45 protein-coding genes and 1 pseudogene (2 of these 46 only partly in view) are annotated in these 57,671 nt (G+C 44.7%); 27 read left to right on the top strand and 19 right to left on the bottom strand.

What is annotated here, in order from left to right; genetic code table 11:
* A protein-coding gene (locus L1028_RS08175) for a LacI family DNA-binding transcriptional regulator (protein WP_234532881.1) crosses the window boundary here: on the top strand, window positions 1-1,007 show its 3' portion. Its footprint begins 25 nt before the window's first position; the window shows 1,007 of its 1,032 coding nt (coding positions 26-1,032); its start codon lies off the left edge, out of view; the stop codon is at window positions 1,005-1,007.
* Window positions 1,008-1,017: 10 nt separating this feature from the next.
* Window positions 1,018-1,128 carry an ArsR family transcriptional regulator gene (locus L1028_RS31645; RefSeq protein ID WP_423803026.1) on the top strand — a complete coding sequence of 37 codons (111 nt, stop codon included), beginning with the start codon at window positions 1,018-1,020 and terminating at the stop codon, window positions 1,126-1,128.
* A gap of 415 nt (window positions 1,129-1,543) precedes the next feature.
* Here L1028_RS31645 and udk read toward each other — a convergent pair whose 3' ends face one another.
* Window positions 1,544-2,170 carry a uridine kinase gene (udk, locus tag L1028_RS08170; RefSeq protein ID WP_042123429.1) on the bottom strand — a complete coding sequence of 209 codons (627 nt, stop codon included), beginning with the start codon at window positions 2,168-2,170 and terminating at the stop codon, window positions 1,544-1,546.
* Window positions 2,171-2,327: 157 nt separating this feature from the next.
* Between udk and L1028_RS08165 the strand changes: the two genes are divergently transcribed.
* Window positions 2,328-3,440 (top strand): threonine aldolase family protein, encoded by a 1,113-nt coding sequence (locus L1028_RS08165; protein ID WP_234532879.1) that lies wholly within the window; start codon window positions 2,328-2,330, stop codon window positions 3,438-3,440.
* On the opposite strand, the gene L1028_RS08160 is transcribed toward L1028_RS08165, so the two are convergent.
* The 4 genes from L1028_RS08160 to L1028_RS08145 are packed head-to-tail and all read right to left on the bottom strand — an operon-like array spanning window position 3,414 to window position 8,427.
* Window positions 3,414-4,730, bottom strand: a complete 1,317-nt coding sequence (locus tag L1028_RS08160) for a glycosyltransferase family 2 protein (protein ID WP_234532877.1) — start codon at window positions 4,728-4,730, stop codon at window positions 3,414-3,416. The two genes, L1028_RS08165 and L1028_RS08160, sit on opposite strands and share 27 nt — an antisense overlap.
* Before the next feature lie 19 nt (window positions 4,731-4,749).
* The gene (locus L1028_RS08155; protein ID WP_234532876.1) at window positions 4,750-6,297 is read right to left on the bottom strand and encodes a lipopolysaccharide biosynthesis protein; all 1,548 of its coding nucleotides are present in this window, start codon (window positions 6,295-6,297) and stop codon (window positions 4,750-4,752) included.
* On the bottom strand, window positions 6,272-7,399 hold the full coding sequence (locus L1028_RS08150; RefSeq protein WP_234532874.1) for a polysaccharide pyruvyl transferase family protein: 1,128 nt from the start codon (window positions 7,397-7,399) through the stop codon (window positions 6,272-6,274). The genes L1028_RS08155 and L1028_RS08150 overlap by 26 nt, the downstream gene beginning before the upstream one ends.
* The gene (locus L1028_RS08145; protein WP_234532872.1) at window positions 7,396-8,427 is read right to left on the bottom strand and encodes a glycosyltransferase family 2 protein; all 1,032 of its coding nucleotides are present in this window, start codon (window positions 8,425-8,427) and stop codon (window positions 7,396-7,398) included. Before L1028_RS08145 ends, L1028_RS08150 begins: the two co-directional genes overlap by 4 nt.
* Before the next feature lie 166 nt (window positions 8,428-8,593).
* On the opposite strand from L1028_RS08145, the pseudogene L1028_RS08140 reads away from it, so the two are divergent.
* The 5 genes and pseudogenes from L1028_RS08140 to L1028_RS08120 form a co-directional block, all read left to right on the top strand.
* Window positions 8,594-8,752 (top strand): annotated as a pseudogene (locus tag L1028_RS08140) (Zn-dependent hydrolase); the annotation flags it as partial.
* 282 nt (window positions 8,753-9,034) lie between these two features.
* Entirely contained in the window at window positions 9,035-10,168 is a 1,134-nt protein-coding gene (gene ald, locus L1028_RS08135) for an alanine dehydrogenase (protein WP_234532917.1), read from the top strand.
* A gap of 893 nt (window positions 10,169-11,061) precedes the next feature.
* Window positions 11,062-12,321 carry a PucR family transcriptional regulator gene (locus L1028_RS08130; RefSeq protein WP_234532871.1) on the top strand — a complete coding sequence of 420 codons (1,260 nt, stop codon included), beginning with the start codon at window positions 11,062-11,064 and terminating at the stop codon, window positions 12,319-12,321.
* 78 nt (window positions 12,322-12,399) lie between these two features.
* Window positions 12,400-13,128 (top strand): protein-glutamine gamma-glutamyltransferase, encoded by a 729-nt coding sequence (locus tag L1028_RS08125; RefSeq protein ID WP_234532870.1) that lies wholly within the window; start codon window positions 12,400-12,402, stop codon window positions 13,126-13,128.
* A 435-nt stretch (window positions 13,129-13,563) separates the two neighbouring features.
* Window positions 13,564-17,313, top strand: coding sequence for an S-layer homology domain-containing protein (locus L1028_RS08120; protein WP_234532869.1), 3,750 nt, complete (start codon window positions 13,564-13,566; stop codon window positions 17,311-17,313).
* 112 nt (window positions 17,314-17,425) lie between these two features.
* On the opposite strand, the gene hflX is transcribed toward L1028_RS08120, so the two are convergent.
* On the bottom strand, window positions 17,426-18,691 hold the full coding sequence (gene hflX / locus L1028_RS08115; RefSeq protein ID WP_234532868.1) for a GTPase HflX: 1,266 nt from the start codon (window positions 18,689-18,691) through the stop codon (window positions 17,426-17,428).
* A 490-nt stretch (window positions 18,692-19,181) separates the two neighbouring features.
* On the opposite strand from hflX, the gene L1028_RS08110 reads away from it, so the two are divergent.
* Window positions 19,182-19,985 (top strand): hypothetical protein, encoded by an 804-nt coding sequence (locus L1028_RS08110; protein ID WP_234532867.1) that lies wholly within the window; start codon window positions 19,182-19,184, stop codon window positions 19,983-19,985.
* Between the two features lie 102 nt (window positions 19,986-20,087).
* Here L1028_RS08110 and L1028_RS08105 read toward each other — a convergent pair whose 3' ends face one another.
* Complete coding sequence (locus tag L1028_RS08105; protein WP_234532866.1) at window positions 20,088-23,108, bottom strand: DEAD/DEAH box helicase; 3,021 nt, start codon at window positions 23,106-23,108, stop codon at window positions 20,088-20,090.
* Complete coding sequence (locus L1028_RS08100; protein WP_234532865.1) at window positions 23,105-24,748, bottom strand: SWIM zinc finger family protein; 1,644 nt, start codon at window positions 24,746-24,748, stop codon at window positions 23,105-23,107. Before L1028_RS08100 ends, L1028_RS08105 begins: the two co-directional genes overlap by 4 nt.
* A gap of 342 nt (window positions 24,749-25,090) precedes the next feature.
* Here L1028_RS08100 and L1028_RS08095 point away from each other — a divergent pair, with 342 nt between their 5' ends.
* The 4 genes from L1028_RS08095 (at window position 25,091) to clpB (ending at window position 29,959) form a co-directional block, all read left to right on the top strand.
* Window positions 25,091-25,558: an Hsp20/alpha crystallin family protein gene (locus L1028_RS08095; protein WP_234532862.1), complete on the top strand. Its 468-nt coding sequence runs from the start codon at window positions 25,091-25,093 to the stop codon at window positions 25,556-25,558.
* 172 nt (window positions 25,559-25,730) lie between these two features.
* Window positions 25,731-26,738, top strand: a complete 1,008-nt coding sequence (locus L1028_RS08090; RefSeq protein WP_234532861.1) for a DnaJ C-terminal domain-containing protein — start codon at window positions 25,731-25,733, stop codon at window positions 26,736-26,738.
* A 202-nt stretch (window positions 26,739-26,940) separates the two neighbouring features.
* A complete protein-coding gene (locus L1028_RS08085; protein ID WP_234532860.1) occupies window positions 26,941-27,255 on the top strand; it encodes a hypothetical protein in 315 nt (104 codons plus the stop codon).
* A 61-nt stretch (window positions 27,256-27,316) separates the two neighbouring features.
* The gene (gene clpB, locus L1028_RS08080; RefSeq protein WP_234532859.1) at window positions 27,317-29,959 is read left to right on the top strand and encodes an ATP-dependent chaperone ClpB; all 2,643 of its coding nucleotides are present in this window, start codon (window positions 27,317-27,319) and stop codon (window positions 29,957-29,959) included.
* 89 nt (window positions 29,960-30,048) lie between these two features.
* Here clpB and L1028_RS08075 read toward each other — a convergent pair whose 3' ends face one another.
* Window positions 30,049-31,689 (bottom strand): glycosyltransferase family 2 protein, encoded by a 1,641-nt coding sequence (locus L1028_RS08075; RefSeq protein ID WP_234532858.1) that lies wholly within the window; start codon window positions 31,687-31,689, stop codon window positions 30,049-30,051.
* Between the two features lie 333 nt (window positions 31,690-32,022).
* Here L1028_RS08075 and L1028_RS08070 point away from each other — a divergent pair, with 333 nt between their 5' ends.
* The 6 genes from L1028_RS08070 to L1028_RS08045 all read left to right on the top strand — a co-directional run bounded on the left by L1028_RS08070 (window position 32,023) and on the right by L1028_RS08045 (window position 37,944).
* Window positions 32,023-33,639, top strand: coding sequence for an ABC transporter substrate-binding protein (locus tag L1028_RS08070; protein WP_234532857.1), 1,617 nt, complete (start codon window positions 32,023-32,025; stop codon window positions 33,637-33,639).
* Window positions 33,640-33,708: 69 nt separating this feature from the next.
* Entirely contained in the window at window positions 33,709-34,659 is a 951-nt protein-coding gene (locus tag L1028_RS08065; protein ID WP_234532856.1) for an ABC transporter permease, read from the top strand.
* A 4-nt stretch (window positions 34,660-34,663) separates the two neighbouring features.
* Window positions 34,664-35,509 (top strand): ABC transporter permease, encoded by an 846-nt coding sequence (locus L1028_RS08060; RefSeq protein ID WP_234532855.1) that lies wholly within the window; start codon window positions 34,664-34,666, stop codon window positions 35,507-35,509.
* 15 nt (window positions 35,510-35,524) lie between these two features.
* A complete protein-coding gene (locus L1028_RS08055; RefSeq protein WP_060626565.1) occupies window positions 35,525-36,544 on the top strand; it encodes an ABC transporter ATP-binding protein in 1,020 nt (339 codons plus the stop codon).
* Complete coding sequence (locus L1028_RS08050) at window positions 36,534-37,454, top strand: ABC transporter ATP-binding protein (RefSeq protein WP_234532915.1); 921 nt, start codon at window positions 36,534-36,536, stop codon at window positions 37,452-37,454. Before L1028_RS08055 ends, L1028_RS08050 begins: the two co-directional genes overlap by 11 nt.
* A 34-nt stretch (window positions 37,455-37,488) precedes the next feature.
* Window positions 37,489-37,944, top strand: a complete 456-nt coding sequence (locus L1028_RS08045; protein WP_234532854.1) for a hypothetical protein — start codon at window positions 37,489-37,491, stop codon at window positions 37,942-37,944.
* Between the two features lie 74 nt (window positions 37,945-38,018).
* Here L1028_RS08045 and L1028_RS08040 read toward each other — a convergent pair whose 3' ends face one another.
* The gene (locus L1028_RS08040) at window positions 38,019-38,852 is read right to left on the bottom strand and encodes a hypothetical protein (protein WP_234532853.1); all 834 of its coding nucleotides are present in this window, start codon (window positions 38,850-38,852) and stop codon (window positions 38,019-38,021) included.
* A 224-nt stretch (window positions 38,853-39,076) separates the two neighbouring features.
* Between L1028_RS08040 and L1028_RS08035 the strand changes: the two genes are divergently transcribed.
* Complete coding sequence (locus L1028_RS08035) at window positions 39,077-39,673, top strand: TetR/AcrR family transcriptional regulator (protein ID WP_234532852.1); 597 nt, start codon at window positions 39,077-39,079, stop codon at window positions 39,671-39,673.
* 82 nt (window positions 39,674-39,755) lie between these two features.
* On the opposite strand, the gene L1028_RS08030 is transcribed toward L1028_RS08035, so the two are convergent.
* The 6 genes from L1028_RS08030 to L1028_RS08005 are packed head-to-tail and all read right to left on the bottom strand — an operon-like array spanning window position 39,756 to window position 44,948.
* Window positions 39,756-40,622, bottom strand: a complete 867-nt coding sequence (locus L1028_RS08030; protein ID WP_234532849.1) for a metallophosphoesterase family protein — start codon at window positions 40,620-40,622, stop codon at window positions 39,756-39,758.
* A gap of 51 nt (window positions 40,623-40,673) precedes the next feature.
* Window positions 40,674-40,988 carry a DMT family transporter gene (locus L1028_RS08025; protein WP_060626586.1) on the bottom strand — a complete coding sequence of 105 codons (315 nt, stop codon included), beginning with the start codon at window positions 40,986-40,988 and terminating at the stop codon, window positions 40,674-40,676.
* 23 nt (window positions 40,989-41,011) lie between these two features.
* A complete protein-coding gene (locus L1028_RS08020) occupies window positions 41,012-41,800 on the bottom strand; it encodes an HAD family hydrolase (protein WP_234532847.1) in 789 nt (262 codons plus the stop codon).
* A gap of 14 nt (window positions 41,801-41,814) precedes the next feature.
* Window positions 41,815-43,161, bottom strand: a complete 1,347-nt coding sequence (locus tag L1028_RS08015) for an ABC transporter substrate-binding protein (protein WP_234532912.1) — start codon at window positions 43,159-43,161, stop codon at window positions 41,815-41,817.
* A 34-nt stretch (window positions 43,162-43,195) separates the two neighbouring features.
* Complete coding sequence (locus L1028_RS08010) at window positions 43,196-44,041, bottom strand: carbohydrate ABC transporter permease (RefSeq protein ID WP_234532845.1); 846 nt, start codon at window positions 44,039-44,041, stop codon at window positions 43,196-43,198.
* 25 nt (window positions 44,042-44,066) lie between these two features.
* Window positions 44,067-44,948, bottom strand: coding sequence for a carbohydrate ABC transporter permease (locus L1028_RS08005; RefSeq protein ID WP_234532843.1), 882 nt, complete (start codon window positions 44,946-44,948; stop codon window positions 44,067-44,069).
* A gap of 218 nt (window positions 44,949-45,166) precedes the next feature.
* Between L1028_RS08005 and L1028_RS08000 the strand changes: the two genes are divergently transcribed.
* The 3 genes from L1028_RS08000 to L1028_RS07990 all read left to right on the top strand — a co-directional run bounded on the left by L1028_RS08000 (window position 45,167) and on the right by L1028_RS07990 (window position 48,305).
* Window positions 45,167-45,724, top strand: a complete 558-nt coding sequence (locus L1028_RS08000; protein WP_234532841.1) for a GbsR/MarR family transcriptional regulator — start codon at window positions 45,167-45,169, stop codon at window positions 45,722-45,724.
* A 217-nt stretch (window positions 45,725-45,941) separates the two neighbouring features.
* Window positions 45,942-47,120, top strand: coding sequence for a polysaccharide deacetylase family protein (locus L1028_RS07995; protein ID WP_234532910.1), 1,179 nt, complete (start codon window positions 45,942-45,944; stop codon window positions 47,118-47,120).
* Between the two features lie 168 nt (window positions 47,121-47,288).
* On the top strand, window positions 47,289-48,305 hold the full coding sequence (locus L1028_RS07990; RefSeq protein ID WP_234532839.1) for an AI-2E family transporter: 1,017 nt from the start codon (window positions 47,289-47,291) through the stop codon (window positions 48,303-48,305).
* Window positions 48,306-48,523: 218 nt separating this feature from the next.
* Here L1028_RS07990 and L1028_RS07985 read toward each other — a convergent pair whose 3' ends face one another.
* Complete coding sequence (locus L1028_RS07985) at window positions 48,524-48,913, bottom strand: hypothetical protein (protein ID WP_234532837.1); 390 nt, start codon at window positions 48,911-48,913, stop codon at window positions 48,524-48,526.
* 255 nt (window positions 48,914-49,168) lie between these two features.
* Here L1028_RS07985 and L1028_RS07980 point away from each other — a divergent pair, with 255 nt between their 5' ends.
* The 4 genes from L1028_RS07980 (at window position 49,169) to L1028_RS07965 (ending at window position 56,051) form a co-directional block, all read left to right on the top strand.
* Window positions 49,169-55,060 (top strand): S-layer homology domain-containing protein, encoded by a 5,892-nt coding sequence (locus L1028_RS07980; RefSeq protein ID WP_234532835.1) that lies wholly within the window; start codon window positions 49,169-49,171, stop codon window positions 55,058-55,060.
* A 243-nt stretch (window positions 55,061-55,303) separates the two neighbouring features.
* A complete protein-coding gene (locus L1028_RS07975; RefSeq protein ID WP_234532833.1) occupies window positions 55,304-55,576 on the top strand; it encodes a CHASE2 domain-containing protein in 273 nt (90 codons plus the stop codon).
* Between the two features lie 39 nt (window positions 55,577-55,615).
* Window positions 55,616-55,834, top strand: coding sequence for a hypothetical protein (locus tag L1028_RS07970; protein WP_234532831.1), 219 nt, complete (start codon window positions 55,616-55,618; stop codon window positions 55,832-55,834).
* Window positions 55,788-56,051, top strand: a complete 264-nt coding sequence (locus L1028_RS07965; protein WP_234532829.1) for a copper amine oxidase N-terminal domain-containing protein — start codon at window positions 55,788-55,790, stop codon at window positions 56,049-56,051. The genes L1028_RS07970 and L1028_RS07965 overlap by 47 nt, the downstream gene beginning before the upstream one ends.
* Before the next feature lie 61 nt (window positions 56,052-56,112).
* Here the strand turns inward: L1028_RS07965 and L1028_RS07960 are convergent, their stop codons facing one another.
* Both L1028_RS07960 and L1028_RS07955 read right to left on the bottom strand, forming a co-directional pair.
* Window positions 56,113-57,033, bottom strand: coding sequence for a metal ABC transporter substrate-binding protein (locus L1028_RS07960; RefSeq protein WP_423803025.1), 921 nt, complete (start codon window positions 57,031-57,033; stop codon window positions 56,113-56,115).
* Window positions 57,030-57,671, bottom strand: partial view of a metal ABC transporter permease gene (locus tag L1028_RS07955; protein ID WP_234532827.1) — the 3' portion only. The gene runs 198 nt beyond the window's last position; the window shows 642 of its 840 coding nt (coding positions 199-840); its start codon lies beyond the right edge, outside the window — the gene reads right to left on this strand; its stop codon occupies window positions 57,030-57,032. Before L1028_RS07955 ends, L1028_RS07960 begins: the two co-directional genes overlap by 4 nt.

Here is a 57,671-nt window from a genome sequence, read left to right as displayed (position 1 = left end):
TCGCCAAATTATGTGGGGTTGGCGTGACTACAGTATCTAGAGCTATAAATAATCATCCGGATATTAATGAAGAAACAAAAGCGATGGTTATGAAAGTCATCAAAGAAAACCATTATGTACCGAATAACAGTGCCAGAAATTTAAAACGTTCCGATTCGAAAACGATTGCAGTATTGATCAAAGGGATATCTAATCCATTTTTCAGCCCGATGATTAAAGTATTTGAAAAAGAGATCCAGCGAAAGAAATACTCCTTTATCCTGCAGCGAGTCGATGAGAATCAAGATGAGATCGAAGTGGCAATTGAGCTGGAGAAAGAAAAACGCCTGAAGGGAATTGTGTTCCTGGGGGGATTATTCTCACACTCTCAAGAAAAATTACAGCAATTGACGGTTCCATTTGTCCTCAGCACGATTGGGATGACGGAAGAGTTTGATCTAAGTAACTATTCTTCTGTATCTGTAGATGACTTTAGTGAGAGCTATAAAATTGTAGACTATTTATGTAATCTGGGACATGAGAAAATCGCAGTCATTACCGCGCCTGAAGATGATGTGAGTATCGGTAAATTGAGATATGAAGGGTATAAAAAGGCTCTTTCTGGTCATGGAATAGCTTATAATGAACGGCTAGTACGGCGAATGAAAGAGGATATTGATAGCTATAGTATGGAAAACGGGTATACGGTTACAAAAGAACTGCTGGAGTCAGAGGAAGAGTTTACCGCTATTTTCACTTTATCGGATAGTATGGCCATCGGTGCTTGTAAAGCCATATTTGAAGCAGGCAAGCGAGTTCCAGAAGATTACTCTGTAGCTGGTTATGACGGACTGGATATTTCCTTCTATTATAATCCTTCCATCACTACCATCAAACAGCCAGTAGTAGAAATTGCTGAAGCGTCGATTAAGATTTTGTTTGATCTCATTAATAAGAAGGTCAATCATGCGCATCAGATTTTCCCTGCAGAATTAATCGTTAGAGAATCTACGAGATCTATATTGTAGTGTCAGGTCGCTGAAGGCTGGGGAAATTGCAGAGAAATTCGAAATAAGCAGGCCAGCGGCTTCACACCACTTAAAGATCCTACGGGATGCTCGCATTGTTGACTATAAGAAAAGGGGGTAGCGGGTGTATTACTGGTTGGCACGTGACAAAGTTACAACGAATTTTAGGGCGCTTGCCGATTTGGCATCGTCGATAATTACGGGTCTAAGCCATCTCAAGGGATCGGTTTAGTCCTGTTTTTAAGTTAACCATGCATTTACCATATCGGAGACAGGTTTATAGATAAAGATCATCCATCCCAGTGGGTACTTTTACAAAAAAAGGTTAACATCCACTGTAGTGCTATCAAGGCTTCGACCCGCTCAAAGAATCCGCCAACAGATATGCGTCTTGCGATGTTATAACTGGGGTACACATTTGAAGGTTTTCTTTGAGAGTTCTTTGAATAATCTATTGCAGATTCGGGGATGAACTCGTAAAAAAGCTGTCGAGAGAATCTCGACAGCTAGGGCTAGAACTAGGTAATTAAGAACTTTTAAGACGTCCAATCGTTATATAGATGCTTCTCAGTTAGGATAGACAGCAACTGGATACCGACCTCATTATGGCCACCTTCCGGGATGATCAAATCGGCGTATTTTTTGGATGGCTCAATAAAAGCTTCATGCATCGGCTTAACCGTGCTCAAATATTGGTGATGGATCGACTGGATGCTCCGACCACGTTCCTCGATATCGCGGAGTACCCGGCGGAGGATGCGTACATCAGGATCAGCATCAACAAAGACTTTGATATCAAGCATATCACGGAGGTTCTCGTCGGATAGAACATGGAGTCCCTCGATGATTACAATATTGTTTGGTTTCAGTTCTACCGTCTCCGTAGTGGAGCGGGCATGAACTGTGAAGTCATACACCGGTGCATATGCTGCCCTATCTTCTCGCAGACATTTAAGATGCTCAATAAGCAGCTCGTTGTCGAAAGCGAAAGGATGATCGTAATTGATGGATTCACGTTCAGCGAAGCTGAGGTGTGAATGATCTTTATAGTAGTTATCTTGAGATATGAAAGTTACCTTTCCCGTTCCAAGACGGTCAATGACGGAGCGGGCTACGGTTGTTTTTCCCGAGCCGGTGCCGCCGGCGATACCAATGATGAGCATGTGATTCAATAACCCTCCCTAAGATTGCCGTTGCAATTCCAATATTGTAGCACAGCGCTCATGTTTTTTCACCTTAGATCGGGTAAAATTAAGATGGGATTTTTTGAAATTCGTCTATATTAGGGACAAGGTAAACACGGAAGGGGCAATTCTACCAATGAACGGAAAAAAATCAGTGCAAGAGGCTTTTAATGAAACGACTTATCGAATCGTAGGACATGGGAATCGAAATGTTCAAGTCTTGAAGGAAGCCTTTGAAGCTGTAGAATATAGTACACCATCTGACATTTATGGATCTGGAAAGGTGATTGAGGATTTCCAGTCGGAGATGGCGAAGCTTCTAGGTAAAGAGACAGCGGTTTTCTTTCCAAGTGGAACAATGGCACAGCAAATCGCCTTAAGAATATGGTGTGATGAAAAAGGACTGAAAAGGGTCGCATATCATCCCTTATGTCACTTGGAGATCCATGAGCAGGATGGGTTGAAGGAGTTGCATCATATTGAGCCTGTCCTACTTGCGGACGAGAATCGACTAATCACCTTGGATGATGTATTACATATGAAGGAAGATATTGCTTGTCTGCTGCTTGAATTACCGCAGCGTGAGATTGGCGGACAGTTACCGGAGTATAAGGAGCTTGAAGCGATTTCTGCACATTGCCGTGCTCGCGGAATTAAACTGCATTTGGATGGGGCAAGGCTGCTTGAGACGCTTCCCTATTATGGCAAGACAGCTGCTGAGATCTGCGCCCTCTTTGATAGTGTCTATATCTCACTGTATAAAGGAATCGGGGGAATTGCTGGTGCGATTCTTGCAGGAAACGAGGATTTTACGAAGCAATCGAAGATATGGAAGCGGCGGCATGGCGGTGACCTAATCAGTCTGTACCCATACATAATTTCCTCTGATTACTACTACCGGCAAAGAGTAGATAAGATGCAGCAGTATTATGAAGGAGCCAAGGAGCTTACCGCCTTAGTGAATCAATGTCACGCTGTGACTACGTTACCTGCTGAGCCTGTTTCTAATATGTTCCATATGCATTTTCAAATGTCTAGGGAGAGTATTGAACCGATCCTGTCTTCTGTATATGAGGCAACAGGAATCGGTTTAAGCGCAGCGATAAGACCAACGGGAGAACATACTTCTTATTGTGAGATCAGTATTGGAGACAAATACGCCGACATCCCTAAAGAAGAGGTGAAAGGATTCTTACTGCTGCTCGATAAGCTAATGCGTGAATCATCTTCCGAGCAGCGACCGAAGTAATGAGATCCGTAATAATTGTTTTTTAATAAGCTTTGTACGGAATTCATTTCTTAATGGATTGTAGATCGGCGGGCAATGGTTAAGGGCCCAATCATACATGAATTTAAAGTCTGTAGCGTCTTTCGCAGAATTTAATAAATAGTATGAGATCGTATCATAAGCATTATGGTTAAACCATTCCGTCATTTCCTGCTCGTGATAGCCATATTTCTGAACGGCCATATTCTTAATTAACAGCTTCTCCTCCAGATTCTCAATTAAGAATCCCTGACTCAGATTAAATGTAATGTTATCCCCGTGTAATCTGTATACACCGGCAAGGGTGTCTATGAAGCCAGCATCACCGACCAATAAGGAACGCAGATAAATAGAAGCATCGTTAACCATGTTCATATTTAGGATATCCATAGCCATTAAAGCCTCACGCTTAAAGACAGTTGTTAAGGTGGAGGAGGGCTTTGGATATCCTTTTTTCTCGAAATTCATGAAATAATCCTGCTTCTTAATAATCTTACTTAGCTGTAGGCTACTGATCTTCAGTTGCTTGGCCTTTGAAAATTCAAGAAATACATTAGCAGCTACAAATGATATTTCGGGATGGTGATTGTGAAATTCCACAGCCTTGCTTAAATAATTCATGTCAATCAGATAGTCATCATCATCGAGAAAAAGAACATACTCACCATCACCATGAGCAGCAAAAGCCTTACGGCGATTATTTCCCGGCCCGCTATTCTTTTCGTTCCGCATGTAGATTACCCGTGACTCGCCTCCGAAGCTTTGCTGCATTAACTCTGCCGTACCATCTGTAGAACAATCGTCGATCACTATGATCTCTTTATGAGGATAGTCTTGCTTTAAGATGCTTTGGATCGCCTGATACAGGAATGCTTTTCTATTGTAAGTAGTGATAATGACACTGACCTTGGGATAATCGCCAAAGGCAAGAAGTGCCGGGTGTGAAGTATCCGTATGTGAGGACTGGTGTTTGATTGCAACGATCCCATGGATTAACCCGTCGATTTCTTCGTTCACAATACAGAATTGCTCTGACAGATAGAACCTTAATGCATCTTCTGAAGCTCTCCCTGTGAGATAAGCATGGATCACCTCAGATAAGGTTTCTAGAAAGGTTCTTGTTTGAGGATTTTGTTCTTTATCTACAATCTGGCGGCATCGTTGGAATATCTCTTGATCATCCAATTGAAAGGCAGATGAATGGTTGATTCCATCGTTAAGGTCATTTAAAAAGACGTAACAGGCTTGCTGCAAAACCTCGCTATGATCCATTTAGGGTCCTCCTGATGTGTTATTTGGATAAACTACTTACCTTAGGCCTAGCAATAACTTTATTTTTGAGCTTAGCTCGGTATATTTTGAGATGCCCCCACGTATACAGGAATACTTCCCGCTCCATCAAGGAGGCGATTACGAAATAGACAGGCAAGATCACAAGTCCTAGCAGTACACCCCACAACATAATTCCCGCATAGGAATGGATGGGGATATTGATAGCGCTAGAGATCAGAATAATGCCCACAAAAACCACTGCATTTGTTAGCCATCTTCTAAAGGTGACCCAAGGGCTCCGATCCAGCAGATGTCTGCTAGCGTAGATCACAATATCTATGGAGCGGTATAAGAGGGCGGCTATTGTTCCCATCAGTACACCGTAAATCCCCATGAAGATAACGAAGACTATAGATGCGACCAGATTAATAGCGGATTCTAAAATGGAACGGTTCTGAGTGTTCTTGAAATGCCCGGCGATCGTAATCACATTATTGGAGGAAGTTCTGGCATTGGTTAATAATTTGATGACTACGAACAGGATCGGCAGCCACATATCGATATAATTCACGTCATTTACCCCGGCGGTATACAGTTTCATAAAAGGTAGAGTTAGAATGTAAGCCACTGTTAGAATCGCGAAGATGAGCCCCATAAAATACACTTCGTAAGCATCATAAAATTTAATGAACGCTTCTTTGCTCTCATGGTAGCTTTGCCCGAGGGCAGCTTTCACGCTTCCGTTTATGGTTTGGACGATGTTATCTACAATCGTAAAAATCATGTTATACATGACATAAATGCTGACGATCTTTAAGTTCGTAAATATAGTCAGGATCAGCACGTCGGTATTTCTAAACACCAAGTAGGAGATCTCATGGACTAAGACGGAATTTTTTTGACCAATGGCTGCATAGTCTGGTTTGAGATTTAAGTTGATCCATTTGTAGTGCTTATTGATATAGATATAGAAGACAACGATTTGAAGTATGGTCAATATGAAATAGGAAGCTTGCACAGCAATGATGTTCACACCTTGAAGTAATAACAGGATCCGAACCACATTGTTCAGGATGTTGGCTACGGTGACTATAGAGGTCTCTACATAGCTTTTTCCCTCTGCAGCGAGAAGCACTTTGAATTTTCCTTGGAAATAATAATTGATCGCTCCGCCCATCCCTGTAAGTAAAATAATGAGCATAATCGATAATCGATCGATATCAGAAGTGATCACTAATGGATACAGGGTGGCGATTAGAAGGACGGCGAAGAAATAATAAATGCCTGTTTTTTTATAATAGCTAGAGGTGGCGGCCAAAATAGAGTTAATGTGGTTCTTATCATCCGAAGCAACTGGCTTATATAAGGCTTGGATTGAAGCGGCGCCTACGCCGGCTTCCAGCAGGGCCAAATAACTAATGATCTGTACAATCGAAGCGATTAAACCATTGGCCTCTGAGCCATAGTTGACCATAATCAGTCGGGGGATAAAAAAACCGAGGATGATCGTGATGAGCTGACTCCCGAGTCCAAAGGATAAGTTAAGAATGCTCCGCTTGGCTCTCATAACGTATCCTCCTTTCGAAAAGCGATAAATACGTATCCAGATGTTCGAAATGTCTTTCGGCATGTTTGGCTTGCGGCGTGACATCCATGTAGTGAGTAGTCATACTTTCAAAAACCTGCGCAGGCTGGAGCTGCTCCAGTGTAGTGAAATCGGTATATAGCCCTTTGAACTGGGCATCTTCCATTACATTGATCATTTTTTTGCTGTAAGCGACGGGAAACACTGGTTTACCGAATACCCAGCCGAGGATCATCGCATGGAATCTTGAAGCTACGATAAAGCTGGAATGAGCTAGAACGGCCAAGGCCTCATCTATATTCGTTTTATATAAATGCACTTGAGTGGCATCCTCATAGGAGGGGCCCATAATATTCTGGATTTCCTCAATCGCTAGCTGATCGCCTTCATGTTCGCAAAATGACATAAAATGAACAGCGTAGCCTTTTTCAATGAAATAAATTGCGAGTTCTTTCATTTTTTCATAATAGAGGTTGTCAAAACCGTTCAGATCTTTAGCAGAAGGTTTAATGACGGATATGACGATGTAATCCTCGGGTTCGGTTTGAAGATTTGGCGGGTCAAGCTGAAAAATAATATCTGGCGCTAAACGGACATTATCCAGATCCTCGAATAAATCATAAGAGTGCTTTTCTCTGAAGCAGATATCTGTATAGTCTTTAAAAATCCGCCTGTGTTCCTCATAATATTCTTTATCTGTATAAGGGCCGAAATTAGAGCCTAATAAATAGTAGGGCTTATTCTTATTCCGGATGGCTTCTGCGTTCTTGAAATGCTCTTTCCAGTGATCTGCCTGCATAAAGATCGAGCCGCCGATATGAACAACACCGTCGGAGCGGTCTGCCATATATTTTTGCGCCAAATTATGTATCTTTAACCTTCTGCAAATAAAGGCAATGCCTCTAAAAAAAATAGAATCGGAAGGATACACTTTGAGGTTCTTGATCTCTTTGAAGATTCGCTTGTATAGGCTTGGAGCGCAGATTCTGAATTCGGTATCCGGATATCTTTCACATAGCACCTTAATGAATAAATCATCGCCCAAATTGAATTCGGTATAGGCATAGATCAGCATCTTTTTCATAGTCTAGATTCCTTTCGCTTGAACCTGGATAAGCCTCTCTCCACAGAAATGAATCTGTGATATAGAAGCGGGGAGATTAAGAATGCTCGGATATAAAGGGCTAATCTTCGGTCATTCCCTCTATAACGTCTTATGAGTTCATACATTTCTTGGTTTAGTTCCGGATAGGTATGATCGATGTCGCGAAGTAACTTCTGAATACTTACGCCTTCTGTCCCATTTAGACAGGTCTTTAGGTTGAAAAAATAATTCTCGATCAACTCGCGATTTCTTATATAAGGAGATACCATATCCAGTTGCTCAAAGGGATGGGCCTCGAAATAGGCATCAACCCGTTTGAATACGGCTACGACATCAAATTTTTTCACATTATAGCTATTGGAAATCGACGTATTTCTTTGTAAATAAAACGATAATATATCCGGTAATGTGATGACTCTAGCGGATCTGGATAAGGCTTTGTAGATAAATTCCTGATCTTCTCCATTCACACAGCGTTCCGTATATTGGAGTCCATGAAGGAGTAATATCTCCCGTTTATACGCTATGCTCCCTGTCCATATTCGTAAGCTTTTGTTCACGAAAATATGAGTCAGCGCTTCACTGCCTGTTATGTTGCTATAAGCGGAGGTGTAGCTCAGAGTAGTGACACCATCCTCTGTGACATGGCTATATCCCCAGCAAATAATCTCGGGGTCAGATGGTTGAGTATAGGTATGAATGGTTCGTACTAAGTCTGTAGAGATATAATCATCACCATCCAGAAACAGCACATATTTCCCTGTAGCTTCTGTTAAGCCTCTATTTCTAGCCGCACTAACCCCCTGATTTTCTGTTCGAATGACTTTGCAAGAAAGATCGGGGTGAAGTGCGAGAATATTTGCTATCACGTTGTAGGTGTTATCCGTAGATCCGTCGTCCACGATAATGACCTCGAAATGCGGTTCACTTTGGGTAAGGAGTGAATCAAACATAGGGGTTATATAATGTTCAATATTGTATACAGGGACCACAATGCTTAGATTCATGTGCTGCTCCTTTCCTTGATAGAACTGGATAAATAGCTATCTTTAGCTTACCCTTCGTATCAAAAGATTGTATATACTACTTTAGTTTACTTATTGCTACCTCTAATTCGTTGTAACATCACTTGAATTTTACAAATGAAGAAGGGGCTCGTAGTTGGCATGGCCTGATGCTCAGTTCATAGCCAGCTTTCTGCCATCCGCGAGGGTGTTTGTACCTAGTGTGAAGGGAAAAAGTCATTGTGAAGAGGAGTTTACCTCCTATGAAGACTGTGAAAAAGGGGTAAATGTAATCCTAGAAACGGTGTTGTTATTACTGTCAAAGTAATACGCGTCACTAAACATAACATTCCATTATGGTAGTAGTGCTTTTATTTCATACAAAATCGTCAAAAAGACACTCTAAGCGGTGTCTTCTTTTATGAGATAATGATTAGGGTTGTGTTGGGTACCAAATGAACCTGAAGTTTATGGGCGGTTTAAGACGAATCCTTTGTGTAAAAACACAATGATGATAGATAATATTTTAATTTTTTACCAAATTGGGAATGCTAAACGTATGTTATCATTATTTACATAAGGGGTCTACATTAGACGGGAGAGATGAATGATGATTATCGGAGTGCCTAAAGAAATTAAAAATAATGAGAATCGTGTAGCCATAACACCTGCGGGTGTAGTTAGCCTTATTAAAGAAGGACACCAAGTGCTGGTGGAAGCTGGGGCTGGTGTGGGAAGCGGATTTCCAAACGAAGAGTATGCTTCTGCCGGAGCAGAACTGATTCAGGATGCAGCCACGGTCTGGAGCTCTGCCGAAATGGTGATGAAAGTGAAAGAACCGCTGGAAAGCGAGTACCCTTATTTCCGTCCAGGCCTTATCTTGTTCACGTATCTGCATCTTGCGCCTGAACCATCTCTGGCCGCTGCGCTCAAAGACAAGGGTGTCTTTGCCATCGGATATGAGACGGTTGTTCATGAGCGGACTTTACCGTTATTAACACCGATGAGTGAAGTAGCGGGCCGGATGTCTGTTCAGCTTGGCGCTCAGTTCTTGCAAAAAAACTATGGCGGACAAGGGATTCTTCTCTCCGGTGTTCCCGGGGTTAGTCGTGGCAAAGTTAGCATTATCGGCGGTGGAGTAGTAGGTACAAACGCTGCAAAAATGGCTATCGGTTTGGGTGCTGATGTTACAATTGTTGACCTCAGTGCAGAAAGATTGCGTCAATTAGATGATATTTTTGGGGCACAGATCAACACGTTGATCTCTAACCCTTACAATATTGCCAAAGTGGTAGCTGAGGCAGATCTGTTGGTAGGTGCGGTGTTGATTCCGGGTGCAAAAGCACCGAAGCTGGTTACCGAAGAGATGGTCAAGGCCATGAAGCCGGGATCGGTGATTGTCGATGTGGCCATTGACCAAGGTGGTATCGTAGAGACGATCGACAGAGTGACAACACATGATAATCCTGTATTTATCAAGCATGGCGTGCTGCATTATTCTGTTGCTAATATGCCGGGTGCTGTGGCCAAAACTTCGACGATCGCTTTAACCAATGTCACCGTTCCATACGCCCAACAAATTGCCAATAAAGGCGTGATCAAGGCGATTCAGGAGAATGCCGGCCTAAGAAGCGGCGTAAATGTCGCCAATGGAAAAATCACCTGCCAAGCCGTGGCTGAAGCACTTGGCGAGAAATATTTTACGGTAGAACAAGCCATGGAGCAGACGTTCACGATGAGCTAAATGCGTTCCAAATGAGTGATAATATGGAAACCAATAAACAGCAAATTCCCGCTATGGGAATTTGCTGTTTGTCGTCTCTGGGCGGAATACTTCTGGCTAGCTTCAGTTTCGAAGTAGGGAGATCCGGTAGAAGTCAGCTAATTTGATCTAGGAGGTAGCTAGGAGTGGCCTTCAGTGTGCTAGATCCAGCAGAAATCTACTAGTTCGGTGTTAAAGGCTGTAGGACTGCGTTATGAAGATCGTTGGATCGGGTGGATGTTTGTTGGTGTGTTGTTAAAAGTAGCTAAGTTGTTTGTGGTGTATGTTAGGTACATTGGATGTTGCCAGTGCGACGCTAAAGGTGGATAGACACTACGTAGAAGTTGGTTTAAATTCGATCAAAAGTAGCTAGTTCCAACTATGTGCAACCTGATTTGGCTAGTTCTAACTAACATTTGTTAGTTTTCTTGGCTTTTGAGACGGTGAGAGGTTTGTTGGAGTTGACTTTTAGGGAAATCCTCCCTATAAATACGAAGAATATCCCCGATTGTGCCTGAATTGGAGGAATTACAGGGAGGAATTCCCTCAAAACTATAAGGGGGCTCTCTCAAGTAGCGGTTTAAGTGTTGTCGCGCTACTCCGTCACCCCGCTTCCCGTAACCCGCATCAACGTAACCTGCTACTCCGTCCCACGCCACTCCATAACCCCGCCATTCCGCAACCAACGTAACCTGTACTCAGCAAATACGCCCCCACGCCACTCATACCTCGTAACTCCTCCACCCGGCGATCTCAAGAACCCGCCATCTCGCCCCCCATCCCATTATCTTATAGTCAGCTGGGAGCACGCATACTATAATAAAATCACTCTAAAGTTCAAGGTTCGGCTATTTTTTCAGGCAGGGGTGGGGCAAGTGACGGATAAGGATCCATTGTTCGATCGTTTCTTCGATAGTATGGAATCGTTGGCAGATGCGATTAGTGAATCTCTTCAATCCCAAGTTACGATTGAGGACAGCAATCACCATGTGATCGGATACAGCTCCCATCAATTTGAGAGTGATTCCGCGAGAATTTCGACCATTATTGGAAAGCGCGTGCCTAACGCTGTCATTATAGGCTTGCGCAAGAAGGGGGTTATGCAGCAGCTTGAAAGCGCTACACGTCCGATTCGGATTCCTGCGGTCATGGAAGTAGGGCTTGGGCCACGTCTGGCTGTTTGCATCAAACATCAGAAGGAAATTCTCGGGTATATATGGGTTGTGGATGCAGGTAATCTGGTTGAAGGACACGCAGAGAATATTGTAGAGAAAGCGGCGGCCATCGTTGGTCGTTATTTATTGAAACAGCGGGGTTGGAAGACGAAGCAGGAGAAAACGCAGGAGGATTTTTTCTGGAAGCTGCTCACCTCCCATTATGACAATGAAGCGAATATCAAACAGGATGCGGAAGTTTGGTCGATTCTTTTGCCGGAAAAATATTATATTAGCGTGTTTGAGAGTGACAAGGTCATCAATGATCATTTCGTGCTTCGGTTCCGGCAAACCATGGCTTCTTATCCGGGTCTGCAATTATTGTTTCTGACGGCAGAGCATAATCGGCTGATTATATTGTTTTCATTCAGCTTTCGCATGGAAGGAACGGGTGGTCTGTCTTCATTTATGCACAAAATTATCGATGATATGCGTAGGAGTGAAAGCTGTGTGTTAGCTGCAGGCTGTAGCCTGGATTACACCGAATATATGTCGGCAGCCATTGCGTACTGGGAAGCGGGGTCCATTCTGGAGATTAAGAAGCTGTTGCCTTTTCATGGTCGGGAGTTACTATTGTATGAGGATATTGGATTTTGGGCGTATATTCCGGCTATTATGGAGCAAAAACGCAGTCGAACCCGTAAAAGTCCTCTGCTGTATCCGCTTAAAGAGCATGATCGCGAGCATAAAAGTGATTTTCTAAAAACGATTGCCGTTTATTTATCACTCAGTGGAAACTTGAAGGAATCTGCCGCTTTTTTACATATTCATACCAACACATTGCTGTACAGATTAAATCGAATTGCGGAAATCACGGGCAAAAGCTTAAAGGATACGGGATACCGCACTTCTATATATTTGGATATTTTGACAGAAGAGACCAGGCAGCTCAATCAGTGGTTTGTTGAGGCACAGGAATAATATGAATTAAGCACCAACTGGGCAGTGAACACGTACAATAACCTATATTTAGAACCTATAACATTGGAGGGACTAAGCATGGTGAAGGAAGTTCGTTCACCCGATGCCCTTGACTTTGAACGGAAAATGAGAGAAAGCATCGTGAATTCGGCCGAAGGTTTAAATAACAGTGGAGCGGATTTTGCAACATTTGATGAGTCACGCGGCAATCCGCAGTTTTGGACGCGTACAGATATCGGAGGACTTCAGCTGAATGCTGGTGTGGCACCTTCGGTTGGGGTTAAAGACATTTTTCAGAACGGACATTTATATGCCTTCGAATGCGCGACAGCGATGGTTATTGTTATGTACAGGGCGACAATTGAGGCTATAGGTGAAGAAGTCTTTAATAGGTATTTTAAGAATTTATTTTTATGGGACTGGAACTACGACGAGAATCTACGCTTAGTTACGAACTATAATAAGGATCAGATGCTGCGGGGAGATATTGTGTATTTCAGGAATCCAGATCATGCTCCTAGCAAGCCAGAATGGCAGGGTGAGAACGCTGTTAAGCTTGAAGAAGACCTATTCTATGGCCATGGTATTGGGATAACCACTGGAGAAATCATTATAGACTCTCTTAATGGGGAAAGAGTGCCTGGAAGTAATATTTCAGCGTTTCTTACGAATGAATCCATTCATCCAGATTTTAACTATTTACAGAGATTATCTTCAGGTTATGTCTTAACCGGAGCGGAAAATAGAGGCTCTGAGTGCACTGTGTTTTCAAGAATAGGGACTAGAAGCTACATTTATAAGATCTAGCAGCTAAGAGGGTACCAAGGAGAGTAATCTTCCTGAAAAAAGGGGCTGTCTCATAAGTAGATGTTCTACAAAAGAAACAGCCCCGTTTATTCTTCTTCAGTTGTCCATAACACGAACGAGGAGGTGTTCTGGAATCACTTCACCATCCGGTTGTCCAATCATACGTAGTATCAGTAAAGACACCATCTAGGGTGTCTTTTTTTTCGTGAATTCAATAGTTCTAGTTCGTAGCCATTGAAGCTTGAGTAGCTGTAATGCCACCTCTTTGTGACTCTTGCATCTTACGACATAAATATGCTAGCTATTTATGCGCCAAGAAAGAAATTTTTGTGCATACAATTTAAATCTTTAATAGTAGCAAAGGTTTAATTTTACATTGAACTGTTATAGTACTCATTGATCAATACTTTACTAACAGGGGGAAGGATAAGCGCAATGAATACATTACGTAAGACAATAGTGATTGCATCAGCGATAACATTGCTAGGAGGAGGGTTTAATACAGGCTTTAGTCAAAATAATTATGTCTACGCAGTAGATGATGCTACGCCATCCGTCGTGGTTGAAGATTTTGAAGACGGAATCAATGATGTGAAATTTAATCCTAAACGTATGTATAATGCTGCGCTGCATTTGGAAGATAACAAAAAGCTTGTAAGAAATGGACAATATTCGGCTAGAATTGATTACGATATGATCGGCATAGTAGATAACCCCTCTCAAATTGAAGTCGGGTATAAAACGGGGAATATCCCAGTAACAGGTTACCCTTCTAAAGTAGGCATGTGGGTTTATGCAAACAATGAAGGACATTTGTTGACGACAAAATTTAGAGATATAGGCGGATCTTCTTTCCAGGCAGAATTTTATAATGTAAATCAAGTGGGTATCAACTGGTCTGGCTGGAAATATATCGAGGCAGATGTTCCGCAGGGTAAACCGGGTCCGATTGTTCTCGAATTGTTTTTCCAATTGAAACAATCGAATATGAGCAAGAAAAACAAGGGTTCTATTTGGGTAGATGATATTACCTTTATCTATGACGAAGTTGATGAGGATAAGGACGTTCCTGCCATTAAACCTATAGCCCCTGTTGAAAATGAAGTATTAAACACTCCACTTGATGAAGTGAAAGTTGAGCTGACCGATAACGGATCAGGTCTGGATTTGGGTACCTTATCTGTTCAGTTGGATGGAACGGATATTACGGAAGAAGTGCACTATTCTCCAGATACAAATGTATTAACTTACCCAGGAGAATATGTAGATGGCGGTTATCATGAGCTTGTGATTGAAGTGAAGGACAAGAATGGTAACCCGGCAACAAAAAAACTCACCTTCACAATAAATGCAGGAGAGCGTTTGTTCATGACTGCAGACGAAGAAGCAGTAAGTAATGAAATCTATCCTGTACAAGTTAATATCAAAGATTACTTGAAAGCAGAACAGGCAAAATTCACCCTAAATTATGATGCAAGTACCCTTCAAGTTGAAAGCATTACTCAGGCGGCTGGAGTTTCCCTAACCTCAGATATTGATAATGAGCACGGCATGGTTCAAGTAGCACTTGATAACGTAATAGCAGCAGCTCATGATGCCGTTACTGTTAACTTTAGAGTGAGCTCTCATGCCGTGCTAGAGCGTGGTGAAGCGTATAAAACCATAACAATGAGTAATGCGAGTCTTACTGCTGGCGGCGTTCAGACGAGTACACCATTAGCCGCGCCTATTCATTATACAATCGGTTTCCCCTATCAGCTAAAAATGACGGGAGTTGGTTTGGGTACACCTTCTACCTTTACAGTGTTAGACCATGGGGGCAAACCGTATGAAGGTGCGGATATTTTTTTCACCGGATTATTAAAGCAAAGCTCAATAGTGACAGTTAACACTGTTACGTCTAGTGTATATGAGGATGATGATACATCTTCTAATGTAATCATGGTTGCAAATGCTGGTGAACGTTACTATGCTTCAACAGCAGCTAAGAAAGGATTTTACGAGGTTATTCTCGCAGACGGACAGACAACAGGTTATATCTCGGAAGCTGATGTTAGTAGTCAGTTATTGAGCGGCAGCCTTGGTAAAACAGATGCTAAAGGACAGTTAATGACAGACCTCACTACATTGGCACTTGGAACCTATCAGGTTCAAGCTATCATCGGTGATCAGAACAGTAAGGTTATCAATTATGAAGTGGTAGAGCAGTATGGTACGAATGAACCGCAATATATTCAAACCTATGTCGCAGAGGATATGTCTTCACAACTGAGTGCTGCCTGGCAAACAAAACCAGATCAACCCTCTACGTATATTCAATACATCGAAGCTGGTGAATGGGGAGCAGGAGCAAGCCCTGACATCAATAATGTAAAGCAGCAGCAAGCCGAGAGTGAGCTGCAGGTGCTTAGTATGAAGGAAAATGGAACGAAAGGCGAAATCCGGTTTCATAATGTCCTGGTTAAGGGCTTGAAAGCAGATGCCACTTACAAATATCGTGTAGGCTATGAGGACAATTGGTCGGAGTGGCATGAATATTCTACTATCGATCAGGATAAATCAACACCGACCTCATTCTTGTTTATTACGGATTCCCATACGAATCAACTACCAGGATTACAAATCTATCAAGAGCTAATGACTAACGCATTGACACAATATCCATCAACACAGTTTATTATGCATGGTGGAGATATGGTTGATGTAGGCGGCGCATTCGAAGAATGGCAAAAGTTCTGGCTAGCATCTTCTATCTATGCAACAAAACTCCCGGCTGCACTAACACTGGGCAACCATGATGTGAAGAGTGAAGGGAAAGATGTGTTCACCAAAGGTGCAAATTTCCCGGTAAACGGACCAGAATCGCAACTGCAATATGCTTACTCTTATGAAGTCGATGATACTCATTTTGTCGTATTGAACTCAGAAGGCACAGAGGAACAGATGGTTGATCAAGCAGCATGGTTAAAAGACGATTTAGATCAGAATGATAAAAAATGGACTGTCGTTATGTTCCACCGTCCAGCTTATCATACAGAGAATGGTCGAGAATCCCTTGTTGAGTATACCCAAACCTATTTTGCACCCATATTAGAAAAGAAAAAAGTCGATTTGGTTCTGGTTGGTCATGATCATGTGTATGCGCGCACCTATCCAATGATGGATGGAAAGCCAAATAAAACTACCGATGAGGGTACTGTATACCTTGATGGCGGTGCTTCTGGCTGGAAATTCTATGATGGCACCCAATATAATTATTTGAATTATATTTTTGATGAAGACGTTCCTGTATACTCCGCTATTAAAATTACTGAGGATGCGATTCATGTGGAGGCACGTACAAGTGCGGGTATATTAATCGATGAGTTTTCTGTCAAGAAATCAACTGAGACACCAACACCAACACCAACACCAACACCAACACCAACACCGACACCGACACCGACATCACCAGCATCGACACCAAATTCAACAACAACGCCACCAACATCGATACCAAAGCCAACAGTAATGCCACCAACATCAACACTGAAGCCAACAGTATCGCCAACACTGCCAACATCGACATCGAAGCCAACAGCGTCGAAGCCGGTATTCAACGACAAGGTAAATGTAGATGCAGTTAAAGCTATCGTGGAAAAAGAGAAGTCTGCTCCCGCTATAAACTTTACGGATGTTCCGGCAACTTCATGGAGTGCTTCCGTAGTGGAGCGTGCAGCTAAGATGGGGATTGTAACGGGTTATAGTGATGGTTCTTACCATCCGAATCAAAAGGTAACTCGCGCCGAGTTCGCCACAATGGTAGCAAAAGCTTTGGGTCTACCGAATTCAAGCGGTTCATCCTTCTCTGACACGCAAGGACATTGGGCTTCAGAATCGATTGCAGCATTACAAGCTAAAGGGGTAATCACGGGTTATAGTGATGGTTCTTTCCATCCTAATCAAGAAATTTCCCGCGCTGAGATTGTTGCAATGCTTGCTCGTCTGACAAACTATGTTCCTAACGCCTCCAACCTATTTTTGGATGTAGCTACGAACTGGGCTTCTGAACAAATCAATGCTTTTGCAACTGCTGGCATAGTAACTGGTAAAGGCAACGAATTGTTCAAACCAAAAGATACTGCATCCCGTGCGGAGTCGGTTGCGATGATCATTCGCTTATGGGATAAATTGCTTACACAATAAGTGAAATCTTTAGGATAGTTAACCCGACTCGCCTCCGCCAATAAGTAGAAGAAGGGGCTGTCCCTGAGCCATTTATGACTTATGGGACAGCCCCTTTGCTATGTCTAATAGCCTAAAGTTCAATAAAATCGTTGCGGAATTTCTCGAAATCAGATTTTCTGCATTCCAGCGCAAGCCGTGTGCCTGTTTCTTCATAGCTAGTGGATTGAACATGGGCATGCACGTTAAAATAGGAGACCACATTGCCACGATCAAATGGAACTAGAATCTCACACTGTACATAATCCGTAAAAACATGGTTACGTATCAGATTTGTGAGTTCAGCCATTCCACTATTTTGTTTCGCGGAGAGATAGACATTGTCACCCTCAAGGTGAGGGTAAGGCAAGTCAGTTAGGTCAGCTTTGTTGTAGGCATAAACCGTTGGGATTTGGTCCGCGCCGAGTGCGTTTAACGTTTCATCGGTAACGGCCATATGCTGCTTATGCTGCGGATCGGAAATATCGACCACATGAATCAATAAGTCAGCTTCGGTCACCTCTTCGAGCGTGGAGCGGAAGGCTTTGACCAGATGATGGGGAAGCTGGCTGACGAAACCGACGGTATCTGTTAATAAAAAGGTTTTGTGATCCGGTAGCTCAATGCTCCGAACGGATGTCTCCAACGTAGCAAATAACATATCTTTGGCGAACACTTGCTTATTAGAGCCTGGATGATACGTCTCCACCATCACATTCATTAAGCTGGACTTGCCGGTATTCGTATAGCCGACGAGACAGACAACCGGAACCTCATTCTTATGCCGCTGCTTCCGCTGAATTTGGCGTCTGGCCACTTGCTGTTGAAGCTCAACTTGTAACGCTGAAATACGTTCTTCAATTCTTCTGCGGTCCAGCTCCAGCTTTGTTTCACCGGCGCCTCTGTTCTTCAGCCCAGCACCACCGCCTTGTCTCCCGAGGGATTCTCGGAGACCTGTCAGGCGGGGCAGCATATACTGCAGCTTGGCTACTTCTACTTGCAGCTGTGCCTCTTTGGTCTTCGCTCTTTCTGCGAAAATATTCAGAATCAGAATCGTTCGATCAATGACCTGACGGCCTAGAGAGGACTCCAAATTGCGAATCTGTGAAGGAGACAGCTCATCATTAAAAATAACAATAGGCGCATCATGCGCTTCCAGAAGCGCAGATAGTTCCTGGATTTTGCCTGTACCAATATAGTGGGAAGGGTTGATCCGGCTTGCTTTTTGACTAAGTTCTCCGACAACTTCTAGGTCACAGGCGGCAGCCAAATTGCACAGTTCCTCCATGGAATAGGCGAAGTTTGTTTCGTTCTGAAGCTGGACACCGACTATAATAGCTTTTTCTCGTAGTTGTTCCATATATTTATTCATCCTCCAGTAGTAAATAGTAAACGCCAAAAAACACAGGCCATCTGCCTGTGCTTACGGTTCGTTAGAGGACATCAGAACAAATGTGTAAGGAGAAATCTCCATTACGACATTAGGGTCTTCCATAGATATATCGAACTAAACAACGGCTGGGGCGTAGGGAAATGATAAATTAATCCCTTACGAGCAACAGTTGGTTTATTGGCTTCTATGGAGTTAAATGGGTAGACCTATCCTGAGTCCTCTGCACATGGGCAGAGCTTTAGCGCTATTCAATTAGCCGCGCAAAGTTCTAACTCGGATAAAGTCTATCACACGTAACCCTCCGTTCATAAAAAGTTAAGTCGAGTTTACCACATCCTTTATTTGGTGGCAAATCTATATTTATACGTTGTGTGGCACTTCTTAATTTTAATATCATCCAAGAATTCTAAAATATGATTGCATACCATATATATATAATTTGATATGAATAGGAGGTGTGAAGACATTGCCTGTCCTCTCTACAAACACCATCATTAATTTACCTGTCGGCGGTACTCGTCCAATAGATCAAGTGGTGATCAAAGTAGTTAACAATGGATCAGCTGGCGCGGCTTGTTATTTAACGGGTTTAGCCAATAGTGCAAGTCCTCAGACAGTCTTTATTGAAGAATTATTTGAGCTGCAATATCGGGAAACATTAAGCAAGACCTACACTATTCTAGAGGATTTATTCCAATTTAATTTTGTATATTCACAGGAACAATTGAAGATTCAGGTTTTTCTTGTGGATGTGAACGGTGTCTGGACGGCTGTTAATCTGGAAGTGTTTCAAGTAAGCCGTATAACCTCGGAAATCCGTGATAACGTATCCGTTACATCGACTGACTTCGCAGCGATCAGCTTTATGAGGAGTCCTGCTTTTACTATTCCACAAGGTCTTGTTGCTGAAATTAGACCGGCGGCTTTAGATATTCTATCCAAAAGACCTGTACGATATATGGTCGTCGCAGGTGGCACTCTGGATGGGACATTCGAGAATTTCCCTACGCCAACTACGGATATTCCTGTCACGGACACGGCACTGCTAGTCAATTACACCTGCACTACGGTCACGGGTGGAAAGGTGATTATGCAAGGTACAGGATCAGGAATCTCCGGTGCTTATGCGAATTTGGCTGTTAATTTGCTTAACGAGCGACTCTCTTACGAGCTTCAGAATGAGCCGGTTACTTTGGTGGTTAACTCACTATCAGGTGATGATGATCTTGCAGTCACCTTTAAGATGTCCGAGCAATGGTGAACGTTCTTTAATCCATTACTGAAGATAAAATCTAGTGATAGAAAAAAGGAACATCCGCGTAGATGCGAATGTTCCCTTTGATGATCCTTGTAAGCGGTAGGATTAGTCTGTTAAGCCTCGCCGCAATGTAAATAGGTCTTTCAAAGCCTCAGTAGACAGCTCGGTAATCCAGCCTTCGGAGCTGGAGATAACATTATCGCTTAGCTGCTGCTTACTCTCCAGCATCTCATCAATCTTTTCTTCGAGCGTCCCGAGAGCGATGAACTTATGCACCTGTACATCACGCGTCTGGCCCATCCGATAGGCGCGGTCCGTCGCCTGATTCTCAACGGCCGGATTCCACCAGCGATCGAAGTGGAATACGTGGTTGGCTGCGGTTAGATTCAGACCGACACCTCCAGCTTTGAGCGAAAGGATGAACACATTCGGCTGATCAGACGGTGGTGCATCTGGACGACTGGCCCCTTCGTCGGCGGAAGGTGCAGGCGTCTGGAATCGCTCAATCATTCGATCACGCGCCTGTTTGGAGGTGCTTCCGTTCAAATAAAGGACAGGCTCTCCCAGCTCCTGCTGTAGAACAGCCTGAAGCATTTTTCCCATCCCGACATATTGTGTAAAGATGAGACAGCGCTCATCCTCTGCACGCAGTTCCTTAACCATATCCAGCAGTCTTTCAAGTTTAGAGGAACGGTTAATGAGTAGACTGGTATCCAGTTTGTTGTCTGAATCGGTTTCAGGTAGGGCCTCCTTGGATACAAGCATCGGGTGATCACATAGCTGCTTAAGTCCGGTCAAAGCCCCAAGAATGGCGCCCTTACGCTCAATACCCTCCAGCTTCTGCATACGTTCGAGCAGTCCGTTTACGGTCTGGTCATAGAGCGCAGCTTGTTCAGCTGTCAGATGAACATAGGTCTTCATCTCGTTTTTATCGGGAAGATCGAGCTGGATGTTAGGATCCTTCTTCTTACGGCGCAGCATGAACGGCTTCACGAGATTCTGCAGGTCCGCTGTACGCTTCTCGTCACGTTCCTTCTCAATGGCATTACTGAATCGGTCGTTAAAGGCTTTGGCGCTACCCAGATAACCTGGGGTTATAAAATCATAAATGGACCACAGCTCGGATAATCTGTTCTCTATAGGTGTTCCTGTCAGCGCAATCCGGTGTAAAGCCGGGAAGCTGCGTACGGCTACCGACTGCTTCGTTTGAGCATTCTTGATGTTCTGTGCTTCGTCCAGGCAAATTGCCGCCCAAGTGAATTCCTTCAGCAACTCCTGATCAAGCGCTGCAGTCGCATAAGAGGTGAGTACCACGTCAGCTTGCGAAGCAGCGCCATAGAAGAATCCTGCGTCCAAACGGCGACTTCCGTAGTGCAGCATCACATTCAAAGAAGGCGCAAAGCGCTGTAATTCCTTCTGCCAGTTGCCCAGCACAGAGGTAGGACAAATGATCAGAGCAGGCCAACCCGGTGGGTCGGTCTGGCGACGGGATGAGCTTGGATTGGTATTTTCTTTGATATGAAGCAAATATGCAATGAGCTGGACGGTCTTGCCAAGTCCCATATCATCGGCTAGACAAGCCCCCAGACCGAATTGACGCAAGAAAGTCAGCCAAGCATATCCTTCATGCTGATAGGTGCGTAGCTCTGCCTGGAGTCCTGCGGGCACCGCAGGCTTTGGCCACTGTGAGCGCTGGCCGAGCTGACCAATGAGGCTGATCAAATGCTCGTTTAGCTCTACCTCGAGCCGCAGGCGCGCCGCATCCTCTTGAAGCTGCTCTTCTGTAGCCTCAGCTTCAGCTTCCTCACTCGCTTGTAGTAAATGAAGCTGGAGCACATCTTGGAAAGACAAGCCTTGCGACTTGTCCATTCCTGCCATGGCTCTTTGAATTTGCGCCAGCAGCGCGGGATCGAGCGAGACCCATTTGCCCTTGAAGCGGACAAGCCGTTCCCCTCTTGCGACCAGCTCGGCAAATTCAGCTTCGGTGAGGTCGACGTCGCCGATAGAGATTCGCCAATCGAAATCGATGATCGAATCGAGGCCGAACAGCGACTCGCCGCCGCTGCGTTTGTCCTCGCCGGAGCTGATCTTCGCGCGCAGGCGCGGCTTTTTCCGGCTGGCGGCTTCCCACCACGCCGGCAGCAGCACTTGCCAGCCTGCTTCCAGCAGCCGCTGGCTCTCGGCCGTCAAGAACCGCCAAGCGATGGCATCGCTGAGCGGTTCGGCCAGCACGTCGCCGCCCGCCGCGAAGCGCTCGGGCGGCAGACTGCCGCGGAGGCGCTCCAGCCATCCCGCGGCGCGCTCGTGCACGTGGGCCGACCATGCTGTCGGCCACAAGCCGTGCGGCTCGCCGTCATCGGCGAGCCTGATGGGAACAAGCGCGGATTCATCGCGCTTGTCCTGAAGGATCAGCTGCAGCCGCCAAGGGGATCCATCCCCTTCGGGCTCCAGCAGCTGTAGAGCGGGCCGGAAAGGCGCGGTGTCCGCCTTCCAGCCAATGGCGATAAGCCACGCAGCGGTATCCATGCCCGCTGCAAGGGCGCCGCTTCTATCGAATAGAAGCGGGAATTCGCTCCGGAGGTCGCCTGCCTCGGCCTCCGTGCTGTAATGCCTCTGCGATACGGCGGCGGAGAACGCCGCGCGTAACCCACGGCTTAATTCGCTGCCGCCATTTAGCGCCTCAAGAGCCCCTTTGGCAGTGTCATTCTCCACTGCCGCCTGCGCAAAAGCGCCCTCATCCCAGGTCCATTGCAACCTTCCGGCGCGATAAGCAGAGATATCGGGAATATACTGTTTGTTCTCCAGACATACAGCCAGAAGTGGCGCCAGTTCAGTCAGGTGAGCCGAATCGCCCTCCCAGTGCCATTCGATATGCGCCAGCAGCTTCTGCTCTGCAAAGAAAGGGATGACCTGCTCCGCAGGTAGAATCACTAGCTCTACACCTTCGCCAGCCGGTTGAACCGTTAACTCCGTTCCATAAAAAGACGCCTCGTGCCAGGCGAATAACCGCTGCTTAAGCTGCAAACCGGGCAAGAGATCTTCTCTTTCATTCATTCCGTATATTAAAGCGTCGCCATACTGGCTTAATGCAAGCCGGATGGTCAGCGTGCGCAAATGTATGTTCATGGTATTAGCTTTCCTTTCCGAAGCTCCTCTTGCAGCGCGCGGAGCCTGCTATGCCTAGTGGTGAAAGCTTCCAGGAACGCTTCCCACCGTTCTTCCTGTTTCATTTTTTTATACAGCTTGGATAATCGCTTCAAGAGTTTCACAGCCGCTTTGTAGCTATGTCTATTCTTATCCAGCACAAATCTTTCGGCCGCCTGATGGTAGAAGGGCAGTAGAACTTCGGGTGCGTTTTTCTCCATAGGCTGGAGGTCGGTAACACGAAATTCAGAAGGCTGTTTACCGATGGACAGTTGATAATCCATCCATATCTGCCATTTTCCATAGGTGATTAACTTCTCTTCGTATACTTCACCAGAGATAGGTAACATAGTGCCTAATGTATTCCACATCCTAGGCTCCGCTTCAGGAAGGTGGCGGACGGCTTCTTCCCAGCTGTTCGAATAGCCATTCAGATTATAGAGTCTGCTGCTCAGCAGTGGGCCAATCTGAACAAGCCAACCGACCAAGCGTGACCATTCACCTGCATCCAAAAGCGGGGAGGTGAAGCTCATAAGCTCATCGGGATGGAGACCCGGGCGCTCGGCAGCCGTATTCAATAATTCCCAAGCCTTCTGGTCATCCTTCAGATAAAAATACATGCGGCTCTGGGCTAACAGCCACGCATGGCGTGACAGGGAAGCGCCTAATTCACTTTCTGCCTGCTGAAGCTGTTTGATTTCATCCAGATAAAGCTTAGTTCCACCTGTATTCGGATAAATCCAGTTTCTCCACAGCAGGTCATAGCACAGTGAAAAAGAGGGCTGATCCCGCAAGCGATCGCGCGACTCCGTCAACATCTCGCGCCGCAAGTAGGAGAGGGTCTCGACGATATGCGGCCACAGATCGTATTCCTGCTCTTGCTCGGGAGACAGCGGGAGTGTGCTTTTTAACAGACGTGTGATTGCTTCCTGTAGCTCTGAGACCGCTACTTGCGTGTAATAGCCGAGTGATGAGGTGAAGGCGACCTGACCGGGCAGATTGGCGGAAGGCTTAGCCAGCTTTTCTATAAGAAAAAGATGGGCATGCAGGGTAAATAACTTGTCCATTTCCGGTGATAACTTCGGCTTAAATTTAGTAATGGAAGATAATGCCCGATCCACATATTCAGGATTCCGAGTGGTATGTGCCAGAGGCGTGATGCAGAACGCAAAATACTCGCGCCACTCCGTGATGCCTCCGTCAGCGATCCGGCTGGCATGTTCTTTTAGCTGCTGCTGGTGCTTTCCATCGGCTCCGATAGGGGAACTACTTGATGTTTTTGGAAGAAACGATGCGGCCTTAGCGTTAGCTAGAACTTGTACAGACCTATTCTGTTGTTCAGCATAACTAAGTAAAACGGCTGCCATATGTTTGCAGTGACCTGAAACAGGGCAGTTACAATGACACCGAGTGAAGCTGTCCAGATCAATCGTAACGCGGTAATCCTCTCTGCCTTCAACAAGGGCGTTTATCTTAGATGGCTCCGTCATGGTGAACGAACGAATCCGGTTTTGCTTATAATATTGGAACCCTCGTTTGAGGGTAAGGTCATTGAAATAATAGGCGACATTCTGGATGAGCTTACTCCACTGCGTATCATCCATAGTATAGGTTGGTTGCATACAATTGGTCTCCCGTAAGAAAAATGGTCGTTATTTGACTTTCATTATATCATTTCTTTTTGAGTAGGATGTTTTGGTGTTGTAATGATTGTGAAGTTGCTGGCTTGTATGGAACGTAAGACCTAAACATATACTAATCGTGCTGTGTTTTGAAGTATAGACTAAATAAAGGTCAAAAAAGGTCAAATCATTAAAAACATTAAAATTTGTAGCATTAAATCAGCTGATTTGCCTGAATTTGGCCGAAAATTGGCTTAAAACGGTTTTGTTATTCCTCTGATGGGGGACTATAATAAGGTCATAGGTCAAATAAAGTCAAAGTCAATGAGAGGAGAATGGATAATGTTTGATTTGGTTCCTTTTGGTAAACGTAGAGATGATGCTTTTGGTATGCTGGCTAAGTCTTTGAATGATGTTTTTAATGATGATTTCTTTGCACCGATCAAGAGCTCCACGATGTCCTTCAGAACGGATATTCGCGAGAGTGAGCAGGCTTACCTAATTGAAGCTGAACTTCCTGGCTTTAAAAAAGAAGAAATCGACATTGATTATGCCAGCCCTTACTTGACGATTAAAGCGGTGCGGAAGGAAGAGAATGCGGAGGAGAACAAGGATCATCAAATTGTACGTAGAGAACGTCGATATGGTGAATATGTTCGCAGATTCTATGTTCAGGATATTGCAGTGGAAGAAATTCACGCGTCTTTGAAAGACGGATTACTGAAGCTGGAAGTACCAAAACAGCAAAAACCGCAAGGGAAACGCATTGAGATTCAAGACGGAGATTCTAGCGCTTCGCAGTCTGAATAAGCATAATTTAGATAATAGTTTCCGCTCAGCATCTTAGAGATAGGCAGCGAGCTTTTAATATAGTGTTATGAATAAAAGGCGCATTGTAGTGGAGGATTCCGGCTATGGTGCGTCTTTTCTCGGAATGGAATGATGGGTTATAGGTAATAAAGCAATGAAAGGAGGAATCCGAATGGCTAACAAAAGCTATTATGATGCTTTGGGCGTGAGCAAAACAGCTACTAAACAGGAAATTAAAAAGGCTTATCAAAAGCTGGCCAAGAAGTGGCATCCCGATGTGAACAAGGCCCCTGAGGCAGAGGCAAAATTCAAAGAAGCGGCTGAAGCCTATGAGGTGCTGGGCAATGAGGAGAAACGCAAGCTTTACGATGAGGAGCTGCTTTATGGGGCTCAGCGTGGTAGAACTGGTGGAGGTGCGTCGAGCGGAGCCTCTTCATGGGATTCAAACTTTGGTGGAAGCTGGAGCGGTGGGACTTATTCTGCAGGAGGCTCTGGCATTTCGGAGGAAGATTTGTTCGGAATGTTTTTTGGAAATCGGGGATCAGCAGATCGCGCTGGCTTTGATTTCTTTTCTAGTAGTGGTAGTGGGCGTTCGAACGGCAATCCATGGGGTGAGGCGCGCAGTACGACGCAGGCGCAGCTGGATATTACGTTGGAGCAGGCCTATAAGGGAGCAACTGTAAGAGTGCAGATCGGTGATAAAACTGTGGACGTTCAAGTTCCGCCGGGATCTAGTGAAGGCACGATTTTAAAAATCGCAGGAACCACTCAGAGTGGCATAGCTCCAGGTGGCGATATACTGCTGGCACTTCATATTCTTCCTCATGATATATACGAGCTTCGAGCTGGCGACTTATACGGTGTAGTTGAAGTTGCTCCATGGCAAGCGGTATTGGGTGGTGAGGTGAAAATTCCATTACCGGGTGGCGGTGCCGTGAAATTGAAGATTCCTGCAGGAATTCAAAATGGCAAAACGCTGCGCATTCCCGGCAAGGGATTGAAGCGCGAAAATGGTGCGAACGGTGATATTTTATTTGGTATTGAGATTGTTGTTCCTGAGCCAACCAACGAAGCGGAGAAGATGTTGTACCGTAAACTGGCTGAATCCAGCCTTTTCGAGGCCAGAGCTAAACGCCAAAGTGCTAGTGCGCAGCGCCCGAAGGCAAAAGTGGGTAATTAATAGGTAGGTAAAGGTAAAAGTAAATGTAAAGGTAATTTCGTGTGTGCGAGGTCAACTCTGGTTGGTGATTACGGTGATTGGAATGCTAGTTGTAGAAAAGTAACTTGATTAGAAACTAACTTGATTAGAAACTAACTATTGAAGAGACTTATGCTGAAACGAGTAGTGTAGGCACGTCGGGTAAAACAAAGGTAAAAATACCTTGGATCGCGTGGATTTCGGCTCGATGAGCGAAAAGAAAGGCAAAAATGCCACGGATTGCACCGAATGTGGCTCAATAAGCGAAAAGAAGAGCAAAAATGCCTCGGATTGCACTGAAAGTGGCTCGATGAGGGAAAAGAAAGGCAAAAATGCCTCGGATTGCACTGAAAGTGGCTCGATGAGGGAAAAGAAAGGCAAAAATGCCTCGGATTGCGCCGAATGTGGCTCAATGAGCAAAAAGAAAGGCAAAAATGCCTCGGATTGCGCAAATGCGGCCCATCCGCCCCAAATCAGCGGTATTAATCCCGCTAAATAAATCTATACCGGCCAAAACGGCCGATCCCATATATCATTCCTAATAGAAAGGTGAGAGAGCAATGGATTTCAATAAACTTACTCAAAAACTGCAGGAAGCAGTGACTGCGGCGCAGTCGCTTGCATCGGGCGGCGGACATCAGGAGATCGGTAATCTCCATCTGTTAAAAGCGTTACTCCAGCAGCAAGAAGGTTTGCTGCCAAGATTGCTGCAAAAGATGAACGTCCCCGTAGCTGAGATGCTGCACAGCACGGATGAACTGCTTGGGCGCAAGCCGAGTATAAGCGGATCAGGAGCAAGCACGGTACGGCGTTATGCCTCGCAATCGCTGATCCATCTGCTGGAACAGGCGGAGAAAGAAGCAGCGAAGATGCAGGATGAGTTTGTTTCCGTAGAGCATGCTGTGCTCGCTATGGTGTCGGATTCGAGCAGGGACAATCGAGAGCTGCGTGATCTTTTTGTCAGTCGTGGATTAACACGCGAGAAGCTGATGTCTATACTTGCTGAGATTCGTGGGCATCAGCGTGTAACGAGTCGGGAGCCGGAGGCTACTTATGAGGTGTTGGAGAAATACGGACGAGATCTTGTGGCAGAGGTTCGCGCGGGCAAGATCGATCCAGTCATCGGACGTGACGCAGAGATACGCCGCGTGATCCGAATTCTATCCCGCAAAACGAAGAATAATCCTGTGCTCATCGGTGAGCCAGGTGTGGGTAAAACAGCGATTGTGGAAGGCTTGGCTCACCGGATTGTACGCAAAGACGTACCAGAGGGGCTGAAGGACAAGACGATTTTCTCGCTGGATATGAGTTCTCTTGTAGCAGGCGCGAAGTTCCGTGGTGAATTTGAAGAGCGTCTGCAGGCGGTACTGCGGGAAGTACGTGAAAGTAACGGCCGCATTATTCTTTTTATTGATGAGCTGCACACGATTGTAGGCGCAGGTAAAACCGAAGGCTCGATGGACGCGGGTAATATGCTGAAGCCGATGCTGGCCAGGGGCGAACTGCACTGTATCGGTGCCACAACGCTCGATGAATACCGCAAGTATATAGAGAAGGACCCTGCGCTGGAGCGCCGTTTCCAACAGGTACTGGTCAGCGAACCGGATGTAGAGGATACGATCTCCATCCTACGCGGGCTGAAGGAACGGTTCGAAGTTCATCATGGGGTCAAAATCCATGACAGTGCCCTCGTCGCTGCAGGCGTTCTGTCTAACCGCTACATTACGGATCGTTTTTTGCCGGATAAAGCGATCGACTTAGTGGATGAAGCTTGTGCCATGATCCGTACGGAGATAGACTCCATGCCGGGTGAGATGGATGAGGTGACCCGCCGTCTAATGCAGATGGAGATTGAAGAAGCAGCGCTCAAAAAAGAAACCGATGACGCCAGCAAACGCCGTCTGGAAATCTTACAACGTGAACTCGCCGATCTCAAGGAGAAGCAGCTTGGGATGACGGCGCGTTGGGAGAAGGAAAAGTCAGCGATACAAGGCATCCGCGACCTCAAAAAACGTCTGGAGCAAGCACGCAAGGAACTGGTCGATGCTCAGGAGGAATACGATCTTAATAAATCGGCTGAATTGAGCTATGGCATCATTCCTGATCTGGAGCGTCAATTGAAAGCAGCGGAAGAAGCGGCACAGCAGGATCAGGATACAAGATTATTGCGTGAAGCTGTAACCGAGGAGGAAATCGCAGATATTGTGTCGCGTTGGACGGGCGTTCCAGTTAGCAGACTGGTTGAAGGCGAACGGGATAAGCTGCTGCGTCTGGAAGAAACGCTGCATGAACGGGTTGTGGGCCAGGATGAAGCTGTCAGCTTGGTGGCCGATGCGGTGCTTCGTGCAAGAGCCGGGATCAAAGATCCGAATCGGCCGATCGGTTCCTTCCTGTTCCTCGGTCCGACTGGGGTAGGGAAGACGGAGCTGGCTAAATCGCTGGCGGTCTCTCTCTTTGATCGCGAAGATGGCATGATCCGTATTGATATGTCGGAGTATATGGAGAAGCATAGTGTTTCCCGCTTAGTCGGTGCGCCTCCGGGATATGTCGGGTATGAGGAAGGTGGACAGCTCACAGAAGCTGTACGGCGTCAGCCTTATACAGTAGTGTTGCTCGATGAAGTGGAGAAGGCGCATCCCGATGTATTTAATATTCTGCTGCAGCTGCTTGATGATGGACGGCTAACCGATTCGCAGGGCCGGATGGTTGACTTCAAGAACACGATCATTATCATGACCTCGAATATCGGTTCACCACATCTGATTCAAGGTACTGATGAGAAGGGTCAGCTTACGGAGGCTGCCAAGGACAGTGTAATGAAGGAACTAAGCGGTCATTTCCGTCCAGAATTTCTGAACCGGGTTGACGATATTGTGATGTTCAAGCCGTTGACCCTGGGTGAGATCGAGAAAATCGTGGACAAACTGGTGGACGGATTACGTATACGCCTTGCTGAACGGGAGATTGGTCTTGAGTTAACTGAAGCTGCGGTACGTTTTATCGCTAAGGAAGGTTTTGATCCAGTGTATGGGGCGAGACCGCTGAAACGCTTTATCCAGCGTAGTCTGGAGACCCGTGTGGCACGTGCGATCATTGCGGGTGAAGCCGCAGAGGGTTCACTGATTCAAGTAGACGAATCGGGCGGCGACCTGACAGTGAGTATTATGAAACCGGATTTCGATGAACCACAGCGTAATGAATAAGAAGAAGTTAGCAAAATGGCTCTTACTATGAATAAAAAGGCGTCCACAAAGCCGTTAAGGTTTTGTGGACGTCCTTTTTATGATTACACTCACTCCACCCAAGGTATTAAATGAGGGTGTTCATCCAGAATGGACAGGTATTGCTCCTTCCAGCCGTATTGGCCATCGGGATCAAGGAGCATGTAACGTAGATATTTTTCTAAACGGAATTCTGCCTTCGACCAACCTAAATGTTTAAGTCGCAAGTTGCTTAGCTGGTGGGGAAGCTCGAAGATATTCTCCGGGAATCGCCCACAGTGCTGTGGGGATTCATTCCATACATAGTTGAAGTCTTCTTTATAACGAAGCAAAAAAGGACGGTAATTCAAATGAGAGCGCCAGTAAATATCTTCTCTGTAATGGGTGGCGTTCCATAAATCGTAGAGACGGAAACAGAATAGATCGACCTCGTCAGCGTACAGCAAGGGTTCGATATTTGCCGCAAAGCTCGCTTCAAAGATTTCATCTGCGTCCAGATTCAGAATCCACTCGGGCTTCGTCTTCAGAACCTCTTCCCACTGCTGCTTTCGTAGCTCGATTTCATTGCTGAATTTGGATATAGTATTGTGCACGAGATGAACGGGAATGCCTTCAAGCGCCTCCAGGCAGATAGCTGCAGAATTATCGGTGCTGCCATCATCAATAATGACGGCCTCGTCGATGTATTTACGATGCTCCTCCAGGACCTGTCGCAGAAAGCGCCCACTTTCATTTTTCACAACCATGGTGAGGGTTAGCTTGGGCCGCTTTCTGGCTAGGGGGACTATTTCCTTGGGATTTTCATTGTCTGGATTGTCTGGTGTGGATGTCGGCTCTGTCGATACAGGTACTTCCTCCGTAGATGAACCGCTCTCAGCATCAGTGGCTTCAGCTGTGGCCTCCGTAGTTTCTTTGATGAAATCCTCAACTTTACTCAGATCACTGTCTCTATATAAGTGTAGCGCCGGATAATGGGTATCGACGAACAGGGGGATGCCAAGGGCTGCGGCACGAATGCAGAAATGACGGTCTTCTCCCCAGTATGAAATGTTGCGAATTTGATTATAGCTAACTCCAGCTTTTATCGCATGCTGACTAATCAATGTACAAGCCCCGAGTCCGCCCACCTCATAGATTCCGGGAATCCGCATTTTAGCGATGAATTCATGAAATCTGCGATTAATCTCCTCTGGTTGCAGTTTTTCACCGGGCAGTAGCTCCCACTGATTGTATTCGTCGTGCATCCATACCTGCGGCTGAAACATAGTCCCTGGCTGCCACTGCGTCCAGAATACCTCGGAAATAATATCCTTGTTCGTACCTATTAGATGTCTGAGGGTATCCGGATGGAGAATGAGATCAGAGTCGATAAGGAATAAATAATCATAGTTCAAGGTTTGGGCTCGGTTGATCATTAGATTCTTAAAATTGGCTACTTTCCAGACTAAGTTGGTATTCCAAAAGTGGGTAGTATCATTGCGAATATACGCATCGTGAAAGCCGGAGCTCTGAAGATAAATATGATCACCCATATTTTTAAACTCCTGGAGCAGCCGACTTGATTCCTCATCATCATTATCATCAACCAGATGGAAATCCAGCTCAATATCGGCTACGTTCAGACGAAGCAGGGAATTCAGAAATTCTTTTAAAACTATAGGCTTCTGGTGGATCGGACTGCCAATCAATACGCGAATCTTGTTTTCCGTCATTGCCGCCTCCTTGGGGGACGCCCCTCTTTCCTTAGATGTCCTTATGTTCTCAATATATTTACAGGAGAGCGGCAATAATCCTTATTTTTCAAAGTTCTGTAAAGTAAATAAGTGTTAAATATATTAATTCGTAACGATCTGCTGTACAATAACCAAATAATTAGATACAGATGACAAAATGAACAGCAAAGGATGAGCGCTATGGATAAATCACCGATTAATTCCCTAGATATTACATTAATGTGAAATCCTATCCATTGTAATTCCTAGTATTCCGATATACAATATAAAAAACACAAGCAACGCAGAACATAGAATACGGGGGAGAAACTTATGCGTAAAGGATTATCTGGAGTTATTACTTTGATTTTGTTAACATTTTTGATTAGTGCGTGCTCCGGAGGGAACACCGCCACTTCTACAGATACAAATCAGACGCCTGCTACTAATGATGGAACGACAGCAAGCACTGAGCCAAAAGATGGAGGCAACTTGATTATTGGAGTCGCTGCTGATCCTGTTATTCTAAATCCGAACTACGCGGGTGACCGTGTCAGTCTTACGATTGACCAAGCGCTCTATGCTCCACTGTTCCAAGTAAATGAGGGTAAGAAGACCTTCTACTTGGCAGACAGCCTGACCCTTTCAGAAGATAACCTGACTTATACGTTGAAGCTGAAAAGCGGACTTACATGGCATGACGGAGAAAAGCTTACGGCTGACGATGTCGTGTTCACGATTGATAGCATCCTCGATGAGAAGCAAAACAGCATGTTGAGAGCAAATTTATTCATCGGTGATAAACCCGTTAAGGCGGTTAAGGTGGATGATCTGACCGTAGAGTTCAAGCTACCGCAGGTCAGCCCAGCTTTTGAAGCTACACTAGTGCAAGTATTTCCGATTCCAAAGCATATTTTTGAGAATGAGACGGATCTAGAGAAAAGCACCAAGAATGCTAATCCGGTTGGATCTGGACCATTTAAATTTAAAGAATATAAAGCCGGCGAATATGTAACATTAGAAAGATTTGATAACTACTTTGGCGGCAAGCCACATCTTGATTCTGTAACGTACCGGATTGCTAAAGATACGAATGCTGCGAATCTCGCACTTCAAAGTGGTGAGATCAACATTAAATATCTAGATCCACAGGATGTTGGAACGATTGAGGCTTCGAACAATTTCGAAATCCTTCCTTATAGTGAAGGCCGATTGTCCTACCTGATGTTCAATGCGAACAGTGATAGAGGTGCTCTTGCTAAAAAAGAAGTTCGTCAAGCCTTGTCTCTAGCATTAAGTCGTGATGAAATCATTCAGGCTGCTTATACCTCTAGCGAGTATGCAGACCCGGCGAAGTCATTCTTGACTCCGGATGCATTGTTCTATACTAATGATGTACCTTCTTTCGATAATGATGTGGAAAAAGCGAAAGAGCTTCTGAAGTCGGCTGGAGTTAGCGATCTGAAATTGAGATTGATTGTATCGAGCGGAAATAAAGCTCAGGAAGCCATTTCACTATACGTGCAGCAAAAGCTAAAGGCCATTGGCGCTGAAGTTGAACTGCAAAATATGGATGCTTCGGCATATGGTCAGAAGTTCAGTGATATGAATTCAACAGATTTTGAACTTGCTATTGCGGGTTATATTATGGGTTACGATCCTGACGCTTACAGAATTTTGTATACTTCTACTGCTGATTCCAACTACTCGCATTATAATAATGCTGAGGTTGATAAGTTGTTCAATGAAGGTGCAGGAGAAGCAGATGTGACTAAACGTGGTGAGATCTATAAGAAGATCCAAGAAGTCATTGCAGACGATGCACCGATTTATCCAATCGCTAATACTAAGACTATTGTAGCTGTCTCCAAGAACTACGGCGGTCTTGAAGAAGCAGTCTTGAAGCCTGTCGTTATTTTTGAAGATTTATCGAAAATCTACCTTAAATAAAAACGGGAAAAAGTAAGCTGGGTTATCCAGCTTACTTTTTTACCGATACAGAACTGGGAGAATAAACGTATGAGACAACTTATCGTCCGAAGATTACTGCAAACCCTGCCGATGTTGTTTTTTGTTTCGGTTGTGTGCTTTGCGATGATTAAGCTGGCTCCGGGGGATCCGGTATTATCCTTCGTTACGCCGAATATGCATGCAGATGATATTGAGCGCATCCGGCATAACCTTGGGCTGGATAAGCCAGCTTACATTCAATATTTAATCTGGATTAAAGAAATACTGCAGGGGAATTTTGGTTATTCCCTAGTGAATCATCAGCCAGTGTTGGATCAAATTCTAGAACGCCTGCCTGCAACCGCTGGTTTGATGGGTTCTGCGATCGGTCTTGCTGTTTTACTGGCAATTCCACTCGGTCTTATTGCTGGAGCAAACCGGAACCGCTGGGTAGATAAGCTGATTAATTTCTTATCCTATGTCGGAATATCCGTGCCTTTGTTCTGGCTTGCCATCTTACTGATGTATTTATTCGCGATTAAGCTGCACTTGCTCCCCATTATGGGGATGCGAACGATTGGTGTGGAATCGGCGTTTGACGTATTCAAGCATGCTATCCTGCCTTGTACCGTACTTGCTTTTGGATTCCTGGCTGGTTATGTGCGATACATTCGCTCTAGTACCATTGGACAGCTAAAAGAAGAGTATGTGCAGATTCAATATGCTTTTGGATCTAACAAGACAACGATTCTATTCCGTCATGTAATGAAGCATGTGTTGCTTCCTGTAATTACATTGCTCGGGATGTCTATGGGTGATCTGGTGGCAGGTGCAATTGTTACAGAAACAGTATTTTCATGGCCGGGTATTGGCTCTTTGGGGATGACTGCAGTTAAAGGGATGGATTACCCCGTGATTATGGGAATTACTCTATTCTCCTCTTTAATGCTGATCATCGGTAATCTAGTCGCGGATATTCTATATAGCTTCGTGGACCCACGAATTAAATTAACGAGGTGACCTCATGAATCGCAGTAAATGGAAAAGTGTTGGAGATGAGCTATTTACGAATAAATTGGGCGTCCTTGCCCTCATTACTTTAATCATCTTCACACTGGGCTCTATATTTGCTTTTTTATCTGGACATGATCCGAATGCGATGGATGTTCTGGCACGTCTGAAATCGCCAGGAGCCGATCACTGGTTCGGGACGGATGACTATGGCCGGGATTATTTTGCCCGCGCATTATATGGTGGTCGGGTGTCCTTGCTAGTTGGCTTTGCTTCAATGATCATTGCTACAGGCATAGGTGTGACGGTGGGCGTAATCAGTGGATACTTTGGCGGATGGGTTGATAATCTTCTCATGCGGATGCTTGATGTAGTGCTGTCCATTCCTTCTTTCCTGGTTCTGCTGCTGCTTAGCGTATTCCTGAAGCCAAGTGTAGGGAATATCATCATTATTATTGCATTATTAATGTGGATGAATATCGCCCGTGTCATTCGGGCAGAGACGATGACGATCAAAGAACGGGAATATGTACTCTATGCAAAAGCCTCCGGACAGAGCAATTTCGGAATTATTTGGCGTCATATTCTTCCGGGGTTAGTCCCGGTTGTCATTGTAGGTGCGACGAATAATATCGCTTCGGCGATTATGATGGAATCCTCCTTAAGTTTCCTGGGGTTTGGGGTACAGCCTCCGAATTCGACTTGGGGCAGTATGCTTAACAATGCGCAGGGGTATATCGCGCAAGCGCCATATCTGGCTTTATTCCCTGGATTATTGATACTATTAACGGTACTGAGCTTTAATGTTTTGGGTGATATTTTGCGGGTAGGCTTTGAACCGAAGCTGATCCGAAGATAGGAGTGTGAAGACATCATGACGGAACGGCTATTGTCTGTCGAGGATTTGAAGGTTTCGTTCCATACAAGGGACGGAGAGAATCAAGCAGTTCGCGGCGTTAGCTTTCATATAGATGCTGGTGAGACGGTAGGAATCGTCGGAGAATCTGGTAGTGGGAAGAGTGTGACTGCCAAGGCGATTATGTCATTAATTACACCTCCGGGTAAAATTATCGGTGGAAATATTAATTTTCGTGGTGAGAATTTATCGAACCTTTCGGAAAAAGAGTGGAGAAAGCTGCGCGGTAACCGCATAGCAATGGTGTTTCAGGACCCCATGACCTCTCTTAATCCTGTAAAAAAAATCGGCCAGCAGCTTACGGAAGTCATCCGTCGGCATCGGGGTTTAAATAAGCAAGAAGCACTTAAAGAGGCAGCAAGTATCTTGCGTCAGGTAGGTATTAATAATCCTGAACAGCGGCTGCAGCAATATCCGCATGAATTCAGCGGCGGGATGCGCCAGCGGGTCATGATCGCCATGGCTCTTTCCTGTAAGCCAGAGCTATTGATTGCGGATGAGCCGACAACTGCGCTCGATGTAACAATACAGGCGCAAATTCTAGATCTTTTTAAAGAGTTGAAGAATAATACCAGTACAGCTGTAGCGCTCATTACCCATGACTTGGGTGTGGTTGCACAGGTATGTACACGGGTTATCGTAATGTATGGTGGACTTGTGATGGAGGAAGGCACGGTGGAGGATATCTTTTATCGCCCACAGCATCCTTACACGAAAGGTCTGCTTCGCTCGATTCCAAAACGTGACGGTAAGTCGCGGGAACGCCTTATCCCTATCGAAGGTACACCTCCGGATTTGCTGAATCCTCCTTCGGGGTGTCCATTTATGGAACGTTGCCCTAATGCTTTTGCCCGTTGCAGCGAACGTCCTCCGGTCATCGAATTATCGCCTGGCCATCGTTCGATGTGCTGGCTGGCAGACGGTGTGCAGGAGACTCCAGCCGTAGCTGGTGTTGAAGGGAGCGGTTCTGTTGAGTGATAATAAGATTCTAGTGGACGTAAATAATCTGAAGAAACATTTCTCCAAAGGCAAGGATATATGGGGACGTAATACATCTGTGCTTAAGGCGGTAGATGGCGTAAGCTTTCAGATTCGTCAGGGGGAGACCTTTGGACTGGTCGGAGAATCAGGGAGCGGCAAGTCCACGGTTGGACGCTGCTTGCTGCGATTGTATGACTATACAGACGGTGAAGTGTCTTTTGACGGGCAGCCGCTGAGCAAGCTTGGAGAGAAGCAGCTTAAGCCTTTTCGCAGACGGATTCAATCGATTTTTCAAGATCCGTATTCCTCGTTGAATCCAAGCCTGAGTGTTCTTGATCTGATCAGTGAGCCTATGAAAATCCACGGGATCCACGAAGGCGACGAACGTATAGAGGCTGTTGCGGCACTGCTGGATAAGGTGGGTTTAAAAAGAGAGCATCTTTATCGCTTCCCTCATGAATTTAGTGGTGGGCAACGCCAACGGATATCGATCGCTCGAGCGTTATCTGTGAAACCTGAATTCGTAGTGTGCGATGAACCGATCTCAGCGCTGGATGTATCTGTTCAGGCTCAGGTAGTGAATATGCTGGAGGATTTGCAGTCGGAATTCGGGTTAACCTACCTCTTTGTTGCGCATGATCTGTCGATGGTACGGCATATTTCGGACCGGATTGGCGTGATGTATGGGGGGCGTCTCGTAGAGGTAGCCGGAAGTGATGAACTGTACGAGAATCCTATCCATCCTTATACGAAGGCGTTGCTGTCTTCGATTTTGGAGACGGACCCTAAGCGGGCTAATCAGAGAATTATTTTAGATGGATATTCGGCAGAGTACGGCAGGGCGGAGACTTCTACATTGCAGGAAGTGAGTCCGGGTCATTATGTTGCTTATGATTTCACGGAATAAGTAGTATCTATATACAGGTATGGGGGGAATCAGGATGTCAGACAATTTGAACCGGGTAAGGTTATCCCAGTGGGATGCTTTACTGGTAGAATCACTTCGCGCTTTGGGCTGGTCTAATGAGGATATTCTTCGTAAAGTGGCGGAGGGCGATTTGCCCGTTGACGAGAGTGAATATGAATTTGATTATAAGCAGTTGACCACTTTGCAAGCGGAGCAGCCAGAACTGTTCGAGCAAGCGGTGAAGACAGGCTATCAGATCAAATACAACACGATTCGTGGCATTCGTAGCTGGATATGGGTTGCTCTTGGTAAAGAGGGAGAGCTGGAGCTTGAAGAGGGTAAAGAAGCGGTAGAAGTAGCTTTGACTGTGGCTGAGAAGGAACATCTGGCATCTGTGCTGTCTTTCGGCTGGCAGATTCACGGTGGAGCCGGCGTGGCAGACGATGCCGGTGCTAACGCAAGCTACCGGATCGAGCCGATTCAACGATAACCTCTCCGAGAGAGAAGAAACAAAGAGAGAACGCCCTTATCCTTTCCTCATGGAAAGGATAAGGGCGTTCTTGGTTAGTTCACTTCAGCTCGGCCACGCCGGAAGCTGATTTCTGCTTTGCCGGTGTGGAGCTGCCACATATGCCAGAATACAAACGGAACAATCATAATAAAGTTGATGATTCCCCAATAGTTCATGACGTCTGCATTGTACCACGACGTAGCATCCATTAGTGTCGGGAACAGGCTAACGAAGCAGGCGCGTAGAAGTAAATGTGCCGCTAATGTATAGACCCGTGCAATGATATAGAGTTCTGGGCGGCGTTTGATGATGGGATAGAGCTCGGCTGCGAGAAGAATGCATAGCGAGCTTGCAAAGAACTTCGGACTCTCGGCATAGACGAAGGCTGCATTCCAAGTTGTATAGAGGAAGTTCCAGCCGATTGTCGTATACACAATAAGATCGCCGTGCGATTGCGTGGAAATCTTCCAGTATTTTGGCGCAAAAGGGATGGTTATACATAATAAGAGGCCGGTTAGCGCGTTGAACGTATTCCCCATTGTGAAGTCTTTAATGGTCGCTTCCATAATATTAAGGAATAGCACGCCATATACGAACCACAATACCCAATCCTTCTGCAACCCATTCCAGAACGGTCCTTTTCGTTTCTCGTAGTTAGCAATACGAATGAATCCAACAAATATCGTAGGAAGAATTACACTTAAAATCTTGGCCCACCGAAACCAGCCTTCGACACCGCCCATAAGCCATAAGGGGAAGGTTAGTAAGGATGCAATCCAGAACCAATGGGCAAACCTATAATGCTTGCGCATGATACTGACAACAATAAGAAGCAGAACTATGTAGCCGATCATACTAACGCCGTACTGCCATGCAGGAATATCCATGATAAACCTCCTTTTTTGTGAAAGCGTAATCAATTTTTGCCGATACTGAGCTTCACCCCTGTAAAGCTTGGTTAATTCATAAACATAACAACTGTTCGGTTTTATTGTATTAGGAATTAATTGGTTCTGTCTGTGCTAATTAACACACAAAAAACAAATCAGATTCAGTACTCTTTTCATATAAAAATAATTCGCAACAAGCGATTCAGTTGGGCGGGGAGTTTATGTCTGAGGATAGAAAATTACATATTATTGAGGCGACCAATCGTGTGATCTATCGAATGGGTATTGCGGGTACGACCATGCGGAGGATTGCCGATGAAGCCGGGCTGAGCACGGGGGCTCTGTATCATCATTACAATAGTAAAGAAGAGATTCTTTATGATGCGATGGATCGCAGTCTATCCGTATCTACGAGAATTGCCGAGGAGGTACAGCAAGGGAAGTATAGCCGCCGGGAAGTTATTGAGCAAATCAGCGAGAATGTGAAAGATCGTTTTAACAAAATAGATGACAATCGAATGCAGTTCTATCTTGCCCAGGAAGCGATACTCGGGAACGAGGAAATCTCAAATCAATTGAAAGTTAAGTATAAGAAATGGATTGGTCATACCGAGGAGCTGTTGCAACGCTTGTACGAAAAACAACCCGGGAAATACAATAAAGCCATTGCCTCATTGCTGATTGGAGCTATTGACGGGATCGTTATGCAGACGCTGCTGGGTGTGGCGAATAAGGATGATATTGAAGATATTTGCGAGGTATACCACAAACTTCTTGTAGAAGGCATTCCGAAGCTGTTAGAAGCATGGGATGAATAACGCAGAGCGCGGCGGTGCGGCTAATCCTTCTGCGCGTAATTCACATAATGAAACTCCCCGCAGCTTTCTGCGGGGAGTTTCATTATACGTTTACTGCTGTATAAGCAACCTCATATTGTGCAGCTTCAATCCAGGTTCCTGTCTTAAAGTCTCTGCCCCGGATAAGCACTTTATCTCTAAATACTTCCACATAGAAGCCTTGGCTGCCTGTCTTATGCTTATCTTCGTTTGTCCAAAGGTAGGCGACAGAAGCAGCATTAAACATCGTTGCCATCTCTCCATGGCCAGGGTGCATAGTGTTGTCTACCTCTAGCTCCCAATGGGTGTGACCAGTGAATAACAAAGTCTGGGGGTGTCTCGAAAGAATCTCTTTTAATTCCTTATCTTGCGTGACGCCATACCAATCTTGTGATTCTAGCGATCCGGCTACGGTATCTTTAAGCGGTTGATGCAGGAATAGAAAGATAGGCTGATCCGGTGAAGATTGCTCCCCAAGCTTATGCTCCAGCCAATCAAGCTGTTTAGAGGAAAGATGACAGAATTTAGGTAATCCTTTTTCTGTACCCAGAAAAATAAAATGATAGCCATTAATCCAGTGATCATGATAGGGTCCAGACATTCCAGTCTGTGACGTATACATTCCTAAGCGAGACTTCCATATCCCGAGGCCTACATCATGATTACCTAAAGTGAAAGTAATATCGGGCAAGTCAGCCTTATGTTGATTAATGATACGAAGCATTTCTTTATATTCAGCAGAAAACCCGTGGTCTGTGACATCACCGATATGCATAATCCCGCTGCTACCTTCTCCATGTGCGGCTATATCACGGAGCGCCAGCTCAAAATTAAGATTGTACTCATGGTTTCGGTTAGCGGTGACATGCGTATCCGTGATGATCTGAAAGGTGATAACTGGTTTATCTTCAGGTGATGTGTTCGTACTCATGTTTAGGCATCCTCCTTCATCTATGAACCTAACAAATACTGTTTCTGTTCGCTAATGCGTCTTGCCGCTAATGTTCAGCCCTATGATCCCGGTAATGATAACGGCTATCCATAGTAGTGAGGATAGGGTCAGCTTTTCTTCAAAAAACAGGGCTCCTATGAAGGAAATCAGGATGATTCCCGCACCTGACCATATCGCATATGCAACGCCTACCTTAATAGAAGTGAGGGCATAATTCAGGGAGGTGAAGCTGGCTCCATAGAACAGGAACATGAGCACGGAAGGCCAGAGCTGAGTGAACCCCTGAGATATTTTCATTGAGATGGTCCCCGAGAGTTCGAACACAATAGCTAGCGTCAGAAACATCCATGCCCATATTCCTTCTATTTTCACAGGGAAGTAACCTCGATGCTGAGTTCAGCGTAAGATCGCACAATGAGATCTGCATCCGGGAGAATATGCGTCAAAGCAATAGTGTCTTCATTTTCAGTGATACCTATGGCTACCTGAACGCCCGCTGCTTTAGCCATTCGCATATCCCCATTAGTATCACCGATAACAGCTGTGTGCGCGGGTTCAACGGCCAACCTTTCGCAGGCAAGCTGTACCATGTCGGGGAAGGGTTTACCCTGATCCACAAGGTCTGTTCCAATTACCTCGGAGAAATAATGCCGTATGCCTAGCCATTGGAGATGTTTCTCTGCAGCATCTGTTTCATCTGCGGTCACCACGGCGAGAGGGATGCCAGCACTCACACACTCATCAAGAAAACGATGAAGTCCCGGCAGCGAATGAACGGGGCGTTTCTCTTCCAACATAACATCCGCTTCCAGACGGCACTGATGAACAAGCTCCATGGACTCCGCCCAAGATAAACCTTGCAGATAACCCTGCCATGACAGGATGGCATAGAGATCACGCATAGTCCCCATAGCCAGGGGTCCGTTGCGATCATAATCGGTAATGCTTCCTTGGGCATTGTGTATAGTTCCCATTAATGCAGGGAGCTGTTCTTCTGGAATCTGTAGTCCTCTTTGCTTCATATCCTTCGTGAATCTCTCTAACAAACATTCGCCCCAGCTGCCCCAGAGGGATACGAACTGGAGCAGCGTACCATCCTTGTCGAATAGAATAGCTGCTACAGCGTATCTGCCTTGTGGCGTGATGAGCTCAGACATGAACTCCACCGCCTTTATTTTAATTTATCAAGCGCTGCTTGCGCCGTTTCCTGTGCTTCCTTAAGTGCTTGTGCTGCAGGAATATTCTCAATTTGCACCTTATCAGCGGCGATTTTCAGCGCATCGTTGATTTTGCCGCCAGTAGGGTCTTGGAAAGGTGCAGAACCATGGGAAGCTTGCATCAACGGAACCTTAATCTGTGGATTGTTTTCGCTGAATGACACAAACGCCGGGTCTTGCAATGCGGATTGGCGCACCGAAATATATCCAGTATTAATCGACCAGAAGGCTGTGTTCTCAGCATTTGTGAAGTAGGTTAGCCATTTCATAGCCGCTTGTTTCTCACTGTCGCTAGCTTTAGATAGAATGCCGGCCATCAGCGCTTGGGCTACGGGTTTTCCCTCACCAATCCCTGCCCAGCCTGGTTGCTCCATAGCAGAAACAATGCTAAAGTCGAGATCGCCCTGATCGCCACTGGAGCCGGTGTAGCCTGCGGATTGACCCTTCATTACATCATCAATTGTCTTGTACCAATACTCCCAGCCTTGACCCCCAGAATGAATCCGCATGATCTTATCCTCGTGAATCCACTTGCGGAACAAATCCCAGGTTTCGATCCACTCTTTAGAGTCGATCATAACTTGTTTACCATCCTCACTAAGGATAGTGCCTCCTTTGCTGAGCACGGCATCAATCATGTTCCCTGAACCCCACATAGGCTCCCAACCATAGAGGGTGGTTTTGCCGCCGTCCTTCACTGTCATTTTCGCAGCTGCAGCAGCTAGATCTTCCCAAGTCTTTAGTGTGCTAGCATCAATTCCATTCTTCTCAAAAGTATCCTTGCGATAGTACATGACCTGCGTTGTTCCATACATCGGCAGGAAGTATTGCTTACCATCAACCTGGCCCTGACTTAGAAAGGTTTGGACAAAATCCTCTTTATTAAAATCTGGCTGCAGTGCCATAAGCTCGTCTATCGGAGCGAAATATCCTTTACGGGCCCAATCTACATTTGAGGAGAGAGCAGCAGCGGGCACTTTTCCTGTAGCAATCGCCGCTTGCAGCTTCTGCTCGGTTTCGGTGTAGTCTGCCTGAGTGATACCTTTGACAATGACCTCTTGCTGAGAGGCGTTAAATTTCTGAATCAGTGCCTCCATATTCTCACCAAGCTTGCCGCCGAGACCATACCAGAATTCGATTGTCACCGGTGCATTTTGTGTGGGTGCAGCCTCTGCGGATGGGGAGGAAGAAGCTCCATTCGCCGCTGTAACATTACCCGTACTCGTATTTCCTCCGCAAGCTGTTAACATTGTAAATCCGGCAACCAAAGATAGGGCGGATAGTCTCTTCAATACGTTCATCATCATTCTCCTCTTATTAAATAGAATTGTTAGCTTATCCTTTGCTGGAACCAGCGGTCATGTTGACACTTTGCATGATCGTTTTCTGAGCTAGTAGAAATACTAGCAGCAACGGGGCGATGGTGAATGCACTAGCGGCCATGATCAGCGGCCATTTCAATCCGTAAGCACCTCCTTGAGTGAAGAAACTACGTAGTCCCGCCGAAACTAGCTGTAGATTAGGGTCTTTGGTGATCAGCATCGGCCAGAAATAGTTATTGTACTGATCAATGAAGGTGATCAGGGCTAGCACAGCAAAGGAAGAACGTGTAATGGGGACAAGAATGGTCCAGAGAATCCGCATATGTGAGGAACCATCCACTTCTCCAGCCTCTACCAGCTCATGGGGAACCTGAAGAAATGCTTGCCGGATTAGAAAAATGGAGAAGACACTTACACAGTTAGATAGAATCAATCCGGCATATGAATCCAGTAGATGAAGCTGGGACAATACCAGATATCCGGGAAGATAAACGGCGGTGGCAGGAACCATATAGCCGAAAAGAATGACACCTGCGAACAGCGCTCTGAAGCGAAACTTCATATGCGTAAGTGCATATGCCATCATCCCGGAATTTATCACCTGCAAAATAACAATCGACACGGCGACAAATACGCTATTGCCCATATATCTAAAGAAAGGGGCTTCGTGCCAGGCGGCTGAAAAGTTACTCCACAGCGGCTCTTTCGGCCAGATCGTCGGCGGAGACTGCCAGATTTCATCATTGGTTTTTAAGGCGCTGGTGACCATCCAATAGAAGGGGAAGGCCATGATCAGTGCAATAGCTGCAAAAAATAGATGGCGTGCCAGTTTGCCCACGCGTACGGTCGTTGCATTCATCAGTCGTTCTCCTTTACAGCAGTAGTTATTGATAATGGGTTGTCCGTTTACTAACCTCTAATGAGATTACGGAGAGCAGCATACATATAAATACCAGAATCATTGCGACACTAGAGGCTTCTCCAATCTGAAAGGCTTCAAAGGCAGACTGATAATACATATAGAGCAAGGTACGTGTTGATCCCGACGGTCCACCTTGTGTGAGTACGTTAATCTGGTCGTATGCCTGTAACGCACCGATGATCTGTACGATGAACAGAAATAGTGTCGTTGGCGAGATTAGCGGTAAAGTAATACGGCTGAATTTTTGAACAGCATTTGCTCCATCCAGTTCAGCGGCTTCCAACAGATCATTAGGGACATTACGCAGCGCCACCAAGTAAAAAATCATCGCCCAGCCTACCGATTTCCATATCGTCACGAGCAGAACGCCGAGCAGCGCCCATTTAGGATCTTGAAGCCAGCCGATTTTTTCTAGACCGAATAGATCAAGTACAGTATTGGCAAGGCCGATTTCAGGTTCATAGATCCAGGACCAGACAATCGATACCGCCACGGTCGGCGTGACCCAAGGGGAGAAAAGCAGTACCTGATAGAGGGTGGAGCCTTTCAGCTTTCCGTTCATCAGGAGTGCTAGTCCAAGTCCGATCAGAATAACGGGCAGTACACTTCCCGCACAGAATAACAGGGTTACTTTTAGTGCTTTATAGAAGGCAGGATTGCTGAACAGATCCAGATAGTTGGTTAGTCCGACAAAGGTTTTCTCGGGGCTCATGAAGTCCCATTCGGTAAAGCTGAGATAAAATACATAAAGTAATGGCGCAAGCCAAAATACCACGAATGGAATCATTGCCGGCAAGGTGAAGAGCACCGGTTTCAACTCCCCTATAAATCTCGAGCGTTTCATTATTCTGTCGATACCCCATTCCATCTTCTGTTTTTTGCGGTATAATTCTGAGGAAAGCTCATCCGTTCAAAAAAAATTGTACACTCATCTGGCAGCTGCGTGGTCAAGCGGGCGTAAAGATCGATACGAGATTATGTAAAAATTTTAGAGATTAGCGAAAGTAGTTGCTATTTTGTGTAAAATAGAAAGTAGATTCTAAGTGGAATGAAGGTGCAGCTATGAAACAGGTAGCCTTTGGTGAAGAGAATAGAGACTTATCTCCACGTGAGCAGCTGCTGCGTCCGATGATCGATGCGATTGCTCAGACAATGGACTTATACGGTGCCAATTACTCATTCGGGCAGCTGTATGGAATTATGTTCTTTGAAGACCGGCCGATGACGCTTGAAGAGATGAAGAATGTGATGAATATGAGCAAGAGTAATATGAGCTATGGGGTCCGTTCTTTGATGGCTTCCAAGATGGTCACCAAGCTGGAGGAGAAGCGGGAACGAAAGGATCTGTATGCAGTGGAAACAGATTTTTTTCAGACCTTTAAGAACTTTTTTGGAATGAAGCTGCAGCGGGAGATTGATGTCATGAGACAAGCCTTGGATGTTGTTATTCCTGAGCTGGAAGGATTGGTTCAAGCCGTGGATACTCCTGAGGATGAGCGGCAATTCTGCCTGAAGGATCTGGAGAAGCTGGAGCATGCCGTTCAATATTATGATTGGCTGCAGCAGTTTGTGGACGAGCTTGGGGAAGAAAATTACTTCGCAGACAAGAGAAGGATCTAGACCGTCTACAATTACACATAGATGTACATAATTATATATAGATCTCCATGTGAGGGAGGTGTTCCTTAAGTCAGTTCAGGCTTAGGGATCGCCTCCTATTTTTATTATAAGAAACAAAATTAAGAAGGAAATGTAACCAAAAGTAGGTGGAACTGTCACCAAATATGTAGTTACATAGTGAATAAAAGATCTTTTTAAGGAGATTCAGAGCTTGCATATGAAAAAATATATGATGCTTTTAGTCATCGTTCTGCTAATAAGTCTTGCTGCTATTTTTAACAATCAACGTGAGTCTTCTGCAGTTACTATAGATGTGAACGGTCAAATGATTAAGACGGTAGCTACATACCCGGCCTCGTCTGATGAGCTTATGATTCCCAAGGCTGTTGCCGAACAGGCTCTTAATATGCGTATCGACTGGCAGAAGCAGGGGCCACTTCCGAAAGGTATTTACTATAGAGACCATGTAACTGTGCTGATGTACCATCATCTTTCTGAGAAGCCAATGCCGCAGTTTCCTTGGATCTTATCTGCCGATCGGTTTGATGATCAAATGAACCTGCTGAAGCAGGAAGGGTTTCACGTGATTACGATGGAACAATATCGAGAATTTATGCTGAACGGTGGCACGGTTCCAGACAATGCAGTGCTGCTGACTTTTGATGATGGATATGAGAGTTTTTATGAGCTGGCCTTTCCGATCTTGAAAAAATATGGCTATACGGCAGTGAATTTCGTTATCGTATCTACAATTGATCACCCAGATCCGAATAGTGTGCCGAAACTCAACTGGGAGCAGATGCGGGAAATGAAGCGTGACGGGATGGGATTCTATAGTCACACGTACGATTTACACCATTATGGTATCGTGGATGCTGAGGGTGGGGAGCGGCCAGCCGCCAGTGCTTTGTTATATATTGACGATGAGAACAGAAACGAGCTGAATTCGGAGTACTACAGCAGAGTTACTCGTGATTTGGCCAAGGCAGAGCAAAGGCTGAAGGAAGAGCTGGGGAATACCGATTCAGCGATTGCCTTTCCATATGGATCATACAACGACCGATTGTTATCCGCATGTGATTCACTTGGAATTTCGCTGACATTTAAAATCCAAGATGGGATCAATGCGAGAACGGACCGGAACGCCTCCCGAATCAACGGGGGAAGTCAGATTCTATCCGCAATCCAAACCCTTGAGCAGATTAAACATATAGATTCGCCCATGGAATTAACCCTGAATAACCAAAGAGTAGCTCTAATAGGAAGTGCGCCCGAAATGAGGAAAGGGACCTTGATGGTTCCGTTTATACAATTATGCAAAGATCTACATATTGATCTCAACTACGATCAGAAGAGTCGAATCATTAAGTTAATACACACAACGGATGGCCCGTAGAAGGCTAAGGAAATGTATGGAATGGGAATCATCTTTCCCTATGTTCATTAGGAGATTACAAAAAGTGTGAAATTTCGCCAATTTGGGCGAATCACTAGTTGCTATAAGTGAATTCCTTACTGTAGACTATAAATAGAGTACTAATTGGTAGGCGAATGGAGAGAACAGATGGAAGTATTTAAGCGTTATTACGCGAATTTAACGGTCCGGCGTTTTTTTATTTTGGGGCTGGTTGCCCTGCTGCTGTTCAGTATTAGAGATATGCTCAATTTAGTACTGTTAACATTTCTGATTGCTTATGTAATGAACAGCTTTCAAGTGCTGCTCACGAAGCGGATCAATAAATATGTTGCAGTCAACAGTAAAGTCATTATTATTATTTTATATTTAGCTCTGATTGCTCTGATCGTAGTGACCTTAGTGAATTATTTACCGAAGGTCTTCACTCAGATTAAGCAGTTAACAAATTTTCTAACCAGTTTAACCCCTGCAAATATCCCGCAGAACGAAATTGTACAGTATTTATTTTCCCAGCTTAAGGATTTGAACTACCAGTCTTATGTGAAAGATGGTCTTGAATACGTCCTTAAAATAAGTAATTGGGGCACTAGCTTCGTATTATCCACCATTCTGAGCTTTGTCTTTATTCTTGAGAAGAACAGAATTGTCAGTTTCACTGCCCGTCTTAAAGAGAGCAAGATTTCCTGGTTCTATGTTGAGCTTGAGTATTTCGGTAGAAAATTCATCTCATCGTTTGGTAAAGTGATCGAAGCGCAAATTCTGATCGCGCTGTTTAATACATGCTTTACGGTGATTGGACTCTGGATCTTAGGTTTTCCGTATCTATTCGCCTTATCGATTATGATCTTCCTGCTTAGTTTGATTCCAGTTGTAGGCTTTGTGATCTCCTTAATACCACTTTGTATTATTGGTTACAACATTGGCGGCATAGCAATGACGATATATGTATTGGTTATGATCGCCATACTACATTTTGTCGAGGGTTACTTCTTAAATCCAAAACTGATGTCATCCAAAATGAATCTGCCTATGTTCTACACCTTTATCGTACTTCTCTTCTCTGAGCACTATATGGGTGTATGGGGTCTAATTCTCGGCATTCCAATTTTTGTGTTCTTCCTGGATATACTTGAGATCAATAGAGATAACAAGATAGAGACTTAGGAATTCAGTTAAATAGCGTTTAATATACGAAGAGGGTGATCCGATAGCCATTCAATGGCTTTCGGATCACCCTCTTTATTTAAATATAAGAATCTATAATTTTCACGCTATATAATCCTTATATTTCCCGCATAAACACTTACCGTCCATTAGGGACGCAGAAGGCGTTTTAGCTTGTGACGCGGAGAAATGTTATACGGCCACTATATGTATCTTTCTTAGCCGAAAGAAGTGAGAACGCTCTCCGTAACGATGTCCCTCAGCTCCGCTTTGTGTGCTGCATATTGCTCGGCTGTAATGCTTCCGGAGGCTAGCCGTGAATCCAGCTGTTCCGTTAGCTGGGTTACCTGTAGATTGATCACATCTTCAATATCTGTGTTTTGTTCTATTGCAATATCTTGAAGTGACTTGCCGTCATATAAGGCATCGTAAAGATCATCATCTGTAGATTGGTTAAGGGCTTTCAATAATAATTCGTCTTTATCCGCAACACTTGTGGTGGACCATTGAGTTGACGAGCTTGCGTTAGCAGTAAGGCTACTCCAAGCATTTCCGAAAGACATTACTATAACTACGGTTCCTACTATAATCACTCTTTTTATATCCATTAGAGTCCTCTTTTCTTATTTTACAAATAACGTTTTATGGTTTCTGTTGAAAGTGTTTGTGATGGTTGTGGTTTAACTTATTTCTATTATAACCCGGAAAGCTGAGCTAAAGCTTAAACAATATTTAAGATAACCTAAAGATTTAACACTCAAATGATATAGCGATAATATACCCCTAGTATACTTTCCAGATGATCTAAATTGCATATTTATGCAGAAGGGTCACAATCAAACTTACGGGGAGTGTTCGGAGTTTTGAGAATAACAGCAAAAGCTAAACGTTTTCTATCCAGCGTAATTGCAAGTAGTCTGATGTTGGGGATCATGGTTCCAGCAGGATATGCGGAAGAACAGCAGCTGGATACAGAGCAGACATCTTCCGAATTAGGAGCACATTTTGATGAACAGGTTGAGCTCAACACGCTTTTAAGTCAACCGACTGTAATGACAGATGTATATGCGACACCAACCAATCCAGGCTCTTTACTTATTACTGAGGTTGTTCCGGATACTAAAAATGTAAAAGGTGTAGATGGAACCTCTGTAGATGGTTACGAATTTGTTGAGGTCTACAATAATACGGACGAGCCGGTTAACTTTAAGGATTATTATTTCTTTTATAATGATAAAGATACTTGGACACCAAATGGTGATGCGGTCATACCGGCGCATGGAAATATCGTCTTCTGGATTATGAACGGCAATAATCTGAGTGTTCCTGCCGAGGATTTCATCAAAAACTTTAATCCTTCTGTATCTCTGCAAGAAGGTGTAAACCTGTTCCGTATTAACGGTGGCGGTGGTATGGCAAACGCTTCTCCGCGCAACTTACAAATTAAAAGTAAGGCAGGAGAGGCTCTTATTGTCTCTGCTTCTTATGGAAAAGAACAGGTGAAGGAAAACAACGGGATTTTCTATAAGTATTCGCAATCCGATAGCTCTACGATGAGTCTCATGGCGATTTCGGGAACGCTTGCGGCTACACCAGGGACCGTAGATCCAGAACAACTGCCTGAGCTAGTGCCTGGAGACAAGCAACCGGTAATTGAACACCTCTCGCAGAGCAGTATAGATCCAGCTGATCTTCCCATCACCGCGAAGATTACGAACCTAGAGATTGGACCAGACGGAACGCTACCGGTAGTGAAATTGCAATACGGCTCTCCTTCTCAGGTGAAAGATACGGTAATCACCATGACCTCAAAAGGCGAGGGGGAATATACTGCCGTGATTCCTGCGGCTGCGCTGGAAGAACCAGAACTTCACTACAGCATCCATGTAAACAATGTAACAGAGAGCTATTCTGTTCATGTGAACCTGCCTGCATTCGATTCGAATAATGTGCCGCCGCTGTTAATTACAGAGCTGCTGTCCAATTCGACGAATGTAAAAGGAACGAGCAGCGATGCTTTTGAATTCATTGAGGTATATAACAATACGGATGCACCGATTGATTTTAAGAACTACAAGATCTATTATCGCTATCCTGATAAAGGCAATGCTTCCGATGTGAAGTGGCCCTCTACGAAAGAGAGTTTTGTAATTCCTGCACAGCAGTCCGTAGTGTTTTGGATTATTAATAGTGCTAACAGTACATACACCGCTAGTGATTTTAATGCAGAATTCAACACTAATCTGATCGATGGCACGAATCTCTTTCTAATCCAAAGTGATGGTATGGCCAACTCTGGCCGCCGGGCAGTCGTAATTAAGAGTAACACGGAGAAGGAAATTTCCTCCGCGTATTATGATGCTGACCTTACCTATGATGGTGGAGCTAAAGGTGATGACACCAAAGAAAATAAAGCCCTTCTATACAAGTATCCTGTGAATGGGCAAAGTAAAATGCTCAAGATTAGCACAGGATCAGCGGTTCCGTCACCAGGGCAGGTGGATGTAGTACAGCTTCCTAACACACCGATCCATGTGGAGCCGGATACAGAGAAGCCAACGGTAGATGATTTGACTGGTGTAACGGAGATTGATCAGTCGATGAGTCTGGATTTGAAGGCTTTTGCGGATGACAATAAAGCCGTTACGTCTGTTGAAGTAAGGATAGCATCGGATAAGCAGCCTGATTTTGTCAGCCATAATCTATCCCAAGACTTTAACGATAGCTTGTATCATTATAAATTGTCGTCTGCTGATTTGATTGGCAGAAATGAAATTCAGTATTACTTCGTCGTTTCCGATGGCACAAATGAGACTGAATCTCCGGTAATAAAAGTGAAAATTACAGGGGGTCCAGATCAATCAGCGCTTCGTTTGAATGTGAAGGATGGGCAATTCATTAATGGCTCTATGACGGTAAAAGGAACCTCTGCCACTTCCAAGGCTGATGAAGTGGGCCTGAGCATCGACAATAAAGTGCTCGGCAATAACGAGGTATATGCCGCGCTTGAGAATGATGCTTACTTTGTATTTGATGCGAAGAATGTAGACTATTATTTCAAAAATGGTATCACAATGGGACCAGAAGAATTAGGGGACGCGAGCATTCTATATACCTTTATGGACCCGATTACTACGTATACGACTTTGACCTTCCCGATCTCCTCTGCCGCATTACAAGTGGGCACGGATAATGTGATCTACATTCGGGCGGGCTCTAAATCATCGCCTTTTGACCCTCGTCCCGAGGAGAATAAAGATGACTTTGAAGTAAAGAATGTGCGCCTATTACTTGCAGATGGTACTGAAGTTTGGGACCCTGCTTATGCAGAACGTGATAAAGAAATTAAGATGGGGGACAGCGCAGGGAAGCATGAATCCATCGGCTTCCGGTTCGATCTGAAATCTGATTTATTCCGTTCGAAGGCTTATAACTGGAATACTAAAGAAGTAACTGACGGAGAACATAAAGTAACAGTGACCGAAGGTGGATCCAAGGTATCGTCAAACGTAGTTGTAGACAACACGCCACCATCCATTAAAGCATCGATTGAAGATGGAAAAACTTATCGCGGTAATTTCGTAATTACTGCTGAGATCAAGGATACTTACGCAGGTGTAGATAAAGTTAGCTTAATGCTGGATGGCAATGTTATTGAACTGCCTTATGCTACTTCATCTGGAAAGCTGTCCGGTGGAGACCATACGCTTTCTATCACGGCATTGGATAAGATAGGTAATCAGGTGGAAAAGGTAATTACATTCCATGTACCGAATGAAAATCCATTTGCACCACTCCTGATCTCACCTCAGAACTGGGAGAGCGGTGTGGGTACAAATCCGACCTTGAAGGTTAAGGTTGAAGATCCTAACCAGGATAAGATGGATGTTACCTTCTATAGAGGCTTCAAGTACGATGGTAACCATCCAGAGCAAGGATTTACTGGATTTAAGAACGCATCGGATACAGAACCGCCGAAGCAATCCGTTCCTGCGGGCGAAGAAGCCCTTAGCAGTGACGAATACAGCAAAATAAGTGCAGTTGACGGACAGTACTTAATTAACGATGCTGTTGAGCAATTCCCATATCAGCGCTATGAAATTAAGCTGGATGAATCGGTGAAGGCTTCAGATCGTGTGGATATTGAATGGAAGGGGAATTCACTTCCAGGTCGTAAAGTAAGTCTGTACGCGTGGAGTCCTGCTGAAGAGAAGTGGATACAGCTGGATCATTTGATTGCTGGTACTGAGGATTTCGAACTGAAATCTACGGTAACTGCTGGAGATTATAGAAATGGAAATAGTTTTGCGGTGATGGTTCAGGATGAAATTGCGTCCGTGGCTAAGACTGCACCTACAGTTACGCAGGATACCTATGATTTTTCTTTTGTATGGATGTCTGATACGCAATATTATTCTCAAAGCTACCCTTACATTTATCAGAAAAATGTAAAGTGGATTGCCGACAATAAGGATAATTTGAACTTGAAATATGTAATTCATACCGGAGATGTAGTGGACAAATCCTATCAGGAATATCAATGGGAAGAAGCCGATCGGGATATGAAGGTACTCGAGGATGCAGGTATTCCATATGGTGTTCTTGCGGGTAATCATGATGTAGGCCATCAAACCGGAGATTACACGAAATTCTGGCAATACTTTGGGGAATGGAGATTTAAGGACATGCCAACCTTTGGCGGATCCTATGACAACAACCGGGGCCATTATGATTTGGTATCTGCGAACGGAAATGACTTCATTATCGTATATATGGGCTGGGGACTGGCTGAAGAAGAAATTGAATGGATGAATGAGATCGTTGCTCGTTATCCAGAACGTAAAGCGATTCTTTGTCTTCATGAATACCTGCTCGTATCTAATAACCGCGCACCGATTGCCGATACGATCTTTGAAAAGGTTGTAAAACCTAACAAGAATGTAATCGCAGCTTTGTCCGGTCATTATCATGATGCGGAGCTTAAGGTAGATGAGTTGGACGATAATGGAGATGGCATTGCGGACCGCAGTGTATATCAAATGCTGGCAGATTATCAAGGTGCCGAAGAGGGTGGACTAGGTTATATTCGTCTGCTTCAGTTCGATGTAGCTAACAACAAGCTTCGTGTGAAGACTTATTCGCCTTATTTGGATGATTATAATTATTATGATGAAAATAAATTCCCGGGCAAAGATGAGTTCGTACTAGATCTCGATCTGCAGCCTGTAACCAAACGTGTAGCTACCGATTACATTGGAGTTAAGGTTTACAGTGATCAGACAATCGCGACCCAGCAGCAAGTAGAGAGCGGTACGGAGACTCAGGTCACTTGGAGTAAGTTGAATCCAGACAGTTACTATCAATGGTATACAAAAGTCGAGGATGATCACTCTGGTAGTGTGCTTTCAGACATTTGGGGCTTCTACACTGGAAAAGAGAATGTAACACCGACGCCGACGCCGGAGGAAACTCCGAAACCAGAAGTAACACCTGCCCCAGAGGTGACACCTAAACCAGAAGTGACTCCGACACCAACACCAGGGGTAACAGCTGCGCCTCCAGTAGTTTCGCCAATGCCTACAGTGACCCCGAGTCCTACAGCTGCACCTGTGGCGGTAAAAGGAAGCATTGAACTGACCTTGGCAAGTGACGGTACGTATACCGCTGATTCTACAGCGTGGAAGAAGCTGATAGAAGAGGCTACGACAGGTGGAAACATCAAGATTAGCTTGGGCGGAGGAGCTTTGACTCAAGATCAGTTTAAACTTGCACTTGATGCAGCGAGCATACAACAGGCTGTCGATAAGAAGCTGAATCTGAGTATTGTGACTTCCAACGTTACATTGAGCGTACCAACAAGCTCCTTACCAGTGATCCCAGCTGGAAGTGATAGATTGCTACTGAGCGTTGATACAAGCACAGCATCTGTGCAAACCAATGTCGCTGGAATGAGTCCATCCAGAGCTACCGTGACGCTGAACCTCAGTGCCACAGCAGGCGGCAAAGAAACGGCTATCCACCAGCTTAAAGGTGCTGTTACGATTACCCTGACGCTGACCAAGGAACAGCTTGCTAAGCTTGATACAGATTTTGCGGGTGTCTATTATGTAAATGGCAACACCTTGAAATATTTGGGTGGAGTGTTTAAGGATAATACCGTTACCTTCACAACAAATCATTTTTCCTCCTTCGCAGTGCTGGAATACCATAAGCAGTTTAGTGATACCGCTGGTCACTGGGCAGAGTCGTACATTTCCAAACTGACAGCTAAGCATATGATTAAGGGTATCGACGATACGCACTATGGTCCACAAGCGAATGTAACCCGTGCAGATTTTGTTACACTAGCCATTCGTTCACTCGGATTGAATGAGACAAGTGAAATTACGGGGAATGGTGCTTTTGCAGATGTATCAAAAAATGCTTATTATGCATCATCAATAGACAAAGCTGTCCAGCTTGGACTAGTTCAAGGCAGTGATGGCAAGTTCCGTCCTAAAGATGCGATTACACGTGAAGAAGCGGCTGTTGTCCTGCAGAAATTGATACAATACAAAGCTGGAGTGCAGTCTTCCGTTGCTGCTACTGCAAGCTTTAAGGATATGAATAGCGTATCAGAGTGGGCGAAGCAAGCGGTAAGTGAATTGAAAGCTAAGGGAATCCTGGATGGCAAGGGTGACAATAACTTCGATCCTCGTGGCAAAGTAACCCGTGCTGAAATTGCAAAACTACTTTATGGAATAATCAATTTATAAGAATAGTATGGCAAAAGCAGGCAGAGGTAACTCTGTTCTGCTTTTTGTCATTTTTTGTACCCTATATCCCTTTTCTTCTAGAAAGCAGGGAATTCTTATTATTCATATGATTTTTCATATATAATATTTTTGAATAAATTTTTAATAGACATAATCTAGCTGCTTATTATAGCGCTGGCTTGGACTCATTCCATAATACATAGATTGGAGAAACGAACCTTGTGAGTAAAGTTAGCACATATTTTGATTCTGCTTACTGTGATTTTTTCGGTTCTACTGTATAAAGGGAGTCTCGACTCCATTGATCATCTGTTACAAGATCGCGTGATGCAGCACGAGCGGCCAGTGGATACTGCCATTGCTATTATCGGAATAGACGATCAGAGCTTTGAGGACTTTGGCAGCTGGCCGTGGAGCAGAAATGTTCATGCACAGCTGTTAGATACGCTCTCCGAGGGACATCCAGCTGTGACCGGCTTTGACCTTACGTTCCCTGTAGGCTCGGAGGACCCATAGGCGGATGCTGAATTCGCCGCGGCTGTGACCTGTGCGGGGATGGATACTCTGAATAACAAGCTGAAGGTATTGAATCTCGATTTGCAAGCCCTTAAGCCACTGAGTAGCGAGGGTGATCTGCTCGATGCAGCCTCGCTACTACCAGTGGGTAAGGACATGCAAGTATGGTTGGACGGAGTGCAGGTGAAATTAAATACTACGAATCTGCCGCTTGAGCAATCCGACAAAATATATTTACCGGTTAGAGGCGCTATTTAGCTCATGGGGAGCTGGCGTTCGTTGGGATGCGATAAGCAAAGAGACTGTGATTAGCAAAGGGGAGAGGACACTTTCCCTAAAGCCAGACGCAAGCCTTAATGTGCAAAACATAAAGGGGACTTTATATGTGGCAGCGGAGTATTTGCCGACTGTTTCATCTTTTATGCAGGTATATGATGAGGACAGTCACGCAATTGTGCTGGAAAGTGGCCAATAATCATTCGATTTATCCTTTAAAAGAGAGTTTAGGCTGTCGAGAAAAATCTCGACAGCCTTTTTTATGACGACAATCCTTCAACGACTTTATCAATATTCCATCTAATCATCTTAATGTATGTGTCGCCTTCTTCGCCTTTTTTAGCTAAAGAATCGGTGAATATTTTAGAATGTATCGGTACACCCGTTTCATTGGAGATGGTTTCCATTGTTTTCGGATTAACGCTCGTTTCCAGGAATAAAGCGGGTACTTGATTTTCATCAATGATGTTAATGATGTTTTTCATTTGTTCTGGCGTGCCTTGACTATCCGTATTGATCTCCCAGATAAATGCAGACTCAAATCCGTAGGCTTTTGAAAAATATTTAAATGCCCCTTCGCTTGTAACCAAAATGCGTTTCTCCTGTGGAACTTTTTGTACCGATTCTTTTGCATATTGATCCAATTCATTAAGTTTCTTAACATATTCTGATTGGTTATTTAGATAAAAATCTTTGTTTTCCGGATCTTTTTCGATTACATGTTTAGTGATGATATCTACATATTTAATAGCATTCTGAACATCAAGCCAGGCATGAGGATCTTCTTGAGTCTCTTTTCCTTTTTCTGTTAGGTACATTGGAGTTGTTTCATCTGAGACGGCAAAAGCGACATCCTTTTTATTAGTGACATCAAGAAGGTCTTGGAACCATCCCTTACCTGTTTCCAGGTTCAATCCGTTATAAAAAACTAAATCTGCGCTAGATACTTTACTTGTGTCCTTAGGTAGTGGATCATACATATGCGGGTCTGTTCCGATGGGAACCATGCTATAGACCTCAGCTTTTTCCCCTACAATGTTTTCGGTCATATCCGCGATAATGGAGTATGTTGCAACAATCTTCAACTTGTCATTGTCTGCTTCTCCCTCACTAACTTTTGAACATGCGGTAAATAGTACGATGAACATTGTCAAAGAGAGCATCTTTATTGTTTTCATCATTGTTTCAACCCTTTCCTTAGAAAATTATTTTTGGGCGAGATAATAAAAGATACAGCAAACAAACTTACGCCTACTAGAACAATGGTGGCACTTGTAGGTAAATTGAATCTAAAGCTAATGATCACACCTATAATTCCAGATACAGCACCGATGGTAGAAGCCAGGATAATCATGTGGATCAGCTTATTCGTCCAAAGATATGATGTAGCTGCTGGAATAACCAGCATTGCAATCACAAGCACAATTCCTACTTGAGATAATGAGGACACGGTAACCACGGATAGCAGCATCATCAATAAATAATGATAGAATCCCGTTTTTAAACCAAATGCCTTAGAGACGACAGGATCAAACGAACTAATTAACAGCTCTTTATACAACAATGAAATGATGGCTATAACAACAAGCATGATAATAAATGATTGCATTAACTCGGACTGCGGGACGGCCAAAATGTTACCAAATAAAATATGAGTTAGATCAAGCCCGCTCTTGGCGAAAGTGATTAAGACAATTCCTAGAGCGAAAAATGAGCTGAGAATAATTCCGATCGAGGTATCACTTTTGATATTGCTGCGACTTGTAATAAATTGAATTAGAATGGCCGCTAAAAGTCCAAACAATGAAGCTCCTACAAG

The sequence above is a fragment of the Paenibacillus pseudetheri genome, assembly GCF_924513355.1.
Lineage (GTDB): Bacteria > Bacillota > Bacilli > Paenibacillales > Paenibacillaceae > Paenibacillus_AQ > Paenibacillus_AQ pseudetheri.
This window is presented reverse-complemented; position numbering and strand designations above follow the sequence as displayed.

Coding starts and splice junctions, on each gene's coding strand:
- L1028_RS08035 (WP_234532852.1), top strand. CDS start 39,077: ATGTCTGAGGATAGAAAATTACATATTATTGAGGCGACCAATCGTGTG.
- L1028_RS08120 (WP_234532869.1), top strand. CDS start 13,564: ATGAATACATTACGTAAGACAATAGTGATTGCATCAGCGATAACATTG.
- L1028_RS08090 (WP_234532861.1), top strand. CDS start 25,731: ATGGCTAACAAAAGCTATTATGATGCTTTGGGCGTGAGCAAAACAGCT.
- L1028_RS08060 (WP_234532855.1), top strand. CDS start 34,664: ATGAATCGCAGTAAATGGAAAAGTGTTGGAGATGAGCTATTTACGAAT.
- L1028_RS08155 (WP_234532876.1), bottom strand. CDS start 6,297: ATGAGAGCCAAGCGGAGCATTCTTAACTTATCCTTTGGACTCGGGAGT.
- clpB (WP_234532859.1), top strand. CDS start 27,317: ATGGATTTCAATAAACTTACTCAAAAACTGCAGGAAGCAGTGACTGCG.
- hflX (WP_234532868.1), bottom strand. CDS start 18,691: ATGGAACAACTACGAGAAAAAGCTATTATAGTCGGTGTCCAGCTTCAG.
- L1028_RS08160 (WP_234532877.1), bottom strand. CDS start 4,730: ATGGATCATAGCGAGGTTTTGCAGCAAGCCTGTTACGTCTTTTTAAAT.
- L1028_RS08100 (WP_234532865.1), bottom strand. CDS start 24,748: ATGCAACCAACCTATACTATGGATGATACGCAGTGGAGTAAGCTCATC.
- L1028_RS08020 (WP_234532847.1), bottom strand. CDS start 41,800: ATGTCTGAGCTCATCACGCCACAAGGCAGATACGCTGTAGCAGCTATT.
- L1028_RS08070 (WP_234532857.1), top strand. CDS start 32,023: ATGCGTAAAGGATTATCTGGAGTTATTACTTTGATTTTGTTAACATTT.
- L1028_RS08105 (WP_234532866.1), bottom strand. CDS start 23,108: ATGAACATACATTTGCGCACGCTGACCATCCGGCTTGCATTAAGCCAG.
- L1028_RS07960 (WP_423803025.1), bottom strand. CDS start 57,033: ATGATGAAAACAATAAAGATGCTCTCTTTGACAATGTTCATCGTACTA.
- L1028_RS07970 (WP_234532831.1), top strand. CDS start 55,616: ATGGATACTCTGAATAACAAGCTGAAGGTATTGAATCTCGATTTGCAA.
- L1028_RS08040 (WP_234532853.1), bottom strand. CDS start 38,852: ATGGATATTCCTGCATGGCAGTACGGCGTTAGTATGATCGGCTACATA.
- L1028_RS07990 (WP_234532839.1), top strand. CDS start 47,289: ATGGAAGTATTTAAGCGTTATTACGCGAATTTAACGGTCCGGCGTTTT.
- L1028_RS08025 (WP_060626586.1), bottom strand. CDS start 40,988: ATGTTTCTGACGCTAGCTATTGTGTTCGAACTCTCGGGGACCATCTCA.
- L1028_RS08125 (WP_234532870.1), top strand. CDS start 12,400: ATGGTGAAGGAAGTTCGTTCACCCGATGCCCTTGACTTTGAACGGAAA.
- L1028_RS08030 (WP_234532849.1), bottom strand. CDS start 40,622: ATGAGTACGAACACATCACCTGAAGATAAACCAGTTATCACCTTTCAG.
- L1028_RS07985 (WP_234532837.1), bottom strand. CDS start 48,913: ATGGATATAAAAAGAGTGATTATAGTAGGAACCGTAGTTATAGTAATG.
- ald (WP_234532917.1), top strand. CDS start 9,035: ATGATTATCGGAGTGCCTAAAGAAATTAAAAATAATGAGAATCGTGTA.
- L1028_RS08095 (WP_234532862.1), top strand. CDS start 25,091: ATGTTTGATTTGGTTCCTTTTGGTAAACGTAGAGATGATGCTTTTGGT.
- L1028_RS07995 (WP_234532910.1), top strand. CDS start 45,942: ATGAAAAAATATATGATGCTTTTAGTCATCGTTCTGCTAATAAGTCTT.
- L1028_RS08010 (WP_234532845.1), bottom strand. CDS start 44,041: ATGAATGCAACGACCGTACGCGTGGGCAAACTGGCACGCCATCTATTT.
- L1028_RS08045 (WP_234532854.1), top strand. CDS start 37,489: ATGTCAGACAATTTGAACCGGGTAAGGTTATCCCAGTGGGATGCTTTA.
- L1028_RS08150 (WP_234532874.1), bottom strand. CDS start 7,399: ATGAAAAAGATGCTGATCTATGCCTATACCGAATTCAATTTGGGCGAT.
- L1028_RS08055 (WP_060626565.1), top strand. CDS start 35,525: ATGACGGAACGGCTATTGTCTGTCGAGGATTTGAAGGTTTCGTTCCAT.
- L1028_RS08145 (WP_234532872.1), bottom strand. CDS start 8,427: ATGAATCTAAGCATTGTGGTCCCTGTATACAATATTGAACATTATATA.
- L1028_RS08065 (WP_234532856.1), top strand. CDS start 33,709: ATGAGACAACTTATCGTCCGAAGATTACTGCAAACCCTGCCGATGTTG.
- L1028_RS08015 (WP_234532912.1), bottom strand. CDS start 43,161: ATGAACGTATTGAAGAGACTATCCGCCCTATCTTTGGTTGCCGGATTT.
- L1028_RS08005 (WP_234532843.1), bottom strand. CDS start 44,948: ATGAAACGCTCGAGATTTATAGGGGAGTTGAAACCGGTGCTCTTCACC.
- L1028_RS08000 (WP_234532841.1), top strand. CDS start 45,167: ATGAAACAGGTAGCCTTTGGTGAAGAGAATAGAGACTTATCTCCACGT.
- L1028_RS08075 (WP_234532858.1), bottom strand. CDS start 31,689: ATGACGGAAAACAAGATTCGCGTATTGATTGGCAGTCCGATCCACCAG.
- L1028_RS08165 (WP_234532879.1), top strand. CDS start 2,328: ATGAACGGAAAAAAATCAGTGCAAGAGGCTTTTAATGAAACGACTTAT.
- udk (WP_042123429.1), bottom strand. CDS start 2,170: ATGCTCATCATTGGTATCGCCGGCGGCACCGGCTCGGGAAAAACAACC.